This is a genomic window from Salipiger thiooxidans (assembly GCF_900102075.1).
GTDB lineage: Bacteria > Pseudomonadota > Alphaproteobacteria > Rhodobacterales > Rhodobacteraceae > Salipiger > Salipiger thiooxidans.
Map to the genome: position 1 here is coordinate 1 of NZ_FNAV01000025.1, position 48,928 is coordinate 48,928.

Here is a 48,928-nt window from a genome sequence, read left to right on the forward strand (position 1 = left end):
GATCACCGAGACAAGGAACTGCAGGCTTCCGAGAAGCGTGGACCGGTATTCGCTGCCCGGTGCTGTCGTAAGAAGCGGGTAGATCAGGATAAAGCCCGCAAAGATTGCGAAAAGTGCTCCTGCACGGGTCAGAAGCTGGTTCATGAACAGCAGCGTCATCACCGCCGCGCTCAGCAACATAGGATACATTGGCAGCAAGATGCTGCTGCCGGAATAGAGCGACAGACGCAAATGTGCGCCGATCAAGTAGATCGTGAAGAGGATCATAACCAAGGTGCTGCGGCGCACCTTCAGTCGGGTTCCGGTCTGTATCGCACGGGGGCGCGAAACCATGCCGAGGTCCGTCATGATAGCTCTCCGGCGTCCCCGGCCAGAGTTCGAGTCAGGGCTTCTGCACGGGCCTCCCACGAGAAGGCCACGGCCGAGTCCGAGAAAACCTTCTCGTGCAGCGCATTGAGACGGTCGGTATCGTCGATCACCTCGCACACCAGAGACACCAGTTGCTTCAGGCTATCCGCCCCGAGATAGCCCTCGCCCTCGGGCGTGGGCAGGCCGCTGATCGCTCCCTTCAGACCGACGATTGGTAGACGCTGGAAGACCTGCGTCAGAAGGCGAAGCTTGAAGCCTCCGCCAGTTGTGTCGGCAATGATTCCCATCCGGGCCGAAGCGAAGAGCGCCTCGAGATCGTCGACGAACCCGAGTACCTGCGCATGCGGATAGGACTTGCGCAGATGACTGCGGAGCCCTTCATCCATGTCGCCCGCGACCACCATCTCGATGCCTTCGGCGTGCAGCTTGTCATGGGCCGCAGCCATCCAGTCTAGCAGGATCTGCCGCTTCTGCTCAGAGCGCCGTCCGCCCAGCACGAGCACCCGGCGCGGGACCTCCGCGTCGATCCGGCGCTCGGAGACCATCTGCCCCTCGTAGCCAGGCAGAAGGGGCAGGTACTTGCGTTCAGGCGCGATCTTCCGGAAGGGAGCGAGATCGGCGGTGTTGATCACGGTCACGATGTCGCAGCGACGGAGAAGCGCCTCCTCGCTCCTGCGGACCTTGGCCAGATCCCGGCCTGCCAGCAGACGCTTGGGCAGGCTCATCCCGTAGCTGTCATACTTGGCGGCCCGGGTGGGATATTCGTATTCGTGCGAGATGTAGACCAGCCGGGTGCCGGGGTGAGCGGTTCGGTAGCGCTCGGCCCGCGGGAGCGCATGTGCGAGCCCGAGGTTGTCCAGAATGATCGCGTCCCACTTCTGCTCAAGCAGGCGGTCGAGTTCCGCGAGATAGTCCCGCGTCGCGCCCTTCCAGGAGATCAGGGGCCAACGCGACAGAACCGATCCCACCCGTCCGCCACGCTGCGGTCCGGTGATATGCCAGTCAATGTCCGGGCGGATGCTTCGGTCTGCGCCGCTGTCGGCGCAGAGCACCGTCAGGCGCGTGGTTCGCGAAAGGGATTCAATGATGCCTCGCGAATAGACCGCATCGCCCGCCGTTGCCGGCGGATAGGGGTGGACCTTCGCAAGGAGCAGGACGCGCGGCGCCTGAGCCAGGTCAGGAAGAGCGCGGGCTGTGAGTGGCATGTTCATCGTACAGTCTTCAACGGGATTTGGCAGGCGACCAAGTGACGAATGTCTGGCCGCGCATGGCGCGGAGCACACCCATAAGTGTGGCGATCAGCGCCAGGACGATTTCGGCAACGGCGGCCACGGGTCCTTTCTCGACCTTCGGACCGAGCAGGATTGCGAGCCCCAGCACGGCAACGGCAGCGCCCCCCAACAGCGGAGAGATCAAGGCCGAGAGGATCACTGCGACCAGGGCTCCGAGGATCAGGAAGAAGCCCCCGAACCACCGGACCAGCTTGCGAGAGACGTATTTGAACTTGTCGACAGTGGCCATGCTCGCGAGCTGCGGACGCAGGTACATGTGCGTGTGATAGGCCCGAGCGGCGATCCGGACCTTACGCGAGAACTCCTCGCCACGCGCCGCCACGAGCCGTTCATAGGCGATCACGTCATCGACCTTGAGCAGCCGCTTGCCCGCGAAGACCGCCGCCATGGAGACCGTCAGGTCGTCGAGGACGGTATCCGGAAAATCTGGATAGAGCGTCCGGCGCAACGAAAAGATCGACCCGTCGGCCCCCATCACGTTTCCGGTGCAGGATTCCCGTGTCTTGATACGCTCCTCGAGCCGCCAGTAGAGGCCGCCGACCGAGGCGGTCGTGGAATCCTCCGAGCCCAGATATTGCAGCGTGCCACAGATGCCGCCGACCTCCGGATCGGCATACCAGGCCATCAGGTTGTCGATCGCATCCTCATCCAGAAGCACGTTGGCATCGGTAAAGATCATGATGTCGCCGGATGCCATGGCGGCCAGCCGCTTCATTCCGTTGGCCTTGCCGCTACGCCCGCCCCCTTGCACGAGCGTCACCAGATCAGGGCGTGCCAGAATTTGCGCCGCAGTATCGTCTGCCGACCCGTCATCGAAGGCCAGGACCTCGAGCTCGGGATAGCGGCGTTTCAATCCCTCGATATTGCGCAGTTTCTCGGGCATCGCCGCGCCCTCGTTGTAGGCGCAGAACACGAGTGTCGCGCTACAACGATGCGCCGGGTCGCGCGCGACAGGTCGCTTCGGCAGGAGTTTCAAAATCAGCGGGTAGATCGCGTAGGGATAGATGACGATCAGGACGCAGAGGAGAAGTGCGAAGCTGGTGGCGAGGATCATGTCGGGACTCCTTGCACGGGGGCGGCGATCCGGGAAATACGAAAGAGATCGGAAAGGATCATGACAGCAGTTCTCCGAGGATGGTGCCGGTGAAGGCCGGAACGCTGTGGGCCCCGAGAAATTCGGTGTTGCGGGGACGCATCTCGACCGCTTCCATCGCCCGGGCGAGTGCGGCGGGGTCGGTGGTGTCGGCCGCCAGCCCCAGATCATAGCGGTCGATCTGATAGCCCATCAGGCCGGTGCGCTGCGCGATCAGCGGCTTTCCCGCCGCGGTGGCCCAGAACACGACCCCCGACGATCCGAGATGGTTCTGGTAGGGCGCCAGAACGACGTCGCTGTCGCTCACCTCCTGGGCCAGTTCCTCGTCGGAAACGAAATCGTCCACCCATTCGATGGCCATTTCGGGGTAGGCGGCGCGGGCCCGCTCGAGCGCGGCGGTAAAGGCCTCGCGATCCTGCGCCAAGGCGCGCCCGACAAAGCGCAGTGCCAGTGTCGCGCGGACATCCGCAGACACGTGCGCCAAGGCATCGAGCACGACGAAGATGCCCTTGCGAGAGCCCAGAGAGCCGAACAGGAGGTGGACCTTGCGCCCGTCGGATCGCGGGCGGCGCTCCCGTCCCTCGAGCAGGGAGAGATCCGGCGCGGGGTCGGGCAGGAAAGTCAGCAGCTTCGACATGCGTGACACCGCCGACTGCGGTGCCACCTCATCAAGCGTGAACAGCCGCCGCACGGCGGGACGTTTCGCCGCCAGATAGGTGCCCCAGCGTCTGGAGACATCCACGCGCCGCCTCGGCGTGGTGGGCAGGTTGTAGCCGTTGGGAGGGCGAAAGAGGATGCCCGAGACCTGCCCCTTCATCGGTCGCCGATCGACCGCCGCACCGAAAACCGCATGGTCGAAGAAGGGTAGAAAAAGCTGTCCTCCAACGCCTTCCAGACAGGCCCGTGCAGCGGCCCATTGCGCCCGCCCCCGCGCCATCAGCCCGTCCTGTGACAGCGCGTCGATCTGTGCTTCCGGCAAGACCTCGAGTTCGAGCCCGGTGGCGTCCACCACGTCGCTCAGCCGGTCGGCCATTTCCCGCCCTGTCACGAACCGCAAACGCGAAATCCGGGGATCGGCCGCCGCCGCCTGCAGCACCATACGGGCCCAGAACGAGCAATGTCCTGCGGTCAGCGGCTCGAAATACGTCAGGCTGGTCATGCAGCGGCTTCTCCGGCCAGCGCGGAGACAGGTCGGATATCGGAGGCGCGATACGGGCAACCGGGGAAGTGATCGAGGATGGCCTGAGCACGGGCGATGTCGGCCTCCTCTACCTTGCCGCGCCACCGCCCGATCAGGGCCTGCACGTCTCCGGAGCGGATCGCATCCGCTCCTTCACGGTCGCTCAGCCCCCGGACCGAGTTCGATGCATTGCCGAACATCGCGCGCATCTTCGGCGTCGGTGCGATGTCGCAGAGCTCCACCAGACGGGCGATCGTGCCGTCAGGATCGAGTACCATGTCCTCGTAGAAAATCGTCGGGGTTCCGCCCTGGAACGCCGCGAAGAGCGGCATGTTCTCGAGGCACCAGCCGAGGACGTACTGTTCTATCTGTGTCCCCTCCGCGAGGATCCGGTCGAGCAGGTCGCGAAGCTCTGGCGCCAACAACCTTTCGCAGAGCGGACGGTGGCTGGCGAACTGGTCCAGCTTGTGGCCCCAGCCATTCCGCGCACAGGATATCGACTGAGGCACCGGATGGCGGAAATAGAGAATGGTCAAGAATCCAGCCTCGTCGAGCAGGGGCTTCAGATAGCTGGCGTCTGTCGTCTTGAGCACGAGCCGGTCGCTGCGGAAGTGAAAGTCTCCCTTCCAGAACCGCCAGGGCTCGCGCACATGGATCTCCCCCTGCCGCATCTTTCGGACGTAGGTCTGTAACTTGGCAGTGGTCTGCTCATCCGGCGCGATGAACATTCCGCCCGGAGGCCATCCGAGGTGCTGCATCTGGGCATTTGTGGCGGTGGTCAGGGCGAAGGGCTGGTCCGAGGATTTCACTCCCGGGGCATGACCGATCACCTGCATTAGCAGAGTGGATCCGCTGCGGCGCGAGCCGATCAGGGCGATGTCCGACTTGCTGCCGGGTTTGTGAGTGTTGAGTGTTTCGGCGATTCCCTGCCTTAAACTCTGGCGCAAAAGCAGGCTCGTGTCGGTCCACATGAAAGTCAGCCCTTTCGAATCAACGGGAAAGCAGTACGGAATTCTCCGTTGGCGGAATCCGTGCGAGGAGATGCGTTCGGTTGTAGGACGAGTTGTGCGACGGACATCTCGCCTCTGTCGCACCGTGTTTGCATAATGCCTCTCGCTTCAAACAGTTCGACCGACGCGACATCCCTGGCTCAACCACGTTTCCAGCCCTTTGCATGGAAGATCTGGCACCGGGCGGCGCGATCGAGCCGACACCCCCGTAGGTAGAGAGTCTGTCTGCCGGGGGCAATCCGCAACTCGCCGGAAGCATCGACAGAACTCGCCGACGAGGAAATGCTGCAACGCAGCGCCCGGATATTGAGCAGTCGCCGCAGCCTGACAACACACAACCCTGAGCTGCGGTTGACCTCGGTTCACGACTGCCTAAACATCCACCCTGACGATGCCGGGCAGCGCGGCCTGCCCAGAAAGGCGCCAAAGATTTTTCGGATGTGCAGATGGCAAAACGGATTAACGACTTGTCGTGGGATACTGGGCGTCGCCACGCGGCGCGAGGGTCGGGAAAGCCACCCGGACGGTGCAGGGCAAGACCGCCGGTCATCTGTCGTGCGCCCTTTCAGGCCCGCATCGCAAGGGCATCTGATCGCCCCTCGCGTAACCACAACCTACTTACGCGCGAGTTCTGAAGCCAACGAAATGTCCACTACATGCGCACATTCTCCCCGCTTCGGTGGCCTTCTCGCAGCCGTTGAGATCAAAGATATGCGGACCGCCCGGAAAGCCGGGTCATTGTCTTGCAGCTTGCACATATTTCTTGCACCAAGCGCTTGGCGGAAAACGACGCGGCCCCACGATGCCTTTGGTTGTGGACTTCGGGCGCATCGACCTTCCCATCGCCACTGAGCTGATACAAACCGACAAGGTGTTCCCCCGCCACCTGATCGGAGCCAACTGATGCGGAAAACCGCGGGCAACTACACGGCGCCAAGCCTCATCTCAGGAACTAAGCAATGAAGAAAGCGCTCATCACCGGTGTGACCGGTCAGGACGGATCCTATCTGGCGGAATTCCTGCTGGAAAAAGGGTACGAAGTGCATGGCATCAAGCGCCGTGCCTCGCTGTTCAACACACAGCGTGTCGACCACATCTACCAGGATCCGCACGAGCCCAACCCGAAGCTCAAGCTGCATTACGGGGACCTGACCGACACCTCGAACCTCACGCGCATCATCTCCGAGATCGAGCCTGACGAGGTCTACAACCTCGGCGCCCAGTCCCACGTGGCGGTCAGCTTCGAGGCGCCGGAATATACCGCGGACGTGGACGGCATCGGCACGCTGCGCCTGCTGGAGGCGATCCGCTTCCTCGGCCTCGAGGAGAAGACCCGCTTCTACCAGGCCTCGACCTCCGAGCTCTACGGCCTCGTGCAGGAGATCCCCCAGCGCGAGACCACGCCCTTCTACCCGCGCTCGCCCTACGCGGCGGCCAAGCTCTACGCCTACTGGATCACGGTGAACTACCGTGAGGCCTACGGCATGTATGCCTGCAACGGCGTGCTCTTCAATCACGAGTCCCCGCGCCGCGGCGAGACCTTCGTGACCCGCAAGATCACCCGCGGCATGGCCAACATCGCCATGGGTCTCGAGCCCTGCCTCTACATGGGCAACATCGACAGCCTGCGCGACTGGGGCCACGCCAAGGACTATGTCCGCATGCAGTGGATGATGCTGCAGCAGGAACAGGCCGACGATTTCGTCATCGCCACCGGCAAGCAGTACTCAGTGCGGGAATTCATCGACTGGAGCGCGCGCGAGCTGTCGATCGAGCTGGAGTTCTCGGGCGAAGGCGTGGACGAGACCGCCACCGTCAAGTCGGTCGACAACAACGTGGCCCCGGCGGTGAAGGAAGGCGACATCATCATGCGCATCGACCCGCGCTACTTCCGCCCCGCCGAGGTGGACACGCTGCTGGGCGATCCGACGAAGGCCAAGACCAAGCTCGGCTGGGTTCCCGAGATCACCGCCCAGGAGATGTGCTCCGAGATGGTGGCCGCGGACCTCAAGACCGCCAAGCGCCACGCCCTGCTCAAGGAACACGGGCTGGAAATGCCCATCTCGGTCGAAGACCGGTAAGGAGACCCCCATGTCCTATGACCTGAGCGGCAAGCGCGTCTGGGTGGCTGGCCATCGCGGCATGGTCGGCGGCGCCGTGGTGCGCCGTCTGGCGCAGGAAGACTGCGAAGTGATCACCGCCGGCCGCGACGTCGTCGACCTCGTCGACCAGGCCGCGGTGAAGGCCTGGATGGCGCAGGCGAAACCGGATGTCATCGTCATGGCCGCGGCCAAGGTCGGTGGCATCAAGGCCAACAGCGACTACCCGGTGGATTTCCTCTACCAGAACCTGATGATCGAGGCGAATATCGCGCAGGCGGCGCACGAGAACGACGTCGAGCGCTTCCTGTTCCTCGGCTCCTCCTGCATCTACCCCAAGTTCGCCCCGCAGCCGATCCCCGAGGACAGCCTGCTGACCGGCCCGCTGGAACCCACCAACGAGTGGTACGCCATCGCCAAGATCACCGGCATCAAGCTGTGCCAGGCCTATCGCACGCAATATGGCCGCGACTGGATCTCGGCCATGCCCACTAACCTCTACGGCCCGGGCGACAACTACGACCTGAACTCCAGCCACGTACTGCCGGCGCTGCTGCGCAAGTTCCACGAGGCCAAGGAGGCCGGCGCCTCGTCCGTCGAGCTCTGGGGCTCGGGCACGCCGCTGCGCGAGTTCCTGCACTGCGACGACCTCGCGGATGCGCTGGTCTTCCTGCTCAAGGAATACTCGGGCTACGAGCACGTGAACGTCGGCTCCGGCTCCGAGGTGACGATCCGCGAACTGGCCGAGACCATCGCCCGCGTGGTGGGCTACGAGGCGGAACTGACCTTCGATGCGACCAAGCCCGACGGGACGCCCCGCAAGCTGATGGACAGCTCGCGCTTGGCGGACATGGGATGGTCGCGCGCCCGGCCGCTCGAGGACGGGATCGCAAACGCCTACACCGCCTATCTGAAAACATTGGAAACCGTGTAGTCCCGCAAGGGCCAAGGAGACCCCGATGCCTGCAATCCGCTACCAGCCGCATGTGGACGGGCTCCGCACCCTTGCCGTCCTGCCGGTCATCGCCTTCCATCTGGACAAGGCCCTGTTGCCTGGTGGGTTCCTCGGCGTCGATGTGTTCTTCGTCATCTCCGGCTACCTGATCACCTCCATCCTGCTGCGCGAGATGGAGGCAGGGAGCTTCTCCTTCATGGAGTTCTGGGCCCGGCGCATCCGGCGCATCCTGCCGGTCGTCGGCACGATGGTGATCGTGACACTGCTCGCCTTCGCGCTTCTGGGCTTCCCGGTGACGCTGGTCGAACATGCGCAGGCGGGCCTTTCGGCGCTTCTGATGGTCGCCAACATCTACATCCCCATGCATTTCGGAAGCTACTGGGGGACCAGCGCCGAGGACGTGCCCTTTCTGCACATGTGGAGCCTGGCGGTGGAAGAACAGTTCTACCTGTTTTTCCCAGGTCTGCTGTTCCTGATCCTGCGTTTCCGTCCACGCTGGGTCACACCGGCCATCGTGCTGGCCATGATAGCAAGCTTCGCGGCATTCCTGTGGCTACTGCAGTCCCGCCCAACAGTGGCCTTCTACATGTTCCCGACCCGTGCCTGGGAACTCGGCGCCGGGTGTCTTCTGGCCAGCATGCGGCTCACGCTGAGAAGCCGTGCTCTGTCGGAAGTCATGACCGGGCTGGGCATCGCGCTGATCGTCTTTTCCTATGTCTCGATGCCGGCCGGAAGCCAGGTCTCGGTCCCGCAGGCAGTGTGCGCGGTTGTGGGGGCGGCCTTCATCATCCGCGGCGGACAGAACAGCCGTATTGCCAAAGCGCTGCTGTCCAATCGACCGATGGTTGGGATCGGAAAGCTCAGCTACTCGCTTTACATCTGGCACTGGCCGGTGATCGTGCTGGCCGACGAGATCGGCCTCGCCAGCGATCGTCCCGCACCGCACTGGCTTCTCCTTGTCATCATCTTCGTTCTCAGCCTGGCCTCCTACTACCTCGTGGAGGGGCCGGTTCGCCGAGCCCGGGCTCCGCTCGCACTGCCGCTGGCCTTCCCCTCCGCAGGAGTCCTCGCCTGCCTGCTCGTGGTCGGCCTCTGGTCGATGGTCCCCGCCAACCCGACCGGGTATGAGCGGATCGCCTATGCCGGTCCCTACTACGACCTGTCGCCGGTCCAGCCCATGGATGACCGCCAAACACAACTCAAGCGTGTAGGGCAGGACATCAGAACCCGACCTGAAGATCGCGCGCCGCTCTACAAGGACGGCGGGCTGCTGCTGGACTACGGCTCGGGCCCGAAGATCATGATCATGGGGGATTCCCATTCCCTGATGTGGGCACCCGTGCTCGATCGGCTGTCCGAAGAGAACGGCTTTTCTCTCTTCGTAAGCGGCATGTCAGGTGACCTTCCCTTCGCGGATTTCACCAACCCGTCCCTACTACGCGGCAATGAGCGGGCAACCGGCCAGCAGCGCCGGGAAATCGCCGCGGCGCGGCGCGAACGGGTCGAGACCTGGCATCCGGACTTGGTGATCATCTCGACACGCAACCTGCCTTCCGACGAGGTGCTTCAGGATTTCGCAGCCTATTTCGAAAATCGAGGGATCCCGTTGCTGTTCACATCCCAGCCCCCGGTCATGCTCTACGGAAACAACGGCGCGCATCATTTCCTGAGCTACGTTAGCCGCTTCCGAGACATCACGCCGGCAAGCCTCGTGGAGGTCCGCGTCTCGGACGAGCACCTCGTAAAATCGGCACAGCGCCGCGCCATCCTTGAGGCGTGCAAGACATGCCACTTCTTCAATGTTTCAGAGTTCCTCGAAGGTCATACGGGGCACTCCCTGCTCGCGGAGCATGGAATCATCAACTACTACGATGATGATCACCTCTCGATCGACGGGGGGAACGCAATCGCCCCTGCCCTGCTCCAAGCCATTCAGAACATTCTTCAGGGGCTACCGGACCCGGTCTGATCTGCTGGAAATCCAAGCCACAAATGCGCTTCAGAAAAAGGCCTGTCACTTTTCCGGGCAGAGCCTCCGGGGATCGCCGAAGGTTGCAGCATCGACCTGAAACAACCCTACGGCGATCCGGCACTAGTTGACGCTGCACCGCAGAAATGCCACCGTTCTCGCTAACGGAACTTGTCGAGGCAGTTGCGGAGATCGCAACGACCCGGTGCCGATGACAACGGAACACGGACAGTCCGGTTTCAGAATATCGAATCCAAACAAGGAGATGATCATGGAAAGCTGGCCCCCGGGTGGTCTCGATCCCGAGATCGCCATCCTGCAGGAAACTTACATTCCCAGCATCGCCGGATCCGACATGGCCGGACTGCTCAAGGACGAACGGCTTGGCCGGGTGGCGATCGTATCGTCCTTCGGCGCTGAGAGTGTCATCCTGTTGCATTATGTCTCGGGTATCCTGCCCGAAGTTGACGTGCTCTTCCTCGATACGGGGAAGCACTTCCCCGAAACTCTGGAATATCGGGACAAGGTGGTGAACGACTTCGACCTCAACCTGCGCGTCCTGACCCCGGAGGAGGAAGAGGTGGCTGCCGAAGATCCGGATGGTCGTCTGCACAGCTATGAGCCTGAGACCTGTTGCCGGCTGCGCAAGGTCTTCCCCTTGCAAGATGCCTTGGCGGGATACGACACTTGGATTTCCGGGCGTAAAAGATACCAGGCGGCGACCCGCGCAAGCATGCCGGTGCTCGAGCGCGACGGCGAACGTATCAAGATCAACCCGCTTGCCTTCTGGAGCAAGGAAGAACTCGATGGCTATCACGAACGCCATTCCCTGCCCCGTCACCCGCTGGAAGCGCAGAACTACCTCTCCATCGGCTGCGCCCCGTGCACCCGCGCCGTGAAGCCCGGTGAAAATGCTCGTGCAGGCCGCTGGGCCGATACGCCGGACAAGACTGAGTGCGGGATTCACCTGGGCCCAGATGGCCGTTTCCGTCGTAGCTCAAAACCATCCTGATCCCCTGACAAACAGACTAGAGAGCCAAGGTTGACCATTCGACTTCTTACGCCTAACCATCGCCGTAGCGTTGAAAAAATGGCGCAAATCACACGCTGCGGGCGTCCCTAAGCGTCAATCTCCCACTTTCTGGATTCTTGAATGACGGATCAGACGAGCACGCCGGCGCCAAGTGACGGACGGCGTATCCTGTCTTCGAGCGGCCAGCTTCTCGCGCTACGCGTGGGAGGTCTCGGCGTCTCTTTCGGCCTGGGCGTGTTGCTCGCCCGGGTCATGGGACCAACAGAGTTCGGCATCTACACCTTCGTGCTGGCAATCCTCACACTCCTGATGCTGCCGGCAAAGTTCGGCCTGCCATCTCTCATGACGCGAGAGATCGCGAAGGCCGGCGAGGACGCCCCCCAGATCGGTATGGTTTTGCGCTGGGGCCGCATGTGGTCGCTGACGGCCTCTATCCTCGTGTCGGCCATTTCGCTCCTCGCGCTCTGGATCTTCCACGAACGGATCGAAGGCGTTTCACCTTGGATCGTGGCGCTGACCTTCCTGAACGTTCCGCTCCTGACCTTCGCCTTCTTCGATTCCGCGGTACTGCGCGGCCTGAAGAAACCGGTGGCCAGCCAGTTTCCAGAGAACGTCTTCCGCCCTCTGATGATGATGATACTCGCCGGAGCGGTCTCGCTGGCGGTGACCGGCTCCCGGATGTCCGCCGACACCGCGCTGATCCTCAACGCGGTGGCCGCGACGGGGGCGCTGATCGTCGTCCGCTGGTTGACAGTGACCAGCCTGCCGGCCGAAGCCCGGTCGGGAGACGGTATCCCTCGACCCGACAAGGAGACACGTTCAGTCTGGTTTCGCGCCGTCCTCGCTCTGGCGCTGAGCGGTGGCATCCAGTCGCTGAACGAGCAGATCGACATCCTCTCGCTGGGCTTCTTCGGCGAGGCGGCGGATGTCGGCATTTATCGCGTGGCCTCCCGCGGTGCATTCCTGGTCTATTTCGCGCTGCTTTCGGTCGGCATGGTGGCGAGCCCGTATTTCGCGCGCTATCGGAAGGAAGGCCGCATGAAGGAGCTGCAGGGGATCGTGACCGTCGCGTCCCGCGCAATCTTCTTGGCTGCGCTGGTGCCTGCGGTTCTGATGATCGTCTTCGCCACCCCGGTCATGACACTGGTCTTCGGGGCCGAATACGCCGCCGGCGCCTTGCCCCTGGCAATCCTCTGCGCCGGCCAGCTGGCCAACGCGGCGACCGGCGCCAGCATCCAGCTGATGAACATGAGCGGCCATGAGGGCACCGTAGCGCGGGCCGTAACCTTCGGCGCGGTCTGCAACGTGGTGCTGAACCTGTCTCTCGTGCCCTTCTATGGTCCGACGGGGGCGGCAATCGCTACCGCCATCAGCGTAGCGATCTGGAACACCTACCTTTGGGTCGCCTGCCGGCGAACCCTCGGGATCGACAGCTCCTTCCTCGGACTGGGGCTCAAAAAAGACGTGGCATGACGGGACATCTGCCGGACTGCGAAAGGACTAGACCATGAAACTGTTGATCGTCGGCCTCGATGGCCTCGGCTCCGAGAATATCGAGACCTTCGGAATGGTGCGCCTTCTGAAACGCATGCAGGCAGGCACTATCGGCAACCCCCAAGTCGCCTACCGGATGAGCCGGGGCTGGCCTGAAATCTTTAGCGGAACCACGGCCGAGCAGTCCGGCGCCTACTACCAGATTCCCGTGCGCACTTCGAAGGGGCGTGTCATACCCACGCAGAAGACCGGCCTGGGACAGGTCGAGAAGACCGTCGGTGTCGAGAACATGCTTTGGAACCGCCTGACGGCGCTGGGATACGACATGAGTGTCATGACCGTGCCCACCGTCACCAAGCCGCTGGAGCTGCCTGGCTTCTCCATCGCCGCGACCGGAGGGGGAAAGTTCGGCAACTCTCTCGGCGCCGAAGATCTCTTCCCGGCGGACCTGCTGCGGCACGCGATGATCGCCGACCTCGATCTCGGCCTTCGCATGGGGTACGGCGGCTTCCTGCCCTCGAGCCTCGCCAACATGGAGCAGGTGGCCAACAAGCACCTGAGCGACTACTTCCAGATCCTGCGCGTGGCGCTGGAACGGCGGCCGAGCGATGCCATGTTCATGGCAAGCCGTTTTATCAACGAGATGTCCTACAAGTTCACCGCGCTGATCAATTCCGATCCGACGGACCCCGATGCCCGCGCACTGCGCGAGCTTATCCTCGCGCTCTGCGACCGGTTTGACAGCATGCTGGACAAGCTGATCGAAGAGCTGGCACCAGAAAATCTCTTCGTTGTGTCCGACCACGGCATCTGCGAATTCAAAGCCGAGATCAATCTCAATGAAGCGCTCGTCGACATGGGGCTGCTGCAACGGGATCCGGTCCGGCAAGCTGCCCGCCAGGGGCGTCATGCCTACAAGCGCATGCGCGCCAAGCAGCCCCGGACGCCCATCGTCCCGAACTCCTACCGGTTCGAGGCGAGCAAGGCCTTTTCGATTGGCTACATCGACGCGCTCTACCTGACCGACCAACGCTTCGGTGGGCCAAGCATGGATGCGGGAACACGCGCCAGAGAAGCAGAGACTCTCGCGAACCAGCTCAACGACTACTGGTCGAGCAAGGCACCTGAAGCCGGCGTGACATTCTCCGTAACCGGCAACAGCCCCTATTCCGGAAATGCCGAAACCGCAGAAGCCGGGGGCGTCCCCAACCCCGATATCCTGTGCCACACGCCACGTGGAACGGCGAATGAGAAACAAACTGACGGCCTGATCAGCACCCGCGAATTCGATTTCGGCAAATCCCTGTACCAAAAGGGCTTCCCCGGCGAGTTCTCCGGCGTCAAGAGCAGCGACACTTTTGCCGGGTATGTCGGCCCGCATGCCGATGCGGTCACGCTCGAGAAGCTCACCGATCTCTACGGCTCCATCCTCGCGGTGGCGGAACGCGCGAAATGACCCCACACATCCAGATCCGCAGCTTCGTGCTCGGCGGCAACCACGGACAGTTCCTGCAGGCCGCGGGTCTTCTCGATGCCGTTTCCGAGCTGCGTCCCGACGCGCGTGTTACCCAGGCCGGCACCCACAACCACTTGGGACGCGAGCTTAAGGTTCAGGCGCGGATGCTGCTCCTGCCCAAGTTTCTCTACATGCAGTGGCTCTGGCGGCGACAGATCCCGATGTCGGCCAAGAACGAGGCCGCGGCAATCCGCGTCTACGGCTCGGACCAGGTCTGGTCCTTCACCAATCCCGCCTTCGATGCCGATCCCTACTTCTTCGGGCAGGGCGACGATGCGGAAAAGGTCGCCTACGCCCCCTCGATGGGCTACGTGCCCGATGATTTCCAAGCCCCCGACTGGATGGTCGAGGGGTTGCAGCGTTTCAAGGCGATCTCGGTGCGGGACGAGGGCACGAAAGCCGTCATCGAGCGGGTCACCGGGCGCGACGACATCACGCTGGTCTCCGATCCGGCTTTCTTCCTGAAGGAAGCGCGCCTGCCGGACGAGGCAACGCGCGACGGCGGGCTCGCCATCTACTGCACCAAGCCGCGGCTCCTGCTCGAGCAGGTCATGGCCTCGGCCGGGGGCAAGATGCTCGACGGCGTGGGCCCCGTGCGCTGCTACGGTTACGCGCCAAAGCGACAGGCCCTGCAGCAGCTGCCCCAGCAGTTCGTCAGCCCGCGCGCACTGGTGCGCCACTACGCGAAGGCGCGTTTCGTGCTGACCTCGACCTTTCACGGCGTGGTCATGGCGCTGATGACCGGGACCCCCTACCTTGCACTGCATTCGCCCAACCTCGAGGCGCGGCTGCAAAGTCCCGTCGGCAGGGCCGGAGTGCCGCCATGGCGGATGCGTCGGATGGAAGAGATGAAGGATATCTCCGCCGCGGACATGGAACGGCTGATGAGCCCCGAGGGCATCGACCGTGCCGCGATCACCCGCGAAGTCGAAGCCTCGCGCGCCTGGCTGGGCCGCGCGCTCGGTGCGACCGGGGAGTAATCCGATGAAAGTCGTGCATTTCGTGGGAGGCTATCTCGCCTCGGGCGCAGGGCGCGCGGCCGAGATCATCCATCTCGGCCTACAGGCCGACGGGATCGACTCCACCATCCTGACCGGCGACCCCAAACCCGCCACCAATGCCAAGGGCATCGTCTCGCTCGACAATGGCGGCCTCGCCCGCGTCACTGGCATGGCCTACAAGGCCGGAGAGCAGCTGACCAAGAAGATCGCCGCGCGAGGCAAACCGGTGAGCCTCTACAGCCCGGGGCTGTTCGGCCACCGCATCCCGCGGCAGGTCCGCGACGCGGACATCGTGCACCTGCACTGGCTGAACACGGCCGCCTTCGTCCCCCCCTTCGTCGAGAAGCTCTCGGTTCCGACCGTCTGGACCCTCCATGACATGTGGCCGATGACCGGCGGTTGCCATTACGCGCTAGACTGCCGGCGTTTCGAGACCACCTGCGGCGCCTGCCCCCGGTTGTCCTCGTCGCGCGAACGCGACCTCAGCACCTTCCTGCAGGCCCGCCTGAAACGGCGTGTCGGCGGAAAAGTTCACGTGGCGGCGATCTCGGAATGGATCGCCCTGGAGGCACGGGCAAGCGCCGTGCTCCGTGAATGCCCGATCACCGTGATCCCCAACGCGGTCGATACCAAGGCCTATTTCCCGGTCGACCGCCGCCTCGCCCGCACCGCGCTAGGGCTCGACCCGGACAGGCCGATCGTCCTGACCGGCCATGCCTCGAACGGCTGGCTGAAGGGGAGTGACCTCATCGTCGATGCGGTGGATTCCCTACGCACTTCGGCAGCGGCACCGGATTTCGACCTCATCGGGTTCGGCACCCTCGATCAAGAGATCGGTGCGCGCTACGCCCACCATTATGGCCGAGTCTACGACGACGTGACACTGAGACTGCTCTACAGCGCAGCAGACGTCTTCGTGGCGGCCTCGCGCTACGAGGCCTTTGGGCGCACCCTGATCGAGGCCATGGCCTGCGGCACGCCGGTCGCCTCCTTCCGTGGCACCGGCCCCGACGACATCATCGTTCCCGGCCAGACCGGCGAGTTGGCCGAGGCTGGAAACGGGTCCGACCTCGGAGCCGGCATCGCCCGGCTCCTGGGCACAGGCGGCGCCCTGCGGGACAACTGCCGCAACCGAGCCGAAACGGTCTACGCCCGACAGACGATCGCGGCGCAGTACCAGTCTCTGTACCGCACGGCCCTCACCGGAGCAGGCAGCCCCCCATCGCGATGAGGCGGTTCGGCAGGGCGTTCTCGACGGCTGGAACGTCCCGTGATTCTCTTTCTTCATCAGGCCGGGGTCTCGCCGGAGCGGCTTTCGTGCTTCGACTAATTTTTTTGCACCACGGTCTGAGCGTGACCTCCCGTACATCATTTTCGACCGAAAGAATTCCTCCAGATTGGCGATTTATCGCACGCATTTCGCAAATATCGGCGAACCTCTTCTCATGTGGCGCACCTCCTTTGGCGAACCACTTGTGCCTCCCGTTGCACACCGGACGTCCCCCTGCCCGAGGAGAACGGCTGGGAAAACCGCGAGAAACTCTTCGGGAAAGATCTATCATCTTGTTGTTAAACGATAATAAAAAGATCCAACCTCAGATCGAAGGTCATGGGCATCGTCGGGTGGGCCGCCGGAGGAGACACGACCTCCTCCAAGTCTCCGGAAAACAAGATGTGTTTTTTCAGGCTGCGGAGAACAATTTATGGTTGATTCATGTTGATGTTGAATCTCCTTTGAAAAAATTTCGCACTTGCAGAAACTAGACAGTAAACGAATGATTAACTAAGAGTTGTGGCGAGTTCCGGAACGACCCGTTCCACGACAATTACACGACATTGGTAGCACCGATGGATGCTACCGAACCTCTGTCAGAATCCAGTTTTTGGGGGATGATCCCGTGACGATGCTCGATGCCGGTTCGACCCTTGGCGATACTCCCGCCTTCTCGCAGCGCATGGCCTACCGCAGGGAAGCGCAGAAATTCTACGCCCGCTACACCAAGCGGATCGTCGATATCGGCCTTGCGCTGATCCTCCTGCCGGTATTGGTGCCGGTGATCGCGACCCTCTGGGCCATGACCCGCACTGACGGCGGCCCCGGCTTCTTCGGTCACCGCCGCATCGGCAAGAACGGCAAGGTCTTCCGCTGCTGGAAGATCCGCACCATGGTGCCCAACGCCGAGGAACGCCTCGTCGCCTATCTCGCGAACAACCCGGCTGCCGCCGAGGAATGGGCGCGAGACCACAAGCTCACCGACGACCCCCGCATCACGAAGATCGGCCGCTTCCTGCGCGAGACCAGCCTCGACGAGCTGCCGCAGATCTGGAACGTGCTGATGGGCGAGATGAGCTTCGTTGGCCCCCGCCCCGTGGTGCGCGCCGAGATGAAGAAATACGGTCATGGCCGGACGGCCTATCTCACCATGAAGCCGGGCATCACCGGGCTCTGGCAGGTGTCGGGCCGCAACGACGTAAGCTACGACGAGCGCGTCGCCATGGACATCGAGTACCTGCAGACGGTTTCCCTGAAAACCGACCTCCAGTTGATCGCCAAGACCGCCGGCTCGGTTCTGAACCGCACCGGCCGCTGACCCTGCTGCGTCAGGTCGAGAAAAACTGCACCTTGCCAGTCTCGAGAAGGGCCGCCGTCAGGCGGCCCGTGGCATATGCACCGGTATCCACGGGGATGCGTCCGTCCTTCGGACGCGCACGTTCGGTGATCGTATGCCCATGTACTACCCAGATCCCGTCCGTCCGCGGCACCGTATCGAAATCGGGGTGGCCCCAGATCAGCGAACGGCTACGCTGTGCGTCAATCGGGCGTGCGGGGTCGGCCCCCGCATGACAGACGAAGACGTTTCCCGTTTGCCAACTCGTCGGCAACCCCCGAAGCCAGTCCTCGAGCCCATCTTCCATCCTGTCGCGCAGCCGGTCGCGCGCATCGCTCCAAGCGCTGTCAGACGCCGTCGCCGCGACGCCGGGAAGACCGTAGCTCGCCAGAGTCTGCAGCCCCCCATGGCGAAACCATCGCATCCCGAAGGACTGTGGGTCCTCGAGAAAATCGAGCAGCATTTGGTCGTGATTGCCCCGAAGGCAGATCATGAGATTCGGCCCTGCGTCCGCCTGCATCCGGCGAAGGCGCCGCAGGACATCGGCGCTCTGCTCGCCGCGATCAATATAGTCGCCCACCATGACAAGCTTCGCAGTGGGATGGGCAAGTTCCTCAAGCTTGGACAGAAGCCTGCCGAGGAGGGCGTCGCAGCCATGGATGTCACCGACTGCAAAAAAGGCCTCTTCGGGACGCATTGGTGCGTCGAATACAGGGCAGGCAGGTTTTCTTCGGAACCGAAATCGCATGGTCTCAGAGGTAGGACGAAAACGGCGCGCTGCCAATACGTTGCCGAACCGGGATTGGGTCTCTGCTCCCAACCGCATCAGTCGCCGAAAGGCCCCTGCACGGCCGTGCGATGTGCCGAAGCCACTATTCACGACATCGAGAACCGCCCCCCAGGTCCTCACCGCCCCCATTCGTGCAATCTCCACCCCGAACGCTGCCTGTCGGCTCTCATGCAACTACAGCGATAACGACCCCATGTCCGAACCGATCTTCTCCCTCTCGCTACCCGAGAACGACCCGACAAAGCAGGCGCTCGAACGTGCCATGCAATCCGTCATCGACGCGTTCTATGAAGAGCTCGGCGGAATCGTGACGGGCCTGCTCCCGGTCGGGACCTTCGACCCCGGCAACGGCCGTTTCCCTGCTGAGGCGATCCACGGAACCTACTACTTCGTCAGCGCTCCGGGCATCCTCGACGGCCAGACCTTCGCGGTCGGCGACTGGCTCGTCCCGCTGCACGATGACGCGAGCACGTCACGTTTCGCGGGCCACTGGACACGCGGCGACTATTCCAAGGTGGTTCGCACGGTTTACGACAGCCCTGCGCATCTTCAGACCTCACAGGAGATGCCGCGCGGCGTCAACGCAGCGTGGCAGACCAAGGACGGTTTCAGCTACATTGAGGCGGATCCACACGCAGAGGATCACCACCTCGTCACAAGCAGCGGAGTGAAGCTCAAGCTCGCAGATATCCGCGTGATCGACGTTCGAGCGTTCAATCCCCCAACGGATGGCGTCACCGACGCGTCCCGCGCGCTGCAAGCCGCTCTGGATACCTGGAAGGCAGAGATCACCGGAGACGTTCCAGACGCGCGCCACTGCATCCTGCGCGTCGTCGGGCGCTACACGGTTTCGAAGCAGCTTCTCGTGCAATTCGACGATGTCCAGACCGGCAAGGGCGTGATCGATATGACCGGAGGACAGATCACTTCGGCACTTGAGGGCGGGTCCCTCTTCCGGGTCCGCACGAATGCTACCACACGCAACCTCCACCTGCGCAACTTCTACTTGCGCCGAGGAGGGTCCGGCGTGGACGTCCTTCTCGAGATGGATGGCGGACATCAGGCTAACGGCTCGCTGGCGCGCTGGAACATCGAAAACCCCACCCTTGTCGGCAGCAAGGTCCCGCTCTGGTTCCGCAACAACTGCTTCGAGGGCGTGGTAATCAATCCCAACATTGTGGCAACCAGCCAGAAAAAGGGCTGTGCTGGCATCCGGCTCGACGACAACTTCGACGCGCCAACCCCGCACGGGATCAATTTCAGGTCGATGCGCGGGAAGGTTTCGTCCATCTCCATCTACGGTGGCACGATCAAGAACGGCTGGAACAACCTCCGCGTCAACGACCCGATCGACGTCCGAGCCTTCGGAACGACCTTCCTGAACTCAGGGGGGGCTATGTTCCACAATGCCAGCAACGTCAGCGGAGGGCTGTTCGCCTGCCATTTCGAAAATGCCTGGGACAGTTACGAGGGAAACAAAACCGTCCGCCCTGTGATCCGGATGGACTCGAACCTCACGGTCGAAAACTGCGACTACCGGCAGTCCGTCGGCAAGGCGACCTGCCTTGTCCAGACCTTCGTCAGCATGAACGTCAATGCCCAGCTCGGCCCGAACCGCATTCTCACACCCGATGTCGATCATCTTTATGTCACCAACCGCATCGACAACGGAGCGCGCATCTACCTGCCCGCCGCTGCACGCGGCAAGATCGGATATGCCGACAGCACGATCGGACCGAGGCTGGTCTGCCTGCCGCAGCCTTCTTTCTGGAACGCGCCACCGCTCCCCATAGGCGACACTTCGCTCGAGATCGACCTGATGCGAGGCAATATCTGGTTCGCCACCGCGACGGGGACCCTCACGATCAGCACGGCACGAAACGCGCACCCGGGCGACGAACTTACGCTTATCATAGAGCAGGACGGAAGGGGCGGTCGCGAGCTCGTCTGGAGCCCGGCCTTCAGGCCCGCGACCGCGCCCGGGACCAGCCCGAACACCCGGACTTCGTGGAAATTCATCTACGACGGCGCGACCTGGATCGAGAGCGGCAGCTCGCGGACGAGCTAAGGGTATGTACCGGCCGTCTCGGCAATGCTGTCACAAGCCCCGCGAACCGGGGCTCCGCCCGACCAGAACCTCGTGGAAACGCCTAAAAATCAAGCTCTACCCCCGCATAAGTCAAATTCTGCCACCTGGCCCACGCCCGATCGGGACCTCGGAAGAATGGCCTTAACAGCATGTTATTTAGTCTTAAAACGATGATCGAAAACGGAGTATCACCGGGCTGACCAGCTTGTACGCATTCAGGCGCTCTGCCCAGCACTCCACCGATGGAAGAGGTGTGAATACATTCAAGTCATCGTGGTACATACGGTTCGTCGCCGCAGAATAATCATGATAGACGCAATGTCGTATCGGTGACGCATCGGTTTCATCCCACCCCGAGAAGCTTTGGAGAGACTCGTTGAACGACATGAGACGCATTCAGCAAGGCGCAGCGGCCGCCACCGCGCCAGACGAAGACGTCATCGACCTGGGTGCCCTGCTTTCGGCGCTTTGGAGAGGCAAGATCTTCATCATCCTGGCCATGGTGGCTGCGGTCTGCATAGGCGGTATGTACGTCTATACGCTCGCCACGCCGATGTATCGCTCCACCGCGGTGGTAATGCTGAACAACCGTGAAGAACAGGTTGTCGACATCGGAAACGTGATCGGCGGCCTCGGCTCCGACAGCGCGGTGGTCAACACCGAAGTCGAAGTTCTGAAGAGCCGCATCCTGCTGGGCAAGGTGGTCGACAAGCTCAATCTCATCGAGGACCCAGAGTTCAACGCCGCATTGCGCGAGCGCAGTGCAATGGACCAGATGAAATCCATGGTGCGAAACCTTGTCCGGCCCCCGTCCTCGGGAACAGGGCCATCTACCGACAGCCAGCGCGAAGGGGCAATCAATGCTCTTCTGGGTGCTCTGACGATCAAGAACATCCCGCAAAGCCTTGTCTTCCAGGCCACGGTCGAAACGACCGAGCGGGAGAAGTCCGCCCTGATCGCCGACACGCTGGTCGATCTCTACATCCTCAATCAGCTCGAGGTGAAATTCGACGCGACGGAACAGGCCACTACCTGGCTGACCCAACGGGTCACTGACCTGCAGGTTTCGCTGGAAAAGGCCGAACAGGAGGTGAAGGATTTCCGTGCCAGCACACCTCTGGTCAGCCCGGAAGCACTCGCGGGGCTCGAGGTTCAGGTCAAGGAGATGCGCGACCGCATCGACAATACGCAAGGCGCTCAAGAAACCGCCCGCGCACGCCTTGAGAACATGCGTGGCGCCGAAACCCCAGAAACGCAGACAGAGGTCACCGGCGACCTGCAACTGCAGCGCCTTCTGCCGCGGATCGACGAACCAGCGATCGCTCAAGCCTTCGAAACGCGTTTTGGCCAGCTGCTTGCACGTACCGAAGCGGACATTACCCGCAACGACTCACAATTGAAGGCTCTGCAGGATTCACTGACCACGCTCGAGCGTCAAATCGACCAGCAAAGCAATGACCTCATCACCCTGCAACAACTGACGCGAGAAGCGGAGGCGAGCCGCCTGCTCTACGAATACTTCCTGTCCCGTCTCAAGGAGACCTCTGCCCAGCAGGGAGTCCAGCAGGCCGACAGCCGTATTCTCTCCCCAGCAGTCGTGCCGTCACAACCCTCCGCGCCGCGAAAATCCATGATCCTCGCCGCCGCAGCACTGCTGGGACTCGTCATCGGCGCCGCCTTCGTACTGATCCGTGAAACCCGCAGTCGAGCATTCCGGAACGCCGAACAACTCGAGACCACAACCGGCTATGCCACAATCGGTCAGGTCCCTCTCATCCAAGCCAAGCGGCGCCTCGATGCCATCGCCTATCTCAAGGACAAGCCGTCTTCCGCTGCTGCAGAGGCCATTCGGAACCTGCGGACATCGGTGATGTTGTCCAACGTGGATACGCCCCCCAAGGTGATCATGACCTGCTCCTCGCTTTCGGGCGAAGGCAAGACCACCATTGCATTGTCGCTGTCGCTCAACTTCGCCACCATGGGTAAGAGGGTGCTCCTGATCGAAGGTGACATCCGCCGCAGGGTCTTCGGCCAATACCTGAAGACCGATCAGAAAGACGGCATTGTCTCCATCATTACCGGTGAACGCACCTTCGATGACGTCGTCATTCAGGACAGCCTGCTGGGCGCCGACGTGCTGCTCGGCGACAAGGGGAAGGCCAACGCCGCCGACATCTTCTCGTCAGAGCGGTTCGCCAACCTGCTGAGTGACCTGCGCAACCGCTACGACATCATCATCATCGACACGCCGCCGGTGCTGATCGTGCCGGATGCCCGGGTGATCGCTCAGCACGTCGACGCCACGGTCTTCGTGGTTCGCTGGGACCGCACTCAGAAAGAGCAGGTGCTGGGCGCATTGCGGGAGTTCGAGAGCGTCGGCAAGCCGGTCAGCGGCCTCGTACTGAACCAGATCAACCCGCGCGGCATGAAGCGCTACGGCTACGGCAACAACTACGGGCCCTACTCGGCCTACGGATCCAAGTACTACCTGAACTGACCGCTCACGCGGCTCCGAAAACGGAAAACCCCGCCCGGCCATCAGGCCAGGCGGGGTTTTCTCTTGTCCATCCGCCGCCCCCGGAAGGGGGCGCCGCCAGCGTCAGTTCAGCGTTTGAGCCGCGGCGGTGTTGATCAGCGACGGGGTGATCTGGGTGATCACGCGGTTCCACTTGGTCACCGGCTGCTCGGCCACGAAGATCACGTCGTTGGGCCGCAGCTGGAAGCGGGTGGCGAGCAGGAAGTTCGTCGCGTTCCGCCCATCGAGCTGCCAGGCGGTGAGCGCCCCGAACTCCCGCGGGTCGGGCGAGCCGCGCAGCACGTAGATCTCTGCCACGTTGCCGGTGCGGGTCGGCACCCCGGAGCTGGAATAGAGCGCGTCGGCCAGCGACGCGGTCTTGCCGAAGGGCAGCGGGTAGCGCGACTGCTCCCCCACTTCACCGGCGAGATAGACGTAGTCGCGATCCACGGAATCGAGCTCGAGACGGGTCATGTAATTGTCCCGTGCCTCGTTCAGCGCGCCACGGCGGATGTTGACCTCGGCGGTGAGCTCGTTGAGCGCCGCGACCCGGGCATCCTGCTGGAACTCGGCAAGGCGAATCCGCTCGGCGAAATAGGCCTGCGCCAGGTCGAGTTCGTATTCGGTGTCGACAAAGACCGCATCGCCGTCGGTCAGCTGGATCCGGGCAAGGCTGCGGTCGGAATAGAGCTCGCGCAGCGGGATCTGATAGATCGTGCCGTCGCGGTAGATCCGCACCGAGGCGTAATCCAGGTCCTGCGCAGTGACGCCGCCGGCCGCCGACAGCGCCGCGTCGAGATAGAGTGGCGTCAGCGTGATCGGTGCCACGGTCGGCTGTGCCACGGCGCCGCCGATCGACACCCGCTTCGAGTTGAACTGCGAGACTTCGAGGCTGAAGGTCGGGTCGATCTGGTTCTCCACCAGGCGCTGGAACAGCCGGCTCTCGGCTTCCTCGAGCGTCATGCCCGAGACCTGCACCCGGCCGACGTTGGGAATGGCGATCGCACCGTCATCCTGCACCGTGTAGCCCTGCCGCGCGTTCGACGCGGCCAGCAGCCCGGTCAGCTGCTCGACGGTCGAACCCACCTGCGGCGTGGCCAGCAGCAGAACGTCGCCGACCCCAATGGTATAGGGTAGTTCGGGAAGCGCGGGCGGTACCCGCGTCTCGAGCGCGCCCGGGCGGTTTTGGTAGTCGATCACCGGCTCGGGCGCCGCACCCGCGCCACGCGGTGTGCTGCCGCCTCCGGCGGTGGCGAAGAAGACGCCGGGGAGTTCCTTCGGGCTGTAGGTGGAGCGGTTCGCCACCATCACGCTTTCAGGGGTGATTTCCAGCACCCGGACCTTGCTATCCGCCCCGCCGGTCATCGGGTTCACCGACGGCGACTGATAGGCGACGCCGCATGCGCTCAGCATCAAGGTCCCGATAACCGCCAGGCTCCCAAACACCTGTCTGCTCATGTCCTGTCCCCGTTCATGTCATGTCTTCCAGGGTTATTGTCCTGCGCCGCAGCGTAATTGCCTTTGTTCGGGCTGACCATGCTCCGGCACGTGAAAAGGGCGAACCCTGCGGAGGTTCGCCCTTTTTGTTCTCAACCTGTGGCCGATTTGACGACCCGTCCCGAGTGTAGAACTCAGTTGGTGGTGGTCGTCGTGGTCGTGGAGGACGACCCCTTGCTCTTGCCGCCCGAGAGAATGAGGCCCACACCCGCGCCGCCGGCGATGATCAGGGCGATCTGATCCGGGGTGAGGTTTGCGAAATCCGGACCCTGGGTCGAGATCACCGGGCTCTTGCTCTGGACACCCTCTGCGTGCACGGCAGGGGCGAGGGCGAAAAGGCTGGCCGCAGCAAGCCCGAGAATGGTCTTCGTGGTCATGTCTTTTCTCCTAGAAAAACTTGGTTTAGATCTAACAGCCTGCAGTTTTTTCTGCAAATGCGAAGTAACCCTGCGGCAAGAAATGTCCAGTGCGATACCCGGAAAGGTGGTTTTCTAGTCACTCAACCTTTCATATTCCAGATATCCGAGCGGCTCGCCCGCCCATTGCCGGGCCCGGACGATGGTGCCGCTGCCCAAAAGCCAGTAGCGATTCTCGAAGACCCGCTCGACGCCGGTGCAGGTCTCGTCGATCTGGGTGGCCTGGACCTGCGTCAGGTAGGCCCCGACCGCGACCCGTTCGGGCCGCTGCGCGTAGTCGCAGACATAGCTTTCCGCGACGATGTGATTCTCGCCGTCGAGCATGCGGTGGATGCGCACCGCCTGCGTCCGGCGCCCCGCCAGCGCCTCGTGCACCTCGCCGAGATCGGCGTTCATCAGGTCGCCGCCAAGCCCGCGCGTCCCCGACAGCACGCCGTCCTGCAGCAGCAGGAACTCGTTGTTCACCGACAGCCAGGTGACCGTGTCACCGTTGCGCTCTTCGGCGAAGAAGGGCGATTCCACGTTCTCCCGAGCCGGCACCGTCAGCAGGATGGTCGGCCGGCCGATCTGCGCCAGCAGCTCCGGCGTGAGCGCGGCACGCACGTTTCCACGATCCTCTTCGCCCTGCCACAGCCTCTTGATGGGCGTGTTCCAGAAGTCCGAGAACTGGTTGTGCTCCGGGCTGCAGCCGGCGATCAGGAGCGCCGCGAGCAGCGGCAGCGTCGGCAGTAATCTCATCGCCAGAACCGTCCCCATTCGTTCTGCAGCTCGGGCTGCTGGTAGGCCCGCACCTGCTCGTAGAGACGGGTGTTCATCTCGAGCCGTGCGCCGCCGTCGCGCTGGATCGGCCGGATGGTGCGGGTGATCGAGAGATCTGTGCGCGAGCCGGTGAGCGCCGAGAGCGGGATGTGGAAGCGCACGCCCTTGTCGAAGGAGCCCTCACCGAAATCGTCGAAGGAGACATCGGTGAAGGTGGCGAAGGCGCCGATCCGGATTCCGTTGTCGAATTCGCGGTCGATGCCGATGGTGGCGCCCCAGTCCTCGGCGAGGTAGCGGCCCACGTCCACTTGGTAGTGGAAGTCGCCCGGCGCGTCGTAATAGGCCGAGGCATGACCGGTCACCACGTCGTAGTCGAGGAAGCCGAGCCCCTGCTCGTATTCGCGCTGCTTGGCGTAGTTGACCTCAAGCCCGAGCCCGAGGCGGCTGTCCGAGGGTTTCCACAGGATCTCGCCCGAGAGACCGCCGAACATCGGCTCGAAATAGCCCGCGGTGACCCGGCCGAAGAGATCCTCTCCGGGACGGAAATACTTGGTCGCGGTGAGGTTGGCGACGGTGAAATCCGCCGCCCCCGCGTAGAGGTTTGCATCCGATCGCACATGCGGCAGGATCGAGTTCGACCCCGGCAGCCCGCTGATGTTCTCGGCAAGCGACTGCTGGACGCTGCCCTCGAGCACCAGCCCTTGCACCGGCTCGAAGCTGCCGGCCAGCTGCAGGCCGAAGGCCAGCCGCAGCGGGTTCTCGGGGTCGAAATAGGCGGCGCTCAGATAGGGGCCGAAGCTCCAGTCGTATCGCGGGAAGGCGCCCTCGGGGACGCCGGTGGCCGCCCCCGGCCCGGAATCCTCGATCCGCGCCCGGGCGAAGCTCTGCCACGAGCCGTCGGGGGCGTGCTCGAGCTCCTCGAGGTCGCTGCGGTTCACCGTCACCGTCGAGACCGGCATGCCGCCGGGGGTGACGAGGGTGATCTCGAAGCGCTCGACCGAGGCTGGCATAAGCTGGGTCATGATGCGGGCGGTGCGGCCCACCGCCTGCGCCGGGTAGACCTGCGTGCCGGTGCGCACCGAGGTGCTCGCGGTGCGGGCGTCGACGGCAAAGGACTCGAGCACCATGCCGTCGGCGGCGAGGAAGCTCTGCATGTCGCCGCGCAGGATCTGCGTGGCGCCAGCCTGCTGCGTCCAGCCGAGATCGGCGGCGCTGCCCGGTGCCCTCACCTGCACCGCCCGCGGCGCCTGATCGAGCCCGCCGGGATAGTCGTTCGGGGTCTTGGGATTGAAGGTGTAGGTGAGCCCGACCGCGAAGGTGGAGCCGTAGAGCCACGCCGCGCTCAGGTCGATATTGTCCTGAATGCGATAGGTCGCGCCGAAGTTGAAGGACGACTTGCGATCGAAATCTATACGCCGCTCCTCGGACTCATAGGCATCCGAGGAGTATTCGGCCGAAAGCAGCAAGCGGTCGTTCACCGCATACTGAAGCCCTCCGAAGAACCCCGCATCCCCACGGAACCAGTGTCGGGCGTCCAGCTTACCGGTCTGGCCGATGCCATCCTCGCCGTCGGGGCGCGTCTCGAAACGATCACTCAGGATTCCGAGCGGGTTGGTAAAACCGTTGTAGCTGCCCAAGCGACCCCAGCCTATCCCCCCGGTCGCCCGCAACCTGCCGAAGGTCTTGCTCGCGACAACATACTCGCTCGCGTAAACCCCTGTACCGCCGAAGTCTTGGAGTCCCACGGTTATCGCTGGCGTGTGGCGCCCCTCTTCCGCGATGAGATATCGCACATCGAAGCTTCGGTCGTAGTACTGATCTTGTGTCCCATAGCCTTCAATGTTCACGTAACGGAACACTCCGGACAGTCGCGGCGTGATCTGGAAGTGCAGCGTGCCTCGACGGGTCTTCTCGAAAACCCCAAGGGACAGACTAAAGTCCGCATCCTGCATCGGATGCGCCGTCGGCATGTCGAGGATCCCGGGAACGCCCATGAAGCCGAGCACCGGCCGGGCCCAGGGATCTTCCTGCGGCACCGCGGGCTGCGCGCTGATCGCCAGCACGCAAAGACATGCGGACAGCCGCCGCGCAACCGTCGTCTTCAGGGCCGCTCGCAACCCGCCTCTCGGAATCGGCATTCCGGAACTCCGCCATTCGACGCGTTCCCGGCCCTGCGGGATTGAACCTGCTCAATACCTGCCGGGAACCCCGGGTCGCCCCATTCTTGTAGTCTTCCCGCCATTCTCGCGGCTGCGGCGAAGAAGTTCAAATGTCGTGCGGCAGGCGACGAGCATTTCTGTTCCGCCATCGTGACCATAATCCCACAAACGCCCAAGGATTGGATCCTCGGAAGTCACGTGTGCCCCCTGCCAGCCGACTGGGGCGAAAAACTCCGGAACCGTCATCGCTTCTTCGAAGTCCGCCGATAGGGACATGACCATGCCCGCCTCGCCCCTCCGGCTGCGAGAGGGCGCATGCCACCTGAACGACCACGCCACGCCATCACTACCCGAAAACGGGCGCGACGGCTGGACCTAGCGGCGCCGTCCGCCTAGCCTCACCACGACGCTGGAGCCCCACCCGGCCCCATGACCAAACACAAGGATTCTGCCCCGGAATGGCCCCCAAATTCGGCACCAGCGGGCTGCGCGGTCTCGTGACCGAGCTGACCCCCGACCTCGTTTCCGCCCATATCCGAGCCTTTCTCGCCGCCTGCCCCAATGGCGGCGCGGTGCATGTGGGACAGGACCTGCGGCCCTCGTCCCCGGCCATCGCCGAGGCGGTGATGAGCGCCATCACCGGCGCGGGGCTGACCGCCATCGACGACGGCGTGCTGCCGACACCGGCGCTGGCGCTGGCGGCGATGAGGGCGGGCCATGCGGCGGTGATGGTCACCGGCAGCCACATCCCCGCCGACCGCAACGGGCTGAAGTTCTACCTACCCGGGGGCGAGATATCGAAGACCGACGAGACGGCGATCCTCGCGGCGCTCGACAGCCCCGCCCCCGATGCGGGGCAGGCCGGCGCCCGGCAGAAAACAGGCTCTGTTCCGGCGCAGGACTACGTGGCGCGCTATGCCGGGGCCTTCGGGCCCGGGGCGCTGGAAGGGCTCCGCATCGGCGTCTACCAGCACAGTTCGGTGGCCCGCGACGCCATGATCGAGGTCGTCACCGCCCTCGGTGCCGAGGCGGTGCCGCTGGCACGATCGGAGACCTTCATCCCCGTCGACACCGAGGCGGTAGACCCCAAAACCCGCGACCAGCTCGCGGGCTGGTGCGCCGATCATAACCTCGACGCGCTGATCTCGACCGACGGCGACGCCGACCGGCCGATGGTCGCCGACGCCACGGGCCGCATCGTGCCCGGCGACGTGCTGGGCGCGCTCACCGCGCGGGCGCTCGGGGCGCAGGTGATCTGCACGCCGGTCTCGTCCAACACCATGATCGGCGAGATGCCCGAGTTCGGGACGCTGCACCGCACCCGCATCGGCTCGCCCTTCGTGATCGCCGCCATGGAGGCGGTGCTGGCCGACGACCCCGCCGCCAAGGTGGTGGGCTACGAGGCCAACGGCGGCTTCCTGCTGGGCTTCACCGCCGAGGCTCCCGCGGGCCCGCTGCCGCCGCTGATGACGCGCGATTGCCTGTTGCCGATCCTCGCGCCGCTGGCGCTGGCCCGCGCCGGGGGCAAGGACCTCGCAGCGCTGGTCGCCGCCCTGCCGCCGCGCTTCACCGCCGCCGACCGGCTGACCGGGGTCGAGCCGGAGACCGCGCGGGCCTTCCTCGCCGAGCTCGACGGCGACGCCGCGGCCCGGGCGGCCTTCTTCGACGGGCTGGGCCCGGAGACGGAGGTCGATCGCACCGACGGGCTGCGGCTGCGCTTCGCCAGCGGCGACGTGATCCACCTGCGCCCCTCGGGCAACGCACCGGAATTCCGCTGCTACACCGAGGCGGCGAGCCCCGCCCGCGCCGAAGACCTTCTCGCCAGCCATCTCGGGAAGCTACGCGCGCGGCTCTGAGCCCGTCCGTCACCGGATCTGTCCCCGGTGACGGCACCTCCGTCACGAGGGGCCGGAGCCGTTGCGTGTTTCGGCCGCACATGTGCCGCCGGCGCAACTTTAGAGTGAGCACGGGCGCACCCGCGGTTGCCATACTCCTCCGCCCTGTTAACGGTTCCGAAAACGGATCTCCGAACCAAGAGTATCACGATGACTCCCAAAAGCATTACGCCCGTCCTCCTGTGCGGCGGCTCCGGCACGCGGCTCTGGCCGCTGTCGCGCAAATCCTACCCCAAGCAGTTCGTACCGCTGATGGGCGAAGAGACCCTGTTCCAGGCCTCGGCGAAGCGGCTTTCGGGCACCGGTGACGCGCTCACCTTCCAATCGCCGCTGGTGCTGACCAATTCCGACTTCCGCTTCATCGTGACCGAGCAGCTGATGGCCGCGGGCATCAACCCCGGCGCCATCCTGATCGAGCCTGAAGGCCGCAACACCGCTCCCGCGATCCTCGCCGCCGCCCTGCATGTCGCGGCAAGCGATCCGGACGCGGTGATGCTGGTGGCGCCGTCAGATCACGTGGTGCCCGATGCGGAGGCCTTCCATGCCGCCGTGGCCCAGGGCCTCGCCGTGGTCGAGGACGGCGATCTCGTGACCTTCGGCATCGCCCCCGACCGCCCCGAGACCGGCTACGGCTATCTCGAGTTGTCGGCGAAGCCCTCCGGATCCGGCTTGCCGGTGAAGCTCTCGCGCTTCGTCGAGAAGCCCGATGCCGCCCGCGCCGAGGAGATGCTTGCCGCCGGAACCTACATGTGGAACGCTGGCATCTTCCTGTTCCGGGCCCGCGACATCATCGCCGCCTTCGAAGCGCACAGCCCGTCGCTGATCGCCCCGGTGCAGGCCGCGCTCGCCGATGCCCTTCCCGATCTCGGCTTCCTGCGCCTCGCGCCGGGGCCGTGGAGCGGCGCCGAGGACATCTCGATCGACTATGCGGTGATGGAGCGCGCGCCGAACCTGTCGGTGGTGCCCTTTACCGCCGCGTGGTCCGACCTCGGCGGCTGGGACGCGGTCTGGCGCGACAGCGGCCCAGACGCGGCCGGCGTGGTGACCTCGGGGGGCGCCACCGCCATCGACTGCGAGGACACGCTGCTGCGCTCGGACAGCGAGCGGCTCGAGGTGGTGGGCATCGGCCTGAAGAACGTCATGGCCATCGCGATGAACGACGCGGTGCTGGTGGCCGACCTGAGCCGGGCGCAGGACGTGAAGAAGGCGGTCGACGCGCTGAAGGCGAAGGGGGCAGCGCAGGCCACGTCCTTCCCCAAGGACCACCGGCCCTGGGGCTGGGTCGAGACGCTGGTGACCGGCAGCCGCTTCCAGGTGAAGCGAATCGTCGTGCATCCCGGCGCCTCGCTGTCGCTGCAGTCGCACTTCCACCGCTCCGAACACTGGGTCGTGGTGCAGGGCACCGCGCGGGTGACCCGGGACGACGAGGTCAGCCTGCTGACCGAGAACCAGTCGATCTACCTGCCGCTCGGCTGCGTGCACCGGCTGCACAACCCCGGCAAGGTGCCGATGGCGCTGATCGAGGTGCAGACCGGCACCTATCTCGGCGAGGACGACATCGTGCGCTACGAGGATGCCTATGCGCGGAGCTGAAATGCTCCGCTTTCTGCCGGGAGGACCGGTCAGGGGTCTTCGCCGATTGAGATCGGCATCCTCGATGGTTAAACCGGATCTGCCGTTCCGGACGTCACGGCCAGCCACAGGCAATGCTGTGCCGGACATCGAAGACAACCTGTTTCCAAAAGGGATTTGGACATGAAGATCGCAGTCGCAGGCCTGGGCTACGTGGGGCTCTCGAACGCCGTTCTGCTGGCGCAGAACCACCCGGTCACGGCGCTGGACGTGTCAGAGGAGCGGGTCGCGCTGGTCAATGACTGCAAGAGCCCGATCGTCGATGCCGAGATCGAGGACTACCTCGCCAACCGCACGCTCGACCTCACGGCCACCACCGATCCCGAGAAGGCCTATGTCGACGCCGACTACGTCATCGTCGCCACCCCCACCAACTACGACACCAAGTCGAACTACTTCGACACCTCCAGCGTCGAGACGGTGATCCGCCAGGTCATCGCGGTCAATCCCCGCGCCACCATCGTCATCAAGTCGACCATCCCCGTGGGCTACGTGCGCAGCGTCCGCCGCGAGCTGGAGACCGACCAGGTGATCTTCTCGCCGGAATTCCTCCGCGAGGGCCGGGCGCTCTACGACAACCTCCACCCTTCGCGCATCATCGTGGGCGAGCGCTCGGAGCGCGCCAAGGTCTTTGCCGACCTGCTGCTCGAGGGCGCCGTCACCAAGGAGGTCGAGGTTCTCTTCACCGACCCCGACGAGGCCGAGGCGATCAAGCTCTTCGCCAACACCTACCTCGCCATGCGGGTGGCCTTCTTCAACGAGCTCGACAGCTACGCGCTGGCGGGGGGCATGGACAGCCGCCAGATTATCGACGGCATCAGCCTCGATCCGCGCATCGGCGGGCATTACAACAACCCCTCCTTCGGCTACGGCGGCTACTGCCTGCCCAAGGACACCAAGCAGCTCCTGGCCAACTACAGCCACGTGCCGCAGAACCTGATCCGCGCCATCGTCGACGCCAACCGCACGCGGAAGGACTTCCTGTCGGACCAGATCCTGATGCGCGGACCCAAGGTGGTGGGCATCTACCGGCTGGTGATGAAGGCGGGCTCGGACAACTTCCGCCAGAGCTCGATCCAGGGGATCATGAAGCGGCTAAAGGCCAAGGGCATCGAGGTCATCGTCTACGAGCCGGTGCTGAAGGAGCCCGACTTCTTCCGCAGCCGCGTCGTGAACGATCTCGAGGCTTTCAAGGCCGAGGCCGATCTCATCGTCGCCAACCGCCTGACCGACGAGATCACCGAGGTCTCGGACAAGGTCTTCACCCGCGACCTCTTCGGCGCCGACTGACGAGACCGCCCCTGCGCCCCTGCGGCCCTCCGGATACAGCCTGCCCGATGCGTTGCATGCGACGCGTCGGCACGCTTGCCATGACCTGCGGGAAGCGGGTATTCCGCCCGGGCACTAAGTCTGTGTAAAGGCTTTGCGTGTAGGAAGGCGGCGCCCGCGGGGCGCTGTCCGGGGGCGATACGGGGCAGGACCGGCGCGGTACGGACAAAGGCCCCCGCCCTTTCGGTTCCCCATCCGCCCCGGACGGCACGGCCCCTGCGGCACGGCACCGCCCACCGGCGATCCGCACCGGTGATCCGCACTGGCACGGGAACGGACGACACCCACGGGAACGGGCGGCCCCGCGCCGCCTCTTCCCATCCCGGCCCGCCGCGGCCCGCGCAGACCGGACCACCCGACCCATTCAGACCACCCAGACCCAGAAGCAACAGGCCCCATGTCCACCGTCACCGAAACCTCCGACGCCGCCGCCCGCGCCTCCACCGACTACAGCATCGCCGTGGGCGATCATTTCCACGGCACCATCGGCGCCCGGGGCGACGAGGACTGGGTCGCCGTCACGCTCGAGGCCGGGCGCACCTATAGCTTCGCCATGGGCGGCATCGGCGCGCTCGGGGACGGGCTGAACGACAGCCTGCTCGCGCTCTACGACAGCAGCGGCACGCGGGTCGCCCGCGACGACGACAGCGGCCCCGGCAGCGACAGCGCCTTCACCTACACCGCCGGCGCCAGCGGCACCTACTACATCGTGGCCGGCGCCTATGGCGGGAGCGGCACCGGCGCCTACGGCCTCTCGGTCAGCGCGGGCACCACCCCGAGCTACGACACCGCCATGGCCGCCGGCGCCCTGCTGCGCGACGATCTCGCCTGGACGTCGACCGCGGGCCAGGGCGTCACCGTCACCTGGGGCATCCGCGCCAGCGGCCAGCCGCAGGACGCCGCCGGCAACGCCGCGGGCTTCGCCACGCTGAGCACCGCCCAGGCGGCCGCCGCGGCCGAGGCCATCGCGCTCTATTCCGGCGTCAGCGGGCTCGATCTCAGCCAGGTGAGCCCCGGCGGCACCACCAACAACGCCACCATCCTCTTCGGCGCCTACAGCTCGGAGTACGACGGCGCCGGCGCCTATGCCTATTTCCCCGGCCCCACCGCCTCGGGCTCGCCCGCGGGAGACGTCTGGATCAACAACGCCTCGGTCTCGGCGGACTCGCTGCCGGTGGGCTCCTTCGACCATTTCGTGCTGCTGCACGAGCTCGGCCACGCGGTCGGCCTGTCGCACCCGGGCGATTACAACGCCACCGCCGGCGGCGTCATCACCTATGGCGACCAGGCCGCCTATCTCGAGGATTCCTACCAGTACTCGGTGATGAGCTACTTCGACGAGAGCAACACCACCTCGTCCATCGGCGGCTACCCGGACACCCTGCTGCTGCACGACATCCAGGCGCTCCAGCAGCTCTACGGGGTGAACTACGGCTACCATGCCGGCGATTCCGTCTACGGCTTCAACAGCACCCTGGGCGGCGCCTACGACTTCTCGCAGAACAGCGCCCCGTTCCTGTCGATCTGGGACGGCGGCGGCCGTGACAGGCTCGACCTGTCGGGCTTCGGCGGCAACCAGTTCATCACCCTGGTCGAGGGAGAGTTCTCGGACATCGGCGGCTACCGCGGCAACGTCTCCATCGCCTATGGCGCCGAGATCGAGGAGGCGGTCGGCGGCAGCGGCGACGACACGCTGCAGGGCAATGCGCTCGACAACACCCTGCTCGGCGGCGGCCACGACGACCTGATCCGCGGCGGCGACGGCAACGACACCATCGACGGCGAGGGCGGGGCCGACAGCATCGACGGCGACGCCGGGCACGACCTGCTGACCGGCGGCCGCGGCTACGACCTGATCCGCGGCGGCACCGGGGCCGACACCATCGACGGCAGCGGCGGCGACGACACGCTCTACGGCGACAGCTCGACCGACCTGATCTACGGCGGGCTCGACAACGACCTGATCGCCGGCGGCACCGGCTCGGACACCATCTACGGCGACGCCGGCGACGACAGCCTCTACGGCAACACCGCCTTCGACACGATCTACGGCGGCGACGGCGACGATTTCATCAGCTCCGGCGACGGCGCGGATTTCGTCGACGGCGGTGCCGGCAGCGACATGATCTACGGCCGCACCGGCGTCGACCTGCTGCGCGGCGGCGACGACAACGATTCCATGTGGGGCAGCGAAGGCGACGACGTCATGTACGGAGACGCCGGCAACGACTACCTCTCGGGCGGCTCGGCGCTGGACCAGCTGCATGGCGGCGACGGCAACGACACGCTCTACGGCAACTTCGGCGAGGACCAGCTCTGGGGCGACGCCGGCAATGACGAGCTCTACGGCGGCAGCGGCTACGACACCCTGCGCGGCGGTGACGGCAACGACACGCTGCTGGGGATGGAGGGCAAGGACTGGCTGTTCGGCGGCGCCGGCAACGACCTGCTGCGCGGCGGCACCAATTACGACAGCTTCGTCTTCGACGTCGGCCACGACAACGACGAGATCTCGGATTTCGACGAGCGCGGCGATGCGCTGCGGCTCTCCACCGCGCTGACCGGCGGGCTGACCGACGCCGACGCGATCCTCTCGGCCTACGGCAGCGACGCGGCCGGGGTGGTCCTGCTCGATTTCGGCGGGGGCGACAGCATCCTGTTCTCGAACCTGACCGAGCTCTCGGTGCTGTCCGACAACATCTTCACCTTCGCCTGACCTAGGGCGGCAGGGCGCGGATCATCCCGGGTCGGGCGGCTCGGGGCGCGGCGGTGCCGCCCCCTGCCCCGTCAGGCCTCCGGAGCCCCGTGCAGGCCGATATAGAGCCTGAAGGCCACGAAGATGTGGTAGAAGGTCGAGGCCGGCATGTTGTCGGACAGCAGCGCCCCGTCGGCGGCGCGGCGGTCGTACCAGCCCCCCGCCACCGGCGTGTCGAGATACTGCGCCCACATCAGCTCCAGCACGGTCTCGGGATCGGCGCCTTCGGGCAGCGTCCCGCCACGGCGGCGCAGCACCAGCGCCGCCTTCAGGAACTCGGTCTGCGGCCAGGTCCGGCGGGTGCCGCATTGCGGGTCGGAGACGTCCGGCAGCAGCCCCGACGGGTCGCGCCGGTCGAGCGCGGCGGCGAAGATCGTGGCCAGCGGCAGGCCGGTGTCGACACCTGCCACCTGCTCGAACTGGTCGACGAGGAACACCCACTCGGCCATGTGGCCCGGCTCGATCGCCTGCTCGGCCTCGGCGACCGGGGTCCAGTCCTCGTCGAAGAACTCGAGCACGCGGCCGTCGGGGGTCAGGAAGACCCCGGTGAAGAGCCCGAGACATTCCTCGGCCATGGCGCGGAAGCGCGCCTCGCCGGTGGCCTTGTAGAGCGCGGTCATCGCCTCGAAGAGATGCATGTGCGGGTTCTGCCGGCGCGGCAGGCTGTGCCCTGTGTTCTCGTACCAGCCGCGCGGCGCCTTGAGCTTGGCGAGCTCGGCCTCGAGCCGGGCGAGATCGGCACCCACGTCGAAGCCCGCCTCGGTCAGCGCCGCGGCGGCGAGCAGCATGAAGGCCATGTCGTAGAGATCGTGCAGCACCGTCAGGATCGAGGTGTCGGGCGCCAGCCGGGCGGCAAGATGTCCCGTGACAGGGTCGAATCCGCGGTCCATCGCGAAGCGGAAGAGCTGCAGCGCGAGCTCCCGGTGCGCGGGGTCGTCGGACATCACGAAGCAATAGGCCTGGCGCACCTGCACCCGCAGCCGGCGCTGCATGTCCTCGAGCGGCCGGCCCTCGTGGTCCAGCGCCTCCCACACGGTGCCGGTGGCGGCATCGACCCCGGTTCCGGTCCAGAGCGGCAGCGCCGCCTCGGTCAGCCAGGCCTCGAGCCGGGCGGCGGTCTGTGCGGTCTCGTTCATTCGGGGATATTCCTCTGGAACAGCTTTCGCCGCAGGCTGCTACCTCGGCGCAGGACTTTCAACAGTCGAATGGGGTAGGCCCCGCTGCGCGGCGCCCAGTCGGTGGGCGCCGTCGGCCGCGGCACCGGGCGCAGCGCCGGCCCCTCGCGCTGCGGCGCGAGCGGCAGCTGCGATTCCAGCACCCCGGTCTCGACCGAGCGCATGACCGCCATGTCGCCCCGCGCCAGCAGCATCTCGAGCACCTCGCGGTCGAGCGCGGTGTCGTGCAGCCGGGCATCGGCCCCGCGGGCGTTCACGTCCGCCCCCATCAGGTCGCGGTAGTGCCGCCCCGGCTCGAACGGGTAGCGCCGCCCGCCGTCATAGAGATCGACCCCGGCGAAGATGACCTGCTCGGCGCCCATGCCATGGGCCATGAGCAGCGCGTAGGTGCCGGTCATCGGCACCTTGCCGTATTTCGCGCAGAGCGCCTCGACGGCGCGCTCCACATGGGCGTCGCGGTAGCACATGGGCTGGAACAGGGTCGAAAACCGGCGGTTCCCGGCGGGCACGACCTTGGGGTTGAAGCTCGACCAGCCCTGCAGGTCGTAATCCTTGCGGCACTGCCAGAGCGTCTCGAACATGAAGGGCGCGACACGCGGGTCGCCGCCCATCATGGCCAGGTCCACCCGGCGCCCGAGATAGTAGTGGGTCTCGAAGAAGAAGTTGTTGGTGCGGATGATGAAGTCGGTCTCGAGCACCCGACCCGGGGCGATCCGGGTCAGGGACATTCCGTTGCCGGCGACGATGACCGGGCGGGAGGTCATGGCTCAGCCGACCCGCGCCATCAGCGCGTCGCTCATGGCGCGCAGCGCGCCCTGCCCGCCCGGCAGCGGCAGCACCCAGTCCGCCACGCCCAGCACCGAGGGATGCGCATCCGACGGGCAGGCCGAGAGCCCGGCCTTGCCGATCGGCCCGAGGTCGTTCACGTCGTTGCCCACGTAGAGCAGCTCGTCCCAGCCGAAGCCGTGCTCGGCGAGCCAGGCGTCGAGCGCGCCGACCTTGTCCTCGACCGAGTGGTAGACCTCGAGCTTGAGCTTCCTGGCGCGGGCCAGGACCACCGGGTTCTGCTCCTTGGAGAGGATCATCATCTTCCAGCGGTCGGCCTTGCGCATGATCTCGATGCCCATGCCGTCGCCCCGCGAGGTGCGCACGGTCTCGACGCCGTTCTGGTCGGTCAGCACGAGGTTGTCGGTGTGCACCCCGTCGAAATCCATCACCACCGCGCGCACCCGGTCGAGCCGCGCCGGGTCGATCCCGGGCTGGCCGCCGGCCTGGGCGATCATCGAGCAGAGCGCGAAATCCTGCAGCGTGTCGATCTCGAGCGGCGGGTGGTCCACCGGACAGACCGCCACGGTGCCGCAGAAGCGCTGGCCGGTGCGCTCGAAGGCCTCGGCGTCGACCACGTAGATCGCGCCGCTCTCGCGGAACGACGGCGGCAGGTCCTGCCGGCGCTGGCGCTGCTGGGTCTCGTCGTGGTTGATGCCGCGCCCGAAGCCGGCCTCGTCGTAGCCCCAGAGGAAGGAGTGGTCCTCGATCACCGAGAGCGCGCAATCGGCGCCCCGGGCGTCCATCGCGGCGATGCAGGCCTCGATGTCGGCGCCGGTGGTGAAGGGCGAGGTGCATTGCAGGAACACCATGCGCGCCACCCTGGGGTGGGTCTGGCGGATCACCTGCAGCGCGTGCAGCCAGCCCGATTCCGAGGTGGCGGTATCGCCGGCAAGCTCGGCCGGGCGATCGATGATCCCGGCGCCGTGCATCGCCGCCTCGGCGGCGATGGCGGCATCGTCGGTCGAGACGTAGGTGGCGGTCACCGAGGACGCCTGGCAGCCGGCCCGGACGGCGCGGCCGATCAGCGACACGCCCCCCACCGGGCGCAGGTTCTTGCCCGGGACCCCCTTGGAGCCCCCGCGGGCAAGGATCACGCAGACCGTGACCCCGGCCTCATTGCTGTCAGATTGCGTCACTCGAACGGCTCCGTTTCCTGTCTTGCCGCCGGCCGCCGGGCCGGCCTCTGCCTGTCCGCGACGGTTCCGGAGCCCTCGGCCCGTCTCGGCAGAGGGACTGGCGCGCCGCCGGGGGCATGGCCCACGGTCGGCCCGGCCCGCCGGCCGTCCGCGTTGTTTACGAATCAAGGTCTACTCTGTAAATCCCCGGGCATAAACCGCCGGTTCAAGACACAAAAAATGATCTCCAGACTGAAGAAGACCCGGCTCGGGCAGGCCATCTACAAGCTCTCGCGCTCGGGCCCGCTGGGCTGGCCGGTGCTGATGCTCTCACGCGCGGCGCAGGCCGAATCCATGCAGGTCGCGCATCTCAAGCCGCGCCACCGCAAGCACAACGCCACGCAGCGCGAGATCCTCGCCGCCTTCGAGCGCGGGGTGCGCAAATGAGCGACGACAGCCCCAGCTACCGCGCCGAGATCTGGCTCTATCCGCTGGCCGAGGACGGCAGCGAGGGGGCGCCGATCCGCGCCCGCCTCGGCACCGGCGCGGCTCCGCAGGCGCTCCCTGCATCGGATGCCGAGCCCGCCGGCCCCAAGCCCGTGGTCATCCTCTTCAGTGACGATTCCACGCTGTTCTTCGCCCTGCGCATGCGCGACGTGCTGCGCAACAGCGCCGAGGCGCCGCCGGTCGACCTGGTCTGGTACACCGGCGAGAACGCGCTCTCCTTCCGCCAGATGGCGCAGCTGCTGCCCGAGGGCCCGGCCTATTCGCTCGGCCCCAAGCAGCTGAGCGCGCTGACCGGCTCGGACACGGTGCGCGCCATCATCACCAGCCGCGTCTACCGTGCGCTCGGCGACGCGATCAAATCCGTCCCCTTCCGCATGAGTGCCGGGCGGCCCTGCGTGATCTCGTTCCTCGGCGGGCTCGACTTCTTCCCGCAGAACGGCTTCGCGCGGCGGCGCAACTGCGACGGCGTCTACCTGTTCCCGACCTCGAACATCGAGGCCTACCGCGAGGCGGCGCTGGAGTGGGACGACGCCTGGCAGGAGGTCGGCTTCGGCCACCCCTCCTTCCTGCGCCCCGAGGATCCGCCCGCCGACCTCGCCTCCCGCCGCGACATCTTCTTCTTCACCCAGGCCCTGTCGCCCTCGACCAAGCGCGGCCGCATGCACATGCTGCAGGCCCTGGCCGCGATGGCCCGGGCCAACCCCGACCACACGGTCTGGATCAAGCTGCGCCACCTGCCCAACGAGAACCAGAAGCACCTGCATCTCGAGCGCTACCACTACCCGGGGCTGCTCGAGGAGCTCGACAACCCGCCGCCGAACCTCAAGCTCACCGCCTGCACCATGGACGAGGCGCTGGCTACCGCGGCGCTGGGGATCACCTGCACCTCGACGGCGGCCATCGACGTGGTGCGCGCGGGCATTCCCGCGATGGTGCATCTCGATTTCGTCGACAACTACCGCGACCCGCTGGTCGAGCCGATGCGCAAGCTGTTCAGGGGCTCGAACCTGATCACCCCGCTGGGCGACATGCTCGAGAAGCGCGCGCAGGCCCCCGACCCCGCCTGGGTCGAGAAGATGCTCTGCCCCCGCGATCTCGGCGACCGGGTGATGCAGACCGTGGCGCAGTTCGAGACCCGCCCCTTCCAGATCACCGAGGCGCCGCGGTGACCACCCGCGGGGACGCCGCCACGGCCGCGCCCCCGCAGGCAGATCCCGCCCCCGTTCGGCCCCGGTCCGGTTGCGCTCCTGCAAGATCAGGTTGAACCCGCACGGCCCGGGCGTCGCTTCTCCGCCCATCGCGCGCTACCGGCTTGTTCTCCGGGGCCGGACGCGTTTATCTCCCCCCGAGATTAGCCCGGCAGACACGGACGAGCCCCCTGTCCGCCGGACCCCATCGGTGCGCGGTCCGGCGCGCCGGTTCAATGCGACGTGACATAAGCGACGGCACGGATTTTTCAGCACATGGCGACGACCTACACCCTCAGTGACCTGACGATCATCGTCCCCGGGAAGGATGCCCAGGCGAGCATCGAGAAGACCCTGAACAGCCTCGAGCCGCTGATGGCGGCGGGGGGATCCTGCATCCTCGTCAACGACGGCTCCACCGACGCCACCGGCGAGATCATGGGCCGCTTCGCCACCGCCTGGGACAAGGCGCAACTGATCAGCTTCGAGACCGGCGGCGGCGCCGGCAAGGCCCGCAACGCCGGGCTCGGACAGACCCGCACCGCGCTGGTGGGCTCGGTCGACAGCGACGACTGGGTCGGCGCCGAGTACTACCCGGCGCTGGTGGCGCAGATGAACGCCGACCCCGAGGTCGATTTCGTGCGCTCGCACTACCTCGAGTGCCGCGGCAACAAGCGCAACATCATCCGCGCCCCCTTCGAGGTGGTGAACACCGCCTTCGACCCGCGGCTCGCGGTCATGCCCGACGACCGCCCCACCATGGTCGACCACCCGCAGATGTGGGCCGGCATCTACGCCATGGACTTCCTCGACCGCCACGACATCCGCTACGATCCGCTGCACACCGCCGAGGACCGCATCATCAACTGGAAGACCCAGATCCTCGGCCGCAAGATGGTGATCGCCGAGGAGTTCCGCTTCTACTACCGCCGCGACCACAACGTCAGCCTGACCGCGGTCGGCGACGACCGGCAGCTCGACTTCCTGCAGGCGATGCAGAACGTCATCGGCTTCCTGGTGAACGAGGGCCACGAGCGCTACCTGCCCAAGGCCATCCGCCAGCTGCTGGCGCTGATCTGCTTCCACATCGAGCGCCAGGGCCGGCTCGAGCCCGCCACCCGCAAGAAGCTCGTCACCGGCGCCGCCCACCTGCTGGCGCTGGTCCCCACGCGCGAGCTGGAGGCCGCGCTGCTGCGCATCGACGACACACGCCGCAACACCATCCGGGGGCTGATCTGATGCTCGTCTGCGAAATCTCGACCAAGTTCGGCCTCTACAGCCTGATGACCCTGCTCGGGCAGGACGACACGCTGCCGCCGGCCGCCGGCCGCGTGCTGCTGGTCAGCACCCACACCCCCGACCCCGAGGCCCGCGACGCGCTGCTCGAGTTCGCGAGGACCTCGCCGCACGTGGCGAAGACCTTCTCGAAGGTGCTCAGCCTCAACGCCATCCTCGCGCCGCAGCACCCGACCCAGTGGAAGCCACCCGCCGACGAGCTCGACGCGCTGGCCATCCAGTCGATGCTGCGCGCCATCTTCGGCGCCGCCCCCGACGAGCGGGTCGACCTGATGATGGAATCGATCCAGACGCCGCCCTCGAACACGCTGGCGCGGATCATGACCGGCTCGGACGTCTATCTCTATTCCGACGGGCTGATGACCTACGGGCCCACCCGCTTCGAGCTGCCCTACCCGGTCGCCTCGCGCATCCGCAGGCTCTATTACATGGATTTCGTCCCCGGGCTGAAACCGAGCCTGCTGCGGGAATACGGCGTCGAGACCCGCGCCGTCGCCCCCGCCGCCCTGCGCGAAACGCTCGAGGCGCTCAGCACCGTCACGAAGGCCGATCTGAACGCCGAGGGGCTCGACGGCGCGCCGGTGTTCCTCGGACAGTATCTCTCGGGGCTGAACCTCTGCACCCCCGAGGAAGAGGTCGAGCTCTATGCGCAGGCGCTGAACATCTGCAGCCTGCTCAACAAGGGCAACGGCGACACCGTCTTCTTCAAGCCGCACCCGACCTTCTCGACCGGGCTGCTGCACGCGCTCAGGACCTCGCCCAGGCTGCGCGACTTCGACCTGCGCATCCTCGACACCGGCCCGCTGATGGAGGAATTCCTGATGCACTACCGGCCGGCCTTCATCGCCTCGGTGTTCTCCACCGGGCTGGCCACCGCGCGCGAGATGTTCGGCATCGAGGCCTACAGCTACGACACCCTGCCCTTCCTGCAGCGGCTGAAGCCCTACGAGAACAGCAACCGCGTGCCCGCGGCGCTGATCCACTACGGCTTCCCCGAGATCGCCAGCCGCCGCGCCGAGCTGCCGCTCGAGACCCTGCAGACCAAGATCGACCTGCTCTCCGCCGGCATGCAGCCCAAGCTGCTGGCCCGCACCCAGGCCGAGAAGACCGCGCTGCTGGCCCTGCCGGAAGAGCCCGAGGACCCGATCGAGAGCGCCGCCCGCGCCCGCATCGCCAAGCTGGACTCGCTCGACCACGCCAGCTTCCGGCAATGCGCGATCCGCGGCCGGCGGGTCGAGGCCTCGAAGCTCTACCCCGAGGTGCAGATCCCGGCCCCGGTGACGGTCAGCGCCCCGGTGCCCGCGGCCCGGCCCGCCGAGCGCCCGCTCGACAAGGCCGAGCGCCTGCTGGCCGAGGGCGACGCCGCCGAAGCCTTCTTCATCTCCTTCAAGGCGCTGCGGAAGACCCCCGGATCGACCCGGCACATGAAGGTTCTGGGGGCCGCCAGCGAGACCCTGGGCGGGCTCTACCGGCGCCAGTACGACGAGATCCGCCCGCTGCACGAGGCGGCGCTTGCCGCCACCGGGCAGGTCCCGGCGCCCGCTGCCCCGGCGCCGAACCCCGCCCCCGCGCAGGCGGCGGCAGCGCCGGTGCCCCCGACCCCGGCCCCCGCGCCGAAAGCGCCGCCGAAACCTGCCCCGCACCGTCCGGCCGGCGACCCGGACCCGCAGGCCAAGGGCGAGCGCGCGCTCGACAAGGCCGAGCGCCTGCTGGCCGAGGGCCAGGCCGCCGAGGCCTTCGAGATCTCGTACCAGGCGCTGGAAAGCACGCCGACCTCGAGCCGGCACATGAAGATCGTCGAGACCGCCGCCAAGAGCCTCGGCGGGCGCTACCGCGAACGCTGCGACCGCATCCGCCCGCAGCACGAGGCGGCGGTGCGCGAGAAGAAGGGCAGCGCCCGGCGCGGTCCGCCGAACGGCAGTGGCCGTCCCTCGTTCTGGAAGAAGCTGCGCTCCTGACGCGGCCCGCGCGTCCGGGTGCCCGGGCACGCGTTTCGACCCTGAACAGGCCCGAAAGCGCCCTGCCGACCCTCAGCCGCGCAGCACGCGCCGCGCCAGGTGGCTGCCGAGACAGAGCGCCGCCTGCCCCCGCGACAGCTGCAGGTGGTCGCGGAACACCTCCCAGGTGCCCCGGGCCGAGCGCCACGGATTCGACGACAGCGAGCGCTCCTGCCGGTGGTAGATCGCCAGCGGCCGGTCGATGCCCACCGCCGGCCCGCGCTCGAGCAGGTCGAGCCAGAGCGCGTAATCATGCGACAGCGGGAAGTCCGGCATCGCCACCTTGCCCAGCACCGAGCTGTCGTAGATCGCGGTGAAGCAGCCGATGACATTGCCGTAGAGCAGTTCCGCCCGGGTCACCTGCGCCGGCACGTGGATGCGCCGGCGCTGGCCGCGGATGATCCGCCAGAAGCCGCAGTAGCCGAAGCTCGCGCCGGTCGCCTGGAGGTGGGCGAGCTGCTCCGAGAGCTTCTCGGGCAGCCATTCGTCATCGGCGTCGAGATAGGCGATGTAGCGCCCGCGCGCCTCTGCCAGCCCGCGGTTGCGGGCCGCCGCCGCCCCGGCGTTTCGCGGCGAGATCACCGCCCGGATGCGCGGGTCCGAGGCCGCCGCGGCCTCGGCCAGCGCCGCGGTGCCGTCGCGCGAGCCGTCGTCGACCACCAGCAGCTCCCAGTCCGGGAAGCTCTGGTTGCGCACCGACTCCATGGCGCGGGACAGGAAGGCCTCGGCATTGTAGGCCGGCAGGATGACCGAGACCTGCGGCGGGTCGTTCCGGGGGGACATGGTCAGGCGCCCTGCCCCCCTCCGGCATCCTCGGCCAGCAGCTCTCGCAGGTAGCGCCCGTAGGTGCTCTTGCCCATGGCCTCGGCGCCGCGTTCGAGCCCCGCCCGGTCGATCCAGCCGCGCCCGTAGGCGATCTCTTCGAGACAGCCGGTCTGCATCGCCTGCCGGTTCTGCAGCGTGCGCACGAAGTTGCCCGCGTCGAGCAGGCTCTCATGCGTGCCGGTGTCGAGCCATGCGAAGCCGCGGCCCATTCGCTCGACCTGCAGCGCCCCCTCGTCGAGATAGGTGGTCAGCAGGTCGGTGATCTCGAGCTCGCCGCGGGCGCTGGGGGTGATGCCGCGCGCCCGTTCCGGCGCCGAGCCGTCGAGGAAGTAGAGCCCGGTCACCGCGAAGTTCGAGGGCGGCACCTCGGGCTTCTCGACGATCCGGGTCGCCCGGCCGTCGGCATCCATCGCCACCACGCCGTACCGCTGCGGATCCGAGACGTGGTAGCCGAAGACCGTGCCGCCGGTCTCGCGCGCATCCGCCGCCGCCAGCAGCTCGGGCAGGCCGTGGCCGAAGAAGATGTTGTCGCCGAGCACCATGCAGGACGGTGCGCCGTCGAGGAACGCCTCGGCCAGCAGGTAGGCCTGCGCCAGACCCTCGGGCTTCGGCTGCGCGATGTAGCTGAGCGAGAGCCCCCACTGGCTGCCGTCCCCCAGCGCGCGCTGGAACTGGGCGGCGTCCTGCGGCGTGGTGATCACCGCGATCTCGCGGATGCCCGCCAGCATCAGCACGCTCAGCGGGTAGTAGATCATCGGCTTGTCGTAGACCGGCATCAGCTGCTTGGACACCGCCACCGTGATCGGGAACAGCCGCGATCCGGTGCCGCCGGCCAGAATGATTCCCTTGCGCGCCGTCATCGGCTTTCCTCCTCTGCGATCTGCTGCAGCATGGTGGCGAGCCCCGCCTTCCAGTCGGGCCTGTCGAGGCCGAAGATACGTTTCGTGGCGGAACAGTCGAGCCGTGAATTGAGCGGACGCACCGCCGGGGTCGGATAGGCGCTGGTGGGGATGTCCTCGACGGCGCAGGAGATGTCCGCCTGGGCAAAGATCTCGCGCGCGAACTCCGCCCAGCTGACGTCGGGAGCGCCGCTGTAGTGATAGATCCCGCTGTCTTCGGGTCTGGTTTGCAGCTGCGCCGCGATGGCGGCACAGGCCCGCGCGATGTCGCCCGCGAAGGTCGGCCCGCCGATCTGGTCGGCGACGATGGTGAGCCTGTCGCGCTCGCGCCCGAGCCGCAGCATGGTGCGGGGGAAGTTGGCGCCATGGGCCGAGAACACCCAGCTGGTGCGCAGGATGGCATGGGCGCCCCCTGCCCCGGCCACCGCCTCTTCACCGGCCAGCTTGGTGCGGCCGTAGGCGTTTGGCGGCGCCACGGGATCGTCGGGCATATGCGGCTCTGTTCCGGCCCCGTCGAAGACGTAGTCGGTCGAGATCTGCACGAAGGGCAGCCCCAGCTCGGCGGCAGCACGGGCCATGACACCCGGCGCCTCGGCGTTGAGCAGATGCGCCTCGGCCTCCTCGCTCTCGGCCTTGTCCACCGCCGTCCAGGCGGCGGCGTTGATCACCGCGGTGCAGGGAATGTCGCGCAGCGCGGCGGCGCAGGCCTGCGGGTCGCGCAGGTCCATCGCCTCGCGCCCCATGCAGCGCATCCCCGGCAGGGCGGCCAGCTCGCGGGCCACCTGCCCGCTGCGGCCCAGCACCAGCACCGTCATGCCGCGCCCCCCACCGTCTTCAGGCCCAGGCGCTGGCCGACGCCCTCGCGGGCCTGCAGCGCCTGCCACCAGTCGCGGTTGTCGAGATACCATTGCACGGTGCGCTCCAACCCCTGCTCGAGCGTCACCGAGGGCCGCCAGCCCAGCTCGTCGCGGATCCGGGTCGGGTCGATGGCGTAGCGCAGGTCGTGGCCCGGGCGGTCGGTCACGAAGGTGATCAGCTCGGCATAGGGCGCCTCGCCCGGCGCCAGCCGGTCGAGCACGGCGCAGATCGTCCGCACGAGGTCGAGGTTGCTGCGCTCGGCGTCGCCGCCGATGTTGTAGCTCCGCCCCACCTGCCCCGTGGTGAGCACGGTCAGCAGCGCCACCGCGTGATCCTCGACATAGAGCCAGTCGCGGACGTTCTCGCCCTTGCCGTAGATCGGGATGGGCTTGCCCGCGAGCGCGTTCAGGATCACCACCGGGATGAGCTTTTCGGGGAAGTGGTAGGGCCCGTAGTTGTTCGAGCAGTTGGTCAGCACCACCGGCAGGCCGTAGGTCTCGTGCCAGGCCCGCACGAGATGGTCCGAAGCCGCTTTCGAGGCGGAATAGGGACTGTTCGGCGCGTAGGGCGTGTCTTCGGTGAAGCGCTCGGGCGACCCCGCCCCGCCGGGCAGCGTGCCGAAGACCTCGTCGGTCGAGACATGGTGGAAACGGAAGCCCTCGGGCTTGCCCTGCGCCTCCCAGAAGGCCCGCGCCGCCTGCAGCAGCGTGTAGGTGCCGGTGACATTGGTGTCGATGAAGGCCCCGGGCCCGTCGATCGAGCGGTCCACGTGGCTTTCGGCGGCGAGATGCAGCACCGCCTCGGGGCGGTGCGTGGCGAAGATCCGGTCCAGCGCCTCGCGGTCGCGGATGTCGGCCCGCTCGAAGGCATAGCCCGGGGCATCCGCCACCGGGGCGACGTTGTCGAGACAGGCGGCATAGGTCAGGGCGTCGAGGTTGATCACCTCATGGCCGTCGGCAACGGCGCGGCGCACCACCGCCGAGCCGATGAACCCGGCCCCGCCGGTTACGAGAATGCGCATGTCAGATCAGCTCCTGCTCGTCGAAAGGCGTCACGAACGCGGCGAACGCCGGGGCCTCGGCGTCCTTGGCCGAGAGGATCGCCTGCGCCGGGTCGATGCCCCAGTCGATGGCGAGATCCGGGTCCGCCCAGAACACCGGGCGCTCGGTGTCGGGCGCGTAGCTGTCCGAGCACTTGTAGATCACCAGCGTGTCGGGCTCGCGGGTGACGAAGCCGTGCAGGAAGCCCCTGGGCACCAGCAGCTGGCGGCCGTTCTCGGCCGAGAGCTCCACGCCCACCCACTGGCCGTAGGTTTCGGAGCCGCGGCGCACGTCCACCGCCACGTCGAAGATGGCGCCCTGCGCCACGCGCACCAGCTTGTCCTGCGCGCGCGGCGGGGCTTGGCAATGCAGCCCCCGGACCACGCCCACGTCGCGGCTGAGCGACTGGTTGTCCTGAACGAACTCGATATCGATGGCGTGCCCCCTCAGGGTGTCACGGTTCCAGACTTCGGAAAAATGTCCACGCGCGTCTCCGAACCGGTTGGGCGTGACAATAACCACCCCCGGCAAGCGCGTTGCTTCAATCAACAAAAAAATACCCTCCAGACAATGAACAAACCTGCCTGCGCGGACGATAACAGTCCACAGCCTGCGAGTCATCCACCCCGAGCGCCGCGGGGCGGTTCACCGTCACTCCGGGTAGAAGAGCTCGAAATCCTGCGCAAAGCGGCGGCGGATCAGCGCCTCGACCGCCGGCGTCAGCTCGCCGTTGGCATCCTCGCCGGCGCCGCCGCGGACGTTCTTCTGCGGCAGCTCGCCCAGGTCGCGACCGCAGCGCATCTGCACCTCGTAGCGCACGTGCTCCCAGTCGGTGTCGGTGTGTTCGACCCGGCCGACGAAATCCGGCATCAGCCGACCGTTGTGCAGCAGGATCGAGGCCTGCGACCGCACGTGGATGTCGCAGCGCTCGTCCGGCAGCTCGGCCACGCGGGCGACGAAATCGGCGAAGTCCATGCCGCGGACCAGCCCCATGTCGACGAAGCCCGGGGTCAGTTCCTCGTTCTCGATGAGCTTGTTGTTCCAGCACGAGTAGAGCCGCGCCACCGGGTGGCGGACGAAGCTGAAGACCCAGGCGTCGCGGGTGCCGGGGGTGTGCTGGAAGGTGCCCGGCGTCATGATCCGCGCGTGGCTGTTGTCGAGCTGCACCCAGTAGCGGTCGTTGGCCGCCGACATGCCCTCGATGCGGGGCAGGGCGAAACGCCGGGCGAGCGCCGCGCGGATCGAGGAATTCGCCGCCTTGGGCACCCGCAGGTAGGCCAGCCGGTGTTCGGGCAGCCAGATGACGTGACGGTCACTCAGGGGGACGAGGCGGTCCGTGGTCCGCCGGAATAGGCTGCTCAGCATTCGTCTTCGAACCTCTTTGCGGGCGATTTCAGGTGTCACATCCCGGCGGGTAATTCAAGCCGCCGCCGGGGCGGGGCGGCCGAACACGAAGGCCAGCGCCGCCCGCGGCGAGGCAAAGCGGTGCCGGTGGCGCCAGGCGTAGAGCGGCAGGATTGCCGCCGCGCGCCAGCCGAAGACCCGCAGCAGCACCGCGCGGCGGGCCTGCATCAGCTCCGGGTCGCGCCAGTCGTCGCCGGTGCTGGGGTGCGGATGGCTGCCCGCCACGACGGGCAGCGACAGGCCGCGCGCACCCGCCTTCAGCAGGTCGGTGACGAAGATGTAATCCTCGCCCGTGGGCAGTGGCGCACCGACGCCGAAGCCCGGATCGAAGCGCACCCCCC

At 66.0% G+C, this 48,928-nt stretch carries 39 protein-coding genes; 19 read left to right on the plus strand and 20 right to left on the minus strand.

Features of this window, described 5'->3' with window-relative positions; all coding sequences use genetic code 11:
• The 5 genes from BLQ77_RS24885 to BLQ77_RS24905 all read right to left on the minus strand — a co-directional run.
• Window positions 1-348: hypothetical protein (locus tag BLQ77_RS24885; RefSeq protein WP_131822058.1), on the minus strand; the 348-nt coding region annotated here is incomplete at its 3' end.
• On the minus strand, window positions 345-1,580 hold the full coding sequence (locus tag BLQ77_RS24890; protein WP_089963713.1) for a glycosyltransferase: 1,236 nt from the start codon (window positions 1,578-1,580) through the stop codon (window positions 345-347). The genes BLQ77_RS24890 and BLQ77_RS24885, both read right to left, overlap by 4 nt.
• Before the next feature lie 10 nt (window positions 1,581-1,590).
• The gene (locus BLQ77_RS24895; RefSeq protein ID WP_089963715.1) at window positions 1,591-2,715 is read right to left on the minus strand and encodes a glycosyltransferase; all 1,125 of its coding nucleotides are present in this window, start codon (window positions 2,713-2,715) and stop codon (window positions 1,591-1,593) included.
• A gap of 58 nt (window positions 2,716-2,773) precedes the next feature.
• The gene (locus BLQ77_RS24900; protein ID WP_089963718.1) at window positions 2,774-3,913 is read right to left on the minus strand and encodes a glycosyltransferase; all 1,140 of its coding nucleotides are present in this window, start codon (window positions 3,911-3,913) and stop codon (window positions 2,774-2,776) included.
• Window positions 3,910-4,905, minus strand: coding sequence for a sulfotransferase (locus BLQ77_RS24905; protein WP_089963720.1), 996 nt, complete (start codon window positions 4,903-4,905; stop codon window positions 3,910-3,912). The genes BLQ77_RS24900 and BLQ77_RS24905 overlap by 4 nt, the downstream gene beginning before the upstream one ends.
• 998 nt (window positions 4,906-5,903) lie before the next feature.
• On the opposite strand from BLQ77_RS24905, the gene gmd reads away from it, so the two are divergent.
• The 9 genes from gmd to BLQ77_RS24950 all read left to right on the plus strand — a co-directional run bounded on the left by gmd (window position 5,904) and on the right by BLQ77_RS24950 (window position 17,602).
• Window positions 5,904-7,025, plus strand: a complete 1,122-nt coding sequence (gene gmd, locus BLQ77_RS24910; RefSeq protein WP_089963722.1) for a GDP-mannose 4,6-dehydratase — start codon at window positions 5,904-5,906, stop codon at window positions 7,023-7,025.
• A gap of 10 nt (window positions 7,026-7,035) precedes the next feature.
• Window positions 7,036-7,977 carry a GDP-L-fucose synthase gene (gene fcl, locus BLQ77_RS24915; protein ID WP_089963724.1) on the plus strand — a complete coding sequence of 314 codons (942 nt, stop codon included), beginning with the start codon at window positions 7,036-7,038 and terminating at the stop codon, window positions 7,975-7,977.
• A gap of 25 nt (window positions 7,978-8,002) precedes the next feature.
• Window positions 8,003-9,967 (plus strand): acyltransferase family protein, encoded by a 1,965-nt coding sequence (locus BLQ77_RS24920; protein ID WP_089963726.1) that lies wholly within the window; start codon window positions 8,003-8,005, stop codon window positions 9,965-9,967.
• A 271-nt stretch (window positions 9,968-10,238) separates the two neighbouring features.
• Window positions 10,239-10,979 carry a phosphoadenylyl-sulfate reductase gene (locus BLQ77_RS24925; protein WP_165617206.1) on the plus strand — a complete coding sequence of 247 codons (741 nt, stop codon included), beginning with the start codon at window positions 10,239-10,241 and terminating at the stop codon, window positions 10,977-10,979.
• A gap of 141 nt (window positions 10,980-11,120) precedes the next feature.
• Window positions 11,121-12,473, plus strand: coding sequence for a flippase (locus BLQ77_RS24930; protein WP_089963731.1), 1,353 nt, complete (start codon window positions 11,121-11,123; stop codon window positions 12,471-12,473).
• Window positions 12,474-12,507: 34 nt separating this feature from the next.
• Window positions 12,508-13,950 carry an alkaline phosphatase family protein gene (locus BLQ77_RS24935; protein ID WP_089963733.1) on the plus strand — a complete coding sequence of 481 codons (1,443 nt, stop codon included), beginning with the start codon at window positions 12,508-12,510 and terminating at the stop codon, window positions 13,948-13,950.
• Entirely contained in the window at window positions 13,947-14,990 is a 1,044-nt protein-coding gene (locus BLQ77_RS24940; protein WP_089963735.1) for a polysaccharide pyruvyl transferase family protein, read from the plus strand. Before BLQ77_RS24935 ends, BLQ77_RS24940 begins: the two co-directional genes overlap by 4 nt.
• Before the next feature lie 4 nt (window positions 14,991-14,994).
• A complete protein-coding gene (locus BLQ77_RS24945) occupies window positions 14,995-16,242 on the plus strand; it encodes a glycosyltransferase (protein WP_089963738.1) in 1,248 nt (415 codons plus the stop codon).
• Window positions 16,243-16,915: 673 nt separating this feature from the next.
• Window positions 16,916-17,602 carry a sugar transferase gene (locus BLQ77_RS24950; protein WP_089963740.1) on the plus strand — a complete coding sequence of 229 codons (687 nt, stop codon included), beginning with the start codon at window positions 16,916-16,918 and terminating at the stop codon, window positions 17,600-17,602.
• A gap of 10 nt (window positions 17,603-17,612) precedes the next feature.
• Here BLQ77_RS24950 and BLQ77_RS24955 read toward each other — a convergent pair whose 3' ends face one another.
• On the minus strand, window positions 17,613-18,317 hold the full coding sequence (locus BLQ77_RS24955) for a metallophosphoesterase family protein (RefSeq protein WP_242661858.1): 705 nt from the start codon (window positions 18,315-18,317) through the stop codon (window positions 17,613-17,615).
• A gap of 286 nt (window positions 18,318-18,603) precedes the next feature.
• On the opposite strand from BLQ77_RS24955, the gene BLQ77_RS24960 reads away from it, so the two are divergent.
• Window positions 18,604-20,478, plus strand: coding sequence for a hypothetical protein (locus tag BLQ77_RS24960; RefSeq protein ID WP_089963742.1), 1,875 nt, complete (start codon window positions 18,604-18,606; stop codon window positions 20,476-20,478).
• Window positions 20,479-20,884: 406 nt separating this feature from the next.
• Window positions 20,885-22,996 carry a GumC family protein gene (locus BLQ77_RS24965; protein ID WP_165617208.1) on the plus strand — a complete coding sequence of 704 codons (2,112 nt, stop codon included), beginning with the start codon at window positions 20,885-20,887 and terminating at the stop codon, window positions 22,994-22,996.
• A gap of 102 nt (window positions 22,997-23,098) precedes the next feature.
• On the opposite strand, the gene BLQ77_RS24970 is transcribed toward BLQ77_RS24965, so the two are convergent.
• The 4 genes from BLQ77_RS24970 to BLQ77_RS24985 all read right to left on the minus strand — a co-directional run bounded on the left by BLQ77_RS24970 (window position 23,099) and on the right by BLQ77_RS24985 (window position 27,824).
• Entirely contained in the window at window positions 23,099-24,427 is a 1,329-nt protein-coding gene (locus BLQ77_RS24970; RefSeq protein WP_242661859.1) for a polysaccharide biosynthesis/export family protein, read from the minus strand.
• 218 nt (window positions 24,428-24,645) lie between these two features.
• Complete coding sequence (locus BLQ77_RS24975; protein WP_089963747.1) at window positions 24,646-24,888, minus strand: hypothetical protein; 243 nt, start codon at window positions 24,886-24,888, stop codon at window positions 24,646-24,648.
• A gap of 114 nt (window positions 24,889-25,002) precedes the next feature.
• Window positions 25,003-25,665, minus strand: a complete 663-nt coding sequence (locus tag BLQ77_RS24980; protein WP_165617207.1) for a YjbF family lipoprotein — start codon at window positions 25,663-25,665, stop codon at window positions 25,003-25,005.
• Window positions 25,662-27,824: a YjbH domain-containing protein gene (locus BLQ77_RS24985; protein ID WP_089963752.1), complete on the minus strand. Its 2,163-nt coding sequence runs from the start codon at window positions 27,822-27,824 to the stop codon at window positions 25,662-25,664. Before BLQ77_RS24985 ends, BLQ77_RS24980 begins: the two co-directional genes overlap by 4 nt.
• Before the next feature lie 479 nt (window positions 27,825-28,303).
• Between BLQ77_RS24985 and BLQ77_RS24990 the strand changes: the two genes are divergently transcribed.
• The 4 genes from BLQ77_RS24990 (at window position 28,304) to BLQ77_RS25005 (ending at window position 35,417) form a co-directional block, all read left to right on the plus strand.
• Window positions 28,304-29,701 carry a phosphomannomutase gene (locus BLQ77_RS24990; protein ID WP_089963755.1) on the plus strand — a complete coding sequence of 466 codons (1,398 nt, stop codon included), beginning with the start codon at window positions 28,304-28,306 and terminating at the stop codon, window positions 29,699-29,701.
• A gap of 189 nt (window positions 29,702-29,890) precedes the next feature.
• Window positions 29,891-31,333: a mannose-1-phosphate guanylyltransferase/mannose-6-phosphate isomerase gene (locus BLQ77_RS24995; RefSeq protein WP_089963758.1), complete on the plus strand. Its 1,443-nt coding sequence runs from the start codon at window positions 29,891-29,893 to the stop codon at window positions 31,331-31,333.
• Window positions 31,334-31,495: 162 nt separating this feature from the next.
• Window positions 31,496-32,662, plus strand: a complete 1,167-nt coding sequence (locus tag BLQ77_RS25000) for a nucleotide sugar dehydrogenase (protein ID WP_089963761.1) — start codon at window positions 31,496-31,498, stop codon at window positions 32,660-32,662.
• A 436-nt stretch (window positions 32,663-33,098) separates the two neighbouring features.
• On the plus strand, window positions 33,099-35,417 hold the full coding sequence (locus BLQ77_RS25005; RefSeq protein ID WP_089963763.1) for a M57 family metalloprotease: 2,319 nt from the start codon (window positions 33,099-33,101) through the stop codon (window positions 35,415-35,417).
• A 71-nt stretch (window positions 35,418-35,488) separates the two neighbouring features.
• Here BLQ77_RS25005 and BLQ77_RS25010 read toward each other — a convergent pair whose 3' ends face one another.
• The 3 genes from BLQ77_RS25010 to BLQ77_RS25020 are packed head-to-tail and all read right to left on the minus strand — an operon-like array spanning window position 35,489 to window position 38,595.
• Complete coding sequence (locus tag BLQ77_RS25010; RefSeq protein WP_089963765.1) at window positions 35,489-36,592, minus strand: AGE family epimerase/isomerase; 1,104 nt, start codon at window positions 36,590-36,592, stop codon at window positions 35,489-35,491.
• On the minus strand, window positions 36,589-37,395 hold the full coding sequence (locus tag BLQ77_RS25015; protein WP_089963768.1) for a hypothetical protein: 807 nt from the start codon (window positions 37,393-37,395) through the stop codon (window positions 36,589-36,591). Before BLQ77_RS25015 ends, BLQ77_RS25010 begins: the two co-directional genes overlap by 4 nt.
• Before the next feature lie 3 nt (window positions 37,396-37,398).
• Window positions 37,399-38,595 (minus strand): acylneuraminate cytidylyltransferase, encoded by a 1,197-nt coding sequence (locus BLQ77_RS25020; protein ID WP_089963770.1) that lies wholly within the window; start codon window positions 38,593-38,595, stop codon window positions 37,399-37,401.
• A gap of 219 nt (window positions 38,596-38,814) precedes the next feature.
• Between BLQ77_RS25020 and BLQ77_RS25025 the strand changes: the two genes are divergently transcribed.
• From BLQ77_RS25025 to BLQ77_RS29105, 4 genes are all read left to right on the plus strand, one after another.
• Window positions 38,815-39,021, plus strand: coding sequence for a hypothetical protein (locus tag BLQ77_RS25025; RefSeq protein ID WP_089963772.1), 207 nt, complete (start codon window positions 38,815-38,817; stop codon window positions 39,019-39,021).
• Window positions 39,018-40,250, plus strand: coding sequence for a DUF6716 putative glycosyltransferase (locus tag BLQ77_RS25030; RefSeq protein ID WP_089963774.1), 1,233 nt, complete (start codon window positions 39,018-39,020; stop codon window positions 40,248-40,250). Before BLQ77_RS25025 ends, BLQ77_RS25030 begins: the two co-directional genes overlap by 4 nt.
• Before the next feature lie 294 nt (window positions 40,251-40,544).
• Window positions 40,545-41,507, plus strand: a complete 963-nt coding sequence (locus BLQ77_RS25035) for a glycosyltransferase family 2 protein (protein WP_089963776.1) — start codon at window positions 40,545-40,547, stop codon at window positions 41,505-41,507.
• Window positions 41,507-43,522 carry a polysialyltransferase family glycosyltransferase gene (locus BLQ77_RS29105; RefSeq protein WP_089963778.1) on the plus strand — a complete coding sequence of 672 codons (2,016 nt, stop codon included), beginning with the start codon at window positions 41,507-41,509 and terminating at the stop codon, window positions 43,520-43,522. Before BLQ77_RS25035 ends, BLQ77_RS29105 begins: the two co-directional genes overlap by 1 nt.
• A 72-nt stretch (window positions 43,523-43,594) precedes the next feature.
• On the opposite strand, the gene BLQ77_RS25045 is transcribed toward BLQ77_RS29105, so the two are convergent.
• The 7 genes from BLQ77_RS25045 to BLQ77_RS28920 all read right to left on the minus strand — a co-directional run.
• Window positions 43,595-44,344 carry a glycosyltransferase family 2 protein gene (locus BLQ77_RS25045; protein WP_089963779.1) on the minus strand — a complete coding sequence of 250 codons (750 nt, stop codon included), beginning with the start codon at window positions 44,342-44,344 and terminating at the stop codon, window positions 43,595-43,597.
• Between the two features lie 2 nt (window positions 44,345-44,346).
• A complete protein-coding gene (gene rfbA, locus BLQ77_RS25050; RefSeq protein ID WP_089963781.1) occupies window positions 44,347-45,246 on the minus strand; it encodes a glucose-1-phosphate thymidylyltransferase RfbA in 900 nt (299 codons plus the stop codon).
• The gene (gene rfbD / locus BLQ77_RS25055) at window positions 45,243-46,193 is read right to left on the minus strand and encodes a dTDP-4-dehydrorhamnose reductase (RefSeq protein WP_089963783.1); all 951 of its coding nucleotides are present in this window, start codon (window positions 46,191-46,193) and stop codon (window positions 45,243-45,245) included. The genes rfbA and rfbD overlap by 4 nt, the downstream gene beginning before the upstream one ends.
• Window positions 46,097-47,164 (minus strand): dTDP-glucose 4,6-dehydratase, encoded by a 1,068-nt coding sequence (gene rfbB / locus BLQ77_RS25060; protein ID WP_089963785.1) that lies wholly within the window; start codon window positions 47,162-47,164, stop codon window positions 46,097-46,099. Before rfbB ends, rfbD begins: the two co-directional genes overlap by 97 nt.
• A 1-nt stretch (window position 47,165) precedes the next feature.
• Complete coding sequence (rfbC, locus tag BLQ77_RS25065; protein WP_089963787.1) at window positions 47,166-47,735, minus strand: dTDP-4-dehydrorhamnose 3,5-epimerase; 570 nt, start codon at window positions 47,733-47,735, stop codon at window positions 47,166-47,168.
• 99 nt (window positions 47,736-47,834) lie between these two features.
• Entirely contained in the window at window positions 47,835-48,548 is a 714-nt protein-coding gene (locus BLQ77_RS25070; RefSeq protein ID WP_089963789.1) for a sulfotransferase family 2 domain-containing protein, read from the minus strand.
• Window positions 48,549-48,602: 54 nt separating this feature from the next.
• Window positions 48,603-48,928: hypothetical protein (locus BLQ77_RS28920; protein WP_207545893.1), on the minus strand; the 326-nt coding region annotated here is incomplete at its 5' end.

What these genes read in the sequence shown, in the direction of transcription:
- BLQ77_RS24890 (WP_089963713.1), bottom strand. Translation starts at nt 1,580, where the DNA reads ATGAACATGCCACTCACAGCCCGCGCTCTTCCTGACCTGGCTCAGGCG.
- BLQ77_RS24895 (WP_089963715.1), bottom strand. Translation starts at nt 2,715, where the DNA reads ATGATCCTCGCCACCAGCTTCGCACTTCTCCTCTGCGTCCTGATCGTC.
- BLQ77_RS24900 (WP_089963718.1), bottom strand. Translation starts at nt 3,913, where the DNA reads ATGACCAGCCTGACGTATTTCGAGCCGCTGACCGCAGGACATTGCTCG.
- BLQ77_RS24905 (WP_089963720.1), bottom strand. Translation starts at nt 4,905, where the DNA reads ATGTGGACCGACACGAGCCTGCTTTTGCGCCAGAGTTTAAGGCAGGGA.
- gmd (WP_089963722.1), top strand. Translation starts at nt 5,904, where the DNA reads ATGAAGAAAGCGCTCATCACCGGTGTGACCGGTCAGGACGGATCCTAT.
- fcl (WP_089963724.1), top strand. Translation starts at nt 7,036, where the DNA reads ATGTCCTATGACCTGAGCGGCAAGCGCGTCTGGGTGGCTGGCCATCGC.
- BLQ77_RS24920 (WP_089963726.1), top strand. Translation starts at nt 8,003, where the DNA reads ATGCCTGCAATCCGCTACCAGCCGCATGTGGACGGGCTCCGCACCCTT.
- BLQ77_RS24925 (WP_165617206.1), top strand. Translation starts at nt 10,239, where the DNA reads ATGGAAAGCTGGCCCCCGGGTGGTCTCGATCCCGAGATCGCCATCCTG.
- BLQ77_RS24930 (WP_089963731.1), top strand. Translation starts at nt 11,121, where the DNA reads ATGACGGATCAGACGAGCACGCCGGCGCCAAGTGACGGACGGCGTATC.
- BLQ77_RS24935 (WP_089963733.1), top strand. Translation starts at nt 12,508, where the DNA reads ATGAAACTGTTGATCGTCGGCCTCGATGGCCTCGGCTCCGAGAATATC.
- BLQ77_RS24940 (WP_089963735.1), top strand. Translation starts at nt 13,947, where the DNA reads ATGACCCCACACATCCAGATCCGCAGCTTCGTGCTCGGCGGCAACCAC.
- BLQ77_RS24945 (WP_089963738.1), top strand. Translation starts at nt 14,995, where the DNA reads ATGAAAGTCGTGCATTTCGTGGGAGGCTATCTCGCCTCGGGCGCAGGG.
- BLQ77_RS24950 (WP_089963740.1), top strand. Translation starts at nt 16,916, where the DNA reads ATGCTCGATGCCGGTTCGACCCTTGGCGATACTCCCGCCTTCTCGCAG.
- BLQ77_RS24955 (WP_242661858.1), bottom strand. Translation starts at nt 18,317, where the DNA reads ATGCGTCCCGAAGAGGCCTTTTTTGCAGTCGGTGACATCCATGGCTGC.
- BLQ77_RS24960 (WP_089963742.1), top strand. Translation starts at nt 18,604, where the DNA reads ATGTCCGAACCGATCTTCTCCCTCTCGCTACCCGAGAACGACCCGACA.
- BLQ77_RS24965 (WP_165617208.1), top strand. Translation starts at nt 20,885, where the DNA reads ATGAGACGCATTCAGCAAGGCGCAGCGGCCGCCACCGCGCCAGACGAA.
- BLQ77_RS24970 (WP_242661859.1), bottom strand. Translation starts at nt 24,427, where the DNA reads ATGCTGAGCGCATGCGGCGTCGCCTATCAGTCGCCGTCGGTGAACCCG.
- BLQ77_RS24975 (WP_089963747.1), bottom strand. Translation starts at nt 24,888, where the DNA reads ATGACCACGAAGACCATTCTCGGGCTTGCTGCGGCCAGCCTTTTCGCC.
- BLQ77_RS24980 (WP_165617207.1), bottom strand. Translation starts at nt 25,665, where the DNA reads ATGAGATTACTGCCGACGCTGCCGCTGCTCGCGGCGCTCCTGATCGCC.
- BLQ77_RS24985 (WP_089963752.1), bottom strand. Translation starts at nt 27,824, where the DNA reads ATGCCGATTCCGAGAGGCGGGTTGCGAGCGGCCCTGAAGACGACGGTT.
- BLQ77_RS24990 (WP_089963755.1), top strand. Translation starts at nt 28,304, where the DNA reads ATGGCCCCCAAATTCGGCACCAGCGGGCTGCGCGGTCTCGTGACCGAG.
- BLQ77_RS24995 (WP_089963758.1), top strand. Translation starts at nt 29,891, where the DNA reads ATGACTCCCAAAAGCATTACGCCCGTCCTCCTGTGCGGCGGCTCCGGC.
- BLQ77_RS25000 (WP_089963761.1), top strand. Translation starts at nt 31,496, where the DNA reads ATGAAGATCGCAGTCGCAGGCCTGGGCTACGTGGGGCTCTCGAACGCC.
- BLQ77_RS25005 (WP_089963763.1), top strand. Translation starts at nt 33,099, where the DNA reads ATGTCCACCGTCACCGAAACCTCCGACGCCGCCGCCCGCGCCTCCACC.
- BLQ77_RS25010 (WP_089963765.1), bottom strand. Translation starts at nt 36,592, where the DNA reads ATGAACGAGACCGCACAGACCGCCGCCCGGCTCGAGGCCTGGCTGACC.
- BLQ77_RS25015 (WP_089963768.1), bottom strand. Translation starts at nt 37,395, where the DNA reads ATGACCTCCCGCCCGGTCATCGTCGCCGGCAACGGAATGTCCCTGACC.
- BLQ77_RS25025 (WP_089963772.1), top strand. Translation starts at nt 38,815, where the DNA reads ATGATCTCCAGACTGAAGAAGACCCGGCTCGGGCAGGCCATCTACAAG.
- BLQ77_RS25030 (WP_089963774.1), top strand. Translation starts at nt 39,018, where the DNA reads ATGAGCGACGACAGCCCCAGCTACCGCGCCGAGATCTGGCTCTATCCG.
- BLQ77_RS25035 (WP_089963776.1), top strand. Translation starts at nt 40,545, where the DNA reads ATGGCGACGACCTACACCCTCAGTGACCTGACGATCATCGTCCCCGGG.
- BLQ77_RS29105 (WP_089963778.1), top strand. Translation starts at nt 41,507, where the DNA reads ATGCTCGTCTGCGAAATCTCGACCAAGTTCGGCCTCTACAGCCTGATG.
- BLQ77_RS25045 (WP_089963779.1), bottom strand. Translation starts at nt 44,344, where the DNA reads ATGTCCCCCCGGAACGACCCGCCGCAGGTCTCGGTCATCCTGCCGGCC.
- rfbA (WP_089963781.1), bottom strand. Translation starts at nt 45,246, where the DNA reads ATGACGGCGCGCAAGGGAATCATTCTGGCCGGCGGCACCGGATCGCGG.
- rfbD (WP_089963783.1), bottom strand. Translation starts at nt 46,193, where the DNA reads ATGGTATCTCGACAACCGCGACTGGTGGCAGGCGCTGCAGGCCCGCGA.
- rfbB (WP_089963785.1), bottom strand. Translation starts at nt 47,164, where the DNA reads ATGCGCATTCTCGTAACCGGCGGGGCCGGGTTCATCGGCTCGGCGGTG.
- BLQ77_RS25070 (WP_089963789.1), bottom strand. Translation starts at nt 48,548, where the DNA reads ATGCTGAGCAGCCTATTCCGGCGGACCACGGACCGCCTCGTCCCCCTG.